The organism is Brevundimonas sp. UBA7506 (assembly GCF_002479495.1).
In the GTDB taxonomy this organism is placed as follows: domain Bacteria; phylum Pseudomonadota; class Alphaproteobacteria; order Caulobacterales; family Caulobacteraceae; genus Brevundimonas.
This window is the reverse complement of record NZ_DLNQ01000005.1, coordinates 639213-693332: the sequence shown is the minus strand read 5'-3', so window position 1 is coordinate 693332 and position 54120 is coordinate 639213. Positions and strand designations below refer to the sequence as shown.

The window sequence follows — 54120 nt, the reverse complement described above, 5'->3', positions numbered from 1 at the left end:
GGCCCTGGCCCTGCCAGGCGACATTCGCGACGAGGCATGGAATGCGACCATGGTCGCCCGGGTGGCGGAGGCCTTCGACGGTCTGGACATCCTGGTCGTCAACGCCGGTCATCAGCAGTACCGGGAGAATGTGGCCGAGGTCTCGACCGCCGATTTCGACGCCACGATTAAGACCAACCTCTACGCCTTGCACTGGATTTGTCAGGCCGCAGCGCCTCATCTGCCGCCGGGCGCGGCCATCATCACCACCGCCTCGATCCAGGCCTATGAGCCTTCGGACATCCTGCTGGACTATGCGACCACCAAGGCCGGGATCGTCGCCTACACCAAGGCCCTGGCCAAGCAGATGATCGAGAAGGGCGTGCGGGTGAACGCCGTCGCGCCGGGACCCTTCTGGACGGTGCTGCAGCCCAGCGGCGGTCAGCCCCAGGAGAAGGTCGAGCAGTTCGGGGCCCACAGCGCCTTCGGCCGGCCGGGGCAGCCGGTGGAGATCGCGCCGGTCTACGTCCTGCTCGCCTCCCAGGAGGCCAGCTTCGTCACCGGAGAGGTCTGGGGCGTGACCGGCGGGGCCGGCGTCGGCTGAGCCGCGAACGCCGTCCGACCTGGAACGGCAAGGCTTGTTGGATCTTGGAACGAAATGCGCCCTGGCTCTGGGGCTGCGCTCGTTAATGACGTCGTCAGTTCGTGGCGGCGGACGATTAGGAGGATCTGAAGGATGACGTCCGCAGACCGCGGGTTGGGTTCGGAGATCGACTATCTGTCGGATCTGGGGCGCGCATTCGGCGGCGCCCTGTTGTTCAGTCTCCCCTTGCTGATGACCATGGAGATGTGGGCCCTCGGCGTGACGGCTGCGCCCGCGCGGCGCCTCGCCTTCGTGATCGCCGCCTTGCCCGTCCTCTACGGCCTGGCTCACTACGCGGGCTTTTCTGCGCGAAGGGGCTTGGTGAACAACAGCCTGGACACCCTTGTGGCGCTCGCCGTCGGGTTCACGACCTCGACGGCGCTTCTGGCCATGTTCAACGTCCTTGACGACTCCTCCCTGACTTCGGCGGCGGGGCAGGTTTCGCTTCAGGCGGTCCCGGCCGCCCTCGGCGCCCTTGTCGCCCGTCGGCAACTTTCAGGGGATGAGGAGGAGGGCGACGAGGACGAGGCGTCCTACCCTGGCGAGCTCTTCCTCATGTTCGCCGGAGCCTTGTATTTCGCCATGAACCTGGCGCCGACCGAGGAAATGCGGCTGATCGCCTACCTGACGACTCCGTCAGGCGCCTTGGGGCTGCTGGTGCTGTCGCTGGCGCTTCTGCACGTCATCGTCTTCGAGGCCGGTTTCGCGGGGCAGGAAGAAAAGGAAAGCCCTCTTCGCGCCTTCCTGGACTTCACCCTGCCGGGCTACGCCCTTTGTCTGGCTGCGAGCTTCGCCATGCTGTGGGTGTTCGGCGCTGTAGATGGGCATGGCGCGGGCGCCGTCATGGCCAATGTCGTCGTTCTCGCCTTCCCGGCCGCCCTGGGCGCGGCGGCCGCGCGGCTTCTGGTGTGAAGATGAAGAACCGGGAGAAGCCCGCTCGCGAAACGCTGTCACGGCTGCAGTGCGTCTGCGCCTTGATGGGTCTCATCGTCACCGCCGCAGCGATCGCTGTGCTCGCGCGATCCGCCTTCGCCGATCACAGGCCGCCCGACCTGACCGTCCTGCCCCAAGCTCTTCGTCCTGTGGGAGCGGGCTGGGCGCTGGAGGTCAAGGTTGTGAACAACGGCGACATGACGGCCGCCGCCGTTGAGATAGAAGGGGAGGCGGACGGGGAGAAATCCGGGGCTACGCTCGACTACGTGCCGGGACACGGCGAAAAGCGGGCGACCCTGGTCTTTTCCTCTGATGGGAAGCCCCAGGCGCAAGTCCGCATCACGGGATGGAGCGATCCATGACTCTATGAGCGCCTGCGAAGAGAGGGCGACGCCGCCGGGAACCTTCGGAGCTCGCCCGGCGCTGGTTCGATATGCAGATGCTCGGCGCCATTCTTCTTGTCATTCTAGGCGCTGTTCCGGTCGCCATGGGATTGTTCCGGATCAGCCGCGCTTTCAGACGCATCGGACGGGGATGGAGTCCGGGGAAGGGCGCATGAACTTCCTGCTTTTCGCTCTGGGTCTCGTCTTCACCGCGGTTGCGGCGGCGGCGTTCCGGTGGAGCCGCCGGCATCCGGGGGCGCCTGGAAAGAAGGCCGATGAAACGCCGCCAGACGCCTGACTTGCGAAGCGTTCGACACGGGTGGTCGTGTGGGCGCCAGCTGAGTTAGCAGTCGAATACGATCAGGCCCAAGGCTTAGGAGGTCTCAATGTCCGGAACCGGACACAACCGCTTTTATGTCTACGCTGAAGACGCAGGCCGAGCCCATGGCCACGTGGTCGAGGCCCCGAGCTTTGAGGCCGCGGCGGTCGGGTATGCCGAACTGTTCTTTGCTCCTGTCAACGCCGGGGATGAGGTCCGTCTCTTCGTGGCGGATATGGAGGGAGGTCGGGAGCACTGCTTTGTCATCGACCTGGACGACGGGCAGGCCGAAACCTGCGGCTGAACCGTCGGCTCGGGTGAGACGCAGGGCAGGGAGCGAAACCCGTTTCATGGTGTTGATAGGGCGCGACGGGCGCGGCGCCCGTCCCGGAGGCTCGAAATGGCGTATCGCCCCACCTGGCAGGGACACCTGCGTCTGTCCCTCGTGACCTGCCCCGTCGCCCTTTACACGGCGACCAGTTCAGGGGGCGATGTTCATTTCAATCTCATCAATCCCGAGACCAACAATCGTATCCGGATGATCACCACCGACCCGGACACGGGCCCGGTCGAGCGGTCGTCCCTGGTCAAGGGCTATGCCGTCGCCAAGGACGAATACATCCTCCTGACCGATGAGGAGATAAAATCCGTCAAACTGGAGAGCACGAAAACGATCGATATCGAGCGCTTCGTGCCGGAGGAGGAGATCGACCGCCTCTACTGGGATAATCCCTACTACCTCGCGCCGGCCGGAGCGCTGGCGGAGGAGGCTTTCGGCGTTATCCGTGAGGCCATGCGCTCGGAAGGCAAGATCGCCCTGGGGCGCGTGGTCCTGTCGACGCGGGAGCGTCTGCTGGCGCTGGAGCCGCGGGATCAGGGAATCCTCGCCTATTCTCTCCGTACGCGAGGGGAGGTCCGCGCGATGCGCGACGTGTTCGGAGCCATATCGGACAAGGCGCCTGATCTGGCCATGGTCGATATTGCGCGGCGGATCATCGAGCAGAAGACCGGGCCCTTCGACCCGGACCAGTTTGTCGATCGATACGAGGAGGCGCTCAAGGCTCTGATCGCCTCCAAACAGAAGGGCCATAAGCCTGTTCGCGCCGCCGAGCCGGAGGACACCAATGTCGTGGATCTGATGGCCGCGCTCCGCGCCAGCCTGAAAGGGTCGGGCGCCGAACCTCGCAGGGGCGCGCGGACGGCCAAGCGGCCGGCCGCTTCGGAGAAGGGGAAGAGGGCTACGCCCCGGAGACGGGCGAGCTGAGGTTCGCCGGGACCCTGTGATGCTCGGCGCTCGCGACTGACCGAAAGGCGACAGTCGCAACAATCCTCGGCCTAGCTCTTTCCGTTATGTCGAAAGGGAGCTCGACATGAAGACCTACATCAAGATCGCGGCCGGCCTGGCTGTCCTTGGTTTGCTGGCCGCCGCCTGCAGCAGGGACGCCGACCGGCGGGCGCGGGAAGCGTCCGGGGCGGAAGGGGAGCCTGTGGGGGAAGTGGGGACCTTGACTGATGTTCCTGCTGGACCGGGGACGTCAGGGTCATCCAGCGAGACGGTCAACGGGGCGGTTGCGACCGAGGCGCCGGGCTCTGCTGCGCTTCAAGGGTCGGGGACAACCACGCCGTCCCGAAGCACGACGAATCCGAGTCCGCCCGCTGCGACCAGTTCACCTCCGTCTGCTCCGGAGTGAGTGAAGCGGCCTCGCTGGATGCCTGGGGGCGTCTCGCCGACCGGGCCTACGTCGGTCCTTGCTGAAGCGTTCCGGGCAAGCAACGGCAATGCTGCTATGCTTGTTCGCGGCGAATTCGTGCTTGAAACAGCCTGAAACGCCGTTTTGAGCGAGGTTTCCGGCGCCCCCCTAGCGCCCCCCTAACGAAGTCAAACCTCAGACGCCCCAGGTTCACGGCCAGGAGATGAGTTCTATCTTGTTGTAAGATAAGGGGAAGAATGGTGGACGCGACAGGGATTGAACCTGTGACCCCCTCGGTGTGAACGAGGTGCTCTCCCGCTGAGCTACGCGTCCAGCGCAGTAACGGCCAAATCAGAAAGGCTTGGGCCGTCGGGAGGCGCGATGTAGCCCGCGATTCCGACGACGGCAAGCCTCTTTGATCAAATACCCGCCGCGCGCACGCCTTCGGGCGTTTCCGCCTCGGGATCGCCGGGCAGCCAGGCGACGTGACCGTTGTAGATGTCCTCGTTCAGGATGCCTTCCTCCTTGGCCACCAGAACGGGCACGACCATCTGGCCGGTGACGTTGGTGGCCGTGCGCATCATGTCGATGATCCGGTCGATGGCGACGATGTAGCCGATACCTTCCAGCGGCAGGCCCGCCGTCGACAGGGTCAGGGTCAGCATGACGATGCTGGTGCCGGGCACCCCCGCCGTCCCCAGCGATCCCAGAACCGCCGTCAGGCCGATCAGCACGTATTGCGTCAGTGTCAGGTCGATCTGGAAATACTGGGCGATGAAGATCGAGGCGATGGCCGGATAGATGGCACCGCAGCCGTCCATCTTCACATTGGCGCCCAGGGGCACGGCGAAGGCGGCATAGGCTTGCGGCACGCCCAGACGCTCGACCGTCTGACGCAGGGTGATCGGCAGGGTGCCCAGCGACGAGGAGGTGGCGAAGGCCGTCTGCTGCGCCGCGAAGGCCCCGCGGAAGAAGCTGCGGATTTTCAGCCCGTGCAGCTTCAGCAGGCCCGAATAGACGATCAGGATGTGGAACAGGCAGGCCGCGTAGATGGCGAAGATGAACTTGCCCAGCGGCAGCAGCGCCTCCCAGCCATAGCCGCCGACGACCGAGCCGATCAGGCCGAACACCCCGAACGGCGTCAGCTGGATCACCCAGCGGGTGATGCGGAAGACCAGGGCCGCGCCTTCATCCACCAGTCGCCGCGCCGTCTGCGCCCGGTCGCCCAGCGCCACCAGGGCGGCGCCCATCAGGGCCGAGAAGAAGATGATCTGCAGCACCTTGCCCTCGGCCAGAGAGGCGAAGGGATTGGTCGGCACAACGCCCAGCAGCACCTGCAACGGCGTCGGGATCACGCGTTCCTTGACCTCGCCCAGCGGCAGGTCAGCCAGGCCGACGCCCGGATTGATGATGTGCCCGAAGGCGAAGCCGACCAAGACCGCCAGCAGGGAGGTGATGGCGAACCAGACAATGGTCCGCACCCCCAGCCGCACCGCGCCCACCCCTTCGCCCAGCTTGGCGATCGAACTGGCGATGGTGAACAGCACCAGCGGCGCCACCACCATGCGGATCAGGTTCAGATAGACGTCGCCGATCGGCTGCAACCAGACCACGGCCTGCTCGCGCAGGATCAGGCCGGCGATGATGCCCAGGGCGAAACCAGCAGCGGTGCGCTGCCAAAGCGGGATAGCGAAGAAGCGACGAAACATGACGACCTTTGGGGAGGAGCGGTCGACCTATGTGTTTGGCGCATGGGGGGACGGCAACCGCAACGGGAGCGATTGAGGGTTAGAAGTTCTGGTTGGTCGTTTAGTTTTTCTGCCTCACCCCAACCCGCTCATCCCAGCGGGCGGGGCGGAGTTGCCGCTAAGACAGCCTGATTACGAAGCTGAGTAATTTCATCTGGAATTGCTGGGGCGTCTTTGGCTCATCGCCATCCGCCACGAGAAAATCTGGAAAGCGCTGGTTCAGGTCTGGGCAGGTGATCGAAAGAAACTCGGCGAGCTTCATCGTATCTTGTTCGAGAAATTCCAGACGCCAGTGGTAGAATGCTTCGCTCGTCTGCTCGAGCAAGATTTCGACGGCTTTGGCGGCGTCGGTATTCGAAGCTTCAGCCTTTGCCAGAAATGCGGCTACGGGCGCACCGCTCTTGTAATCCCCAGTCCAGCCCATCAAGGCACAGTCGTCACCGTAGAGCCTCAACTGGGCAATGCCTTGGGCATCGTTGTGCAACTCGATGATTGCGGGCGGCTCTTGAGGGTCGATCTCAATCATACGCGTACGATATCGCCCTACGCAGAAAAGTCACTTGGACACGTCGGCGTTCCACCCTTAAGCGAACTTCAGAGCGTCCGATTCCGGGCCGTGTTCGGTGTCCGGATTCCGGCCTTCGCCGGGGGGAGCGATGGAGGGGCGGGCGAGGGGCCTTAGCCCATCACCTCAGCCAGCGCGTCTTCAAACCCGTCGTAGTGGTCGATCACCACATCCCCGCCCAGCTCTTCACGCGGCACGTCGTTGTAGCCGAAGCCGACGACGATGCAGGCCACGCCCGCATCCTTGGCGGCCTTGGTGTCGGTGGTGCTGTCGCCGACCATGACGCAGCGCGCCGGATCGCCGCCCGCCTTCTGCACCGCTTCATGGATGTGCGCCCCGCTGGGCTTGCGGGCCGAGACCGCGTCCGGCCCGGCGACGAAGGCGAAGTGCCGCGTCAGGTCCAGCGCCTCGATCAGGGCCACCGACAGGTCCGTGCGCTTGTTGGTGGCGACGCACAGGACGGCCCCGCGCGCGGCCAGCCGCTCCAGCGCCGGAACCACGCCGTCGAACGGGCGGCTCTCGTCGGCGATATGGGCCAGATAGTCCTCGATGAAGCGCTCGAACAGGCCGGGCGCATGGGCCTCGTCCCAGGCGGCGCCCGCCTCCATGAAGCCGTGACGCAGCAGGGCCATGGCCCCATGCCCGACCAGATGCCGGGCCGAGGACATGGGCACGGGCGGCAGGTCATATTGCGCAAGCATCCGGTTCAGCGTGCCGATCAGGTCGGGCGCCGAGTCCACCAGGGTCCCGTCCAGGTCGAAGGCGATGGTCCAGCCTTCCAGGTCGCGTTCGATGCTCACTCTTGTCTCCCGGCTCGCGCAGATCCCGGCAATGGGCTAGATCGCGCAGGACGACAAGCCGCCGGATCGATTCATGACCGCACCTCACCCTCGCGCAGCCATTATCCTCGCCGCAGGCCAGGGCACGCGGATGAAGTCGCCGCTGCCCAAGGTGCTGCACCCGGTGGGCCAGCGCGCCATGCTGGATCACGCCATCGACGCCGCTGAGGCTCTCGGCTGCGAGCGCATCGTGGTCGTGGTCGGCAGCCATTCGCCGGAGGTCCGCGCCCACGTCGAGAAGCGCCTGGGCGAGGACGCCATCGCGGTTCAGGACCCGCCGCTGGGCACCGGCCACGCCGTGCGCGCCGCCGAGGCGGTGCTGGGCGACTTCATTGGCCATGTGGTCGTCACCTATGGCGACGTGCCCCTGCTGAAGGCCGCCGACATCGAGCCGGTTTTCGCCGACAGCCATGAAGGCGTCACCGTCATCGGCTTCGAGGCCCGCGACCCCGGCGCCTATGGCCGTCTGATCCTGCAAGGCGACGACCTGCTGGCCATCACCGAGGCCAAGGAGGCGTCCGCAGACGTGCTGGCCGTCACCGCCTGCAACTCCGGCGTCATGGCCGCTCCGGTCGGCCTGCTGTTCGACCTGCTGGCCGAGGTTCGAAACGACAACGCCAAGGGTGAATACTATCTGACCGACGTGGTCGAGCTGGCCCGCAAGCGCGGCGCCGCCACCCGCGCCGTTTTCGCGTCCGAGGACTCCGTCATGGGCGTCAACGCGCAAGGCGAGCTGGCTCAGGCCGAGGCCCTGTTCCAGTCGGCCCAGCGCGCGCACTTCCTGGCGGCGGGCGTGACCATGAGCGCCCCTGACACCGTCCACTTCGCCTGGGACACCCAGGTCGGCGCGGGCACGACCATCGAGCCCTTCGTCGTCTTCGGCCCCGGCGCGGTGGTGGCCGAGGGCGCACGCATCCGCAGTTTCAGCCACATCGAAGGCGCCAGGGTCGCCAGCAAGGCCGAGGTCGGCCCCTATGCTCGCCTGCGCCCCGGCGCGGACCTGGGCGAGGGCGTCAAGATCGGCAACTTCGTCGAGGTCAAGAACGTCCGCATGGACGCGGGCGCCAAGGCCAACCACCTGGCCTACCTCGGCGACGGCCATGTGGGGGCCAAGGCCAACATCGGCGCCGGCACGATCTTCTGTAACTACGACGGCTTCTTCAAACACCGCACCACGGTGGGCGAGGGGGCCTTCGTCGGCTCCAACAGCGCCCTGGTCGCCCCCGTGACCATCGGCGCCGGCGCCATGGTCGGCTCCGGCTCGGTGGTGACGAAGGATGTCGCGCCCGGTGATCTGGCCCTCGGCCGGGCTGAACAGACGACGAAGCCGGGCTGGGCCGCCCGCTTCATGGACACGATGCGCGCAAAGAAGGCGGCGAAATCCAAATGAGCGACCTGCAGAAGAAGAACGCCGGCGAAGCCGCCGCCGCCCATGTCGAGGCCGGCATGGTGGTCGGTCTGGGCACCGGCTCCACCGCCGCCTGGTTCGTCAAGGCGCTGGCGGCGCGCAACCTGCCGGACCTGCGCTGCGTGCCGACGTCCGAGCGCACCGCCGATCTGGCGCGCGAACTGGGCCTGACCCTGTCGACGCTGGAGGACACCCCCCGCATCGACCTGACCGTCGACGGCGCCGACGAGATCGGTCCGGGCCTGGCCCTCATCAAGGGCGGCGGCGCGGCCCTGTTGCGTGAGAAGCTGGTCTGGGAGGCCTCCGCCCGCTGCATCTGCATCGCCGACGCGGCCAAGGTGGTGCCGGTGCTGGGGACCTTCCCCCTGCCGATCGAGGTCGTCGCCTTCGGTCACAAGACGACCGCCAACCGCATCGCAGACGTCCTGGCCGACCATGACATCCCCATGCCCGCTCGCGTGCGTCAGGCCGATCGCGGCCTGATCCGCACCGACGGCGGCAATCTGATCTACGACGCCGCCTGCAAGGTCATCGCCGACCCGGCCCGCCTCGCCGCCGACCTCAAGAGCCTGACCGGCGTGGTCGAACACGGCCTCTTCCTCGACCTGACCGACCTGGCCATCATCGGCACGGACGCCGGGGTTGAGACGCTCAATCCCTAAGCCCTCCGTCATCCCAGCCGAAGCCTCGCTGCGCGAGGCGCAGAGCCGGGACCGCCCAAGACGCCGCCGTCGGCATTTCCTGCGGTCCCGGATAGCGGCTGCGCCGCTTCCGGGATGACGAACCGGAGTAAGCCTTACCCTCCCTTCCGTCATCCTCCGGCAAGCCGCGCAGCGGCGCAGACCGGGGGACCCAGCGGCGCCGCAGGCGATCTTCACGGCAAGCGCGGCGTGCGGGTTTTCGCCCTTCGGGCGCCGTTGGCTCCCCCGGTCTCGCTGCGCTCGCCGGAGGATGACGGAAGGGGGATGCGGCAAACGGGCGTGCTTGATCCTCCCGTCTTGCCCCCTCGCGCCCCGGCGCCTAAGTCGGGTCAGCGATGCGGTTCAGCCGCACGGATTTCAGACGATTCAGACGAATTGGACTCTGTTTTTCGAGTCCATTCCCGGAGCCCCCGATGACCACGACCTACGACTACGACCTCTTCGTCATCGGCGCCGGTTCGGGCGGGGTGCGCGCGGCGCGCCTGACCGCTCTGGGCGGCAAGAAGGTGGCCGTGGCCGAGGAGTATCGCGTCGGCGGCACCTGCGTCATCCGCGGCTGCGTGCCCAAGAAGTTCATGGTCATGGCGTCGGAAGTCAGCCACGCGCTGGAGATCGCCGAGGGCTACGGCTGGTCCTTCGACAGCGCCAAGTTCGACTGGCCGACCTTCCTGCAGGCCAAGGATGTCGAGATCACCCGCCTTTCGGGCATTTACGCCGCCAACCTGGGCAAGGCGGGCGTCGATCTGGTCCACGGCCGCGCCGTGATGAAGGACGCACACACGGTCGAAATCGTCGGCAAGAACCAGACCTTCACCGCCGAAAAGATCCTGATCGCCACCGGCGGGCGCCCGTGGAAGCCCGAGGACCTGCCGGGCGTCGAGCACGCCATCACGTCCGAAGAAGCCTTCCACCTGCCGGAACTGCCCAAGCGCATCCTGATCGCGGGCGGCGGCTATATCGCCGTCGAGTTCGCGGGCATCTTCGCCGGCCTCGGCGTCGAGACGACCCTGATCTATCGCGGCCCCAACATCCTGCGCGGCTTCGACGACGATGTGCGCGCCCATCTGGCGGGCGAGATCGAGAAGCGCGGCATCAAGGTCATCCTGGGCTGCCAGCACACCTCGATCGAGAAGACCGAAAGCGGTCTGGTCAGCCACCTCGGCAACGGCATGAAGCTGGAGCATGACGCGATCATGTTCGCCACCGGCCGCGTCCCCTACGTCAAGGGACTGGGCCTAGAGAACGCGGGCGTCGAGCTGAACGACGAGGGGGCTATCGCCGTCGATCCCTTCTCCAAGACCTCGGTCGACAACATCTGGGCCATCGGCGATGTGACCGACCGGATGAACCTGACCCCCGTCGCCATCCGCGAGGCCGTCGCCTTCCACGAGACGGTCTTCAAGAACAATCCGCAGCACTTCGACTATGAAGCCGTCGCCACCGCCGTCTTCAGCCAGCCGCCGGTCGGCGTCGTCGGTTTGACCGAGCATGAGGCGCGCCGCGCCTGCACGAAAGGCGTCGATGTCTATGTGACCCGCTTCCGCCCGATGAAGTACGCCTTCACCGGCTCGGACGAGCGGGTGCTGATGAAGCTGGTGGTCGACGCCGACAGCCAGCGCGTTGTCGGCGTCCACATCGTCGGCCCGGAAAGCCCGGAGATGATCCAGTTGGCCGCCATCGCGGTGAAGGCCGGCCTGACCAAGGCCCAGTGGGACGCCACCTGCGCCGTCCACCCGACCATGGCCGAGGAACTGGTGACTCTGAAGGAGAAGCAGTCGCCCACCTCGATGGCGGGCTGATCCCTGCTGTCCGGAGCCGCTTGCCAGCGGCTCCGGACGCGCGCCTTATGCGGCCCAGCTTTCCCGGAGGTCGCCCCATGAAGTCCCGTCTGCTCGCCGCCGCCCTGTCGGCCCTGCTGGTCGCCGCCGCTTCGCCGGTTCTGGCTCAGAACGCGCCGCCCGTCGCCTATCAGAGCGCCGTCGCCGATCCGCTGCGCCCCGCCGACGAGGTCGCGCGCGATCCTCTGCGTCATCCCGCCGAGATCCTGGCCTTCGCCCAGGTGCAGCCGGGTCAGAAGATCGCCGACATCCGGCCCGGCGCGGGCTATTTCAGCCGTCTGTTCGCGCGAGTGGTGGGCGAGGGCGGTCACGTCTACGCCTTCGTGCCCAACCGCACCGCCGAGCGCGAGAACCCTCGCGCCGACGCCCTGGTCGCCGCCTATCCCAACATCAGCCGCGTCAACGGCGACCTGGACGCCATGGCCTTCGATCAGCCCCTGGACGTGGTCTTCATGAGCCAGGAATACCATGACTTCCACATCCCCCGCTTCGGCGTGGACGTGGCCAAGATGAACGCCGACATCTTCAAGGCGCTGAAACCCGGCGGCCTTTTCGTGGTCATTGATCATCAGGCCGCGCCCGGCGCCGGCAATACTGTCGTCGAGACCCTGCACCGCATCGAGGGCGCGCAACTGCGCAAGGAAGTGGAAGCCGCCGGCTTCGTCTTCGACGGCGAGACCTCGGCCGTCGCCAACCCCGCCGACGACCATACCTTGAACGTCTTTGACGAGGCCATTCGCGGCAAGACCGACCAATTCGTCTATCGCTTCAGAAAGCCGGGCTGAACCGGCTGAAATCACAGGAGGAGTTGCCGTGCGTCCCTTCCTTTCTGTCATCATCGCCGCCGCTCTGGCGACGACCGCTCCGGTCGTCTCGGCCCAGACGGCGCCCGTCGCCTATGAAGCCGCCCTGGCGAGCCCGATCCGCACGACCGAGGACCGGGGCCGCGACACGGCCCGCCACGCCGCCGACACCCTGGCTTTCGCCGAGGTGAAGCCGGGTCAGAAGATCGGCGACATGATCATCGGCGGCGGCTATTTCACCCGCCTGTTCGCGGCCGCCGTCGGTCCCGACGGCCACGTCACGGCCTGGCAACCCGCCGAGTTCATCGGCTTTCAGGCCAGCTATGGCGAGGCCCTGGCCGCCGCCGCCGCGCTCGACAACGCCGACGCCATCAGCTCGCCCATCGGCGCCCCGGAATGGCCCGAGGGCCTGGATCTGATCTTCACCGCCCAGAACTATCACGACCTGCACCTCAAGCCCTTCGCCACGGACACGGCGGCCAAGGTCAATGCGGCGGCGTATCGGGCGCTGAAACCCGGCGGTCTCTATGTCGTCATCGACCATGACGCGGCGACGGGCGCAGGGCCGGATGCGCCGGACAGCCTGCATCGCATTGACGTGGATCAGGTCAAGCGCGAGGTCGAGGCGGCGGGCTTCGTGCTGGACGGCTCCAGTGATCTTCTCGCCCGTGCCGACGACCCGCGCACGGCCAACGTCTTCGACCCGTCCATTCGCGGCAAGACCAGCCAGTTCATGCTGCGGTTCAGAAAACCGGGCTGAACCGAAACTGTCGAACAGATGACTGGCGAAGCGGGGCAGGGGGCGCTAACCCTGCCCCAAAATCCATAAGGGAAACGCCTCAGATGACTCGCATCGCCTTCATCGGTCTCGGCAACATGGGCGGCGGCATGGCCGCCAATCAGGCCAAGGCCGGGCATGACGTCGCCGCCTTCGACCTGTCGCCCGCCGCGCTGGAACGCGCCGCCGAGGCCGGGTGCCGCACCGTCGCCTCGGTGGCCGAGGCGGTCAAGGACGCCGAGGTGGTCATCACCATGCTGCCCGCCGGGCCGCACGTGCTCAGCGTCTATTCGGAGCAGATCATCGGCGTGGCCCCGGCCAGCGCCCTGCTGCTGGACTGCTCGACCATCGACGTCGAGACGGCCCGCAAGGTCGCAGGACTCGCCCGGGAGGCGGGCTACGCCTTCGCCGACGCCCCCGTCTCGGGCGGCACCGCCGCCGCCGACGCCGGCACCCTGGCCTTCATGGTCGGCTGCGACGAGGCCGACTTCGCCCGCGTCGAACCGGCGCTGGCCCCCATGAGCCGCATCACCATCCGCGCGGGCGACCACGGCGCAGGGCAGGCCGCCAAGATCTGCAACAACATGCTGCTGGGCATCTCCATGGTCGGCACCTGCGAAGCCATCGCCCTGGCCGAGAAGCTGGGTCTGGAGCCGGAACGCTTCTTCGAGATCGCGTCCAAGTCCTCGGGGCAGTGCTGGTCGGTCAGCAACTACTATCCCTGGGCCGGTCCGGTCCCGACCGCCCCCTCGAACCGCGACTACGAAGGCGGCTTCGCCACCGCCATGATGCTGAAGGACCTGAAACTGGCCCAGGACGCCGCCGCCAAGGCGGGCGCCACCACCCCGCTGGGCGCCCAGGCCGAGGCCCTCTACGCCCTGTTCAACGGCCTCGGTTACGGCGGAAAGGACTTCTCGGCCATGGTCCAGATGCTGCGCGGACGGCTGGATACGCTGGCTCAATGAGGGGGCGAGGGGGGCTTGCATTACTGGTCGGTTTGGCGGCGGTCGGCCTGATCGCCGCCGCGCCGGCCGATCCGCCTTACGGCGTCGCACCTGGTCTGTTTCAGGCCGGGGCGCCTGATCTGGGACTGGAGCCCGCGCCGGGCACGCAGACCTTCACCGTCTTCGCGCCCGGCGATGCCACCGATCGGTTCAGCAACGGCGTGGTGTTGATGCCCTTCAAGGGGCGCCTCTACGCCCAGTGGCAGAGCTCGGCGCGCGACGAGGACGCCCCCGACACCTGGGTCGCCTATAGCGTCAGCGACGACGGCGAGACCTGGCGCGCTCCCGTCGCCCTGGCCCATGCGGGCGAGGGCGGGCTGATGCGCTCCAGCGGCGGCTGGTGGACGGACGGTCAGACCCTGGTCGCCTACGTCAACGTCTGGCCCGACGGGTTTCAGTCCGGGGCGGGCGGCTATGCCGAGTACCGCCTCAGCCGCGACGGCGAGACCTGGAGCGAACCGCGCCGCGTCATGGGCGCCGACGGCCGCCCGGTCGAGGGCGTGATCGAGCAGGACCCGCATCTGATCGACGGGCGCCTGATGACGGGCTTCCACATGCGCCCCGGCATGATCGCCAAGCCCTTCTTCACCGACGATCCTCTGGGCCTGACGGGCTGGACAGAGGGGCGGATGCAGAACCTGCCGCGCGACGCCAGCGGCGCGGCGGCCGAGCATGAGAAGCGCCTCAGCCGCGAGATCGAGCCCAGCCTGTTCCAGCGCGGCGACTGCGCCGTCATGGTCTTCCGCGACGAGGAGTTGAGCTTCCGCCAGATCGCGTCCGAAAGCTGCGACCGGGGCGTCACCTGGACCACGCCGGTCCTGACCGACATGCCCGACGCCCGCGCCAAGCAGAGCGCAGGCAACCTGCCCGACGGAACCGCCTATCTGGTCAATGCGCCCAATACGGATCGTCCGCGTATGCCGCTGGCCGTGACCCTAGGCGACGACGGGCGCGTCTTCGACCGCAGCTTCCTGTTGCGCGGGGCAGGGGATCTGCAGCCGCTTCGCTACGAGGGCCAGTACAAGCGTCCCGGCTATCACTATCCCAAGAGCGTCGTCTGGAATGGCGCGCTCTACGTCGGCTACGCGACCAACAAGGAGGACGTGCAGGTCACGCGGGTTCCTCTGGCGGCGCTGGCGCCGGCAGAGGACTGATCGCTCAAGGCTTGCTCGCGGGCGACCAAACAGCCCGCGTCGGGTCGGGAGGTCCCGTAGGGCCGACGAGCGCGGGCGACTAAAGTGAGAACCGTTATCAATTAAGGGGTTGAGACGTTTTGTCCGGCTCTGAACATGGACAAGGCTGGTCGACGAGCGCAATTAGGCGCACAAAGCTGTATAAGCGAAAGAACTACCGTCTTGTTCGACTATAAAGCCGCCTTTCAGAACTCGGTGGAGCAGGTCCGCAGCGAAGGGCGCTATCGCGTTTTCGCCGACCTGAAGCGCGTGCGCGGCCAGTTCCCGCAGGCGGTGCGCCGCCGCGAGGACGGCTCCCAACAGGACGTCGTGGTCTGGTGCTCCAACGACTATCTGGGCATGGGCCAGCATCCGGTGGTGGTCGAGGCCATGACGGCCGAGATCGACCAGACCGGCGCCGGCGCCGGCGGCACGCGAAACATTTCCGGCACCACCCGCTCGGCGGTCGATCTGGAAGTCGAGCTGGCCAGCTGGCACCAGAAGGAAGCGGCCCTGCTGTTCACCTCGGGCTATGTGGCCAATGAGGCGACGCTGTCGACCCTGCAGAAGATCCTGCCGGGCCTGATCATCTTCTCCGACGCCCTGAACCACGCCTCGATGATCGAGGGCATCCGCCACGGCGGCGGTCCGCGCCACATCTTCCGCCACAACGACCTGGAGCACCTCGAGGAACTTCTGGCCGCAGCGCCCGTCGATGCGCCCAAGCTGGTCGCCTTCGAGAGCGTCTATTCGATGGACGGCGACATCGCCGACATCGCCGGGACCATCGCCCTGGCGAAAAAATACGGCGCCATGACCTATCTGGACGAGGTCCACGCGGTCGGCCTCTACGGCGAAACCGGCGCGGGCGTGGCCGAGCGTGAGGGCGTCCTGGACGGCATCGACATCGTCGAATGCACCCTGGGCAAGGCCATCGGCGTCATGGGCGGCTATATCGCCGCCGACGCGGTGATCGTGGACGCGGTGCGCAGCTGGGCCTCAGGCTTCATCTTCACCACCAGCCTGCCGCCCGCCCTGACGGCCGGCGCCCTGGCCTCGGTCCGCCACCTCAAGGCCCACCCGGAACTGCGCATCGCCCATCAGGAGCGCGCCGAGACCCTGAAGCGCCGTCTGCTGGAGGCCGGCATCCCGGTCCTGCCCAGCGTCAGCCACATCGTCCCGGTCCATGTCGGCAATCCGGTCCACTGCAAGCTGATCTCGGACATGCTGCTGGAAGAGCACGGCATCTACGTCCAGCCGATCAACTATCCGACCGTGCCCAAGGGCACCGAGCGCTTGCGCTTCACCCCGTCGCCCAACCATGACGACGGCATGATCGACAAGCTGGTCGATGCGATGGACAGGCTGTTCTCGCACTGCAACGTGGCGCGTCGTCCGGTCGCTGCATGACGACCGATCCCGAACTGGGCGAAGTCATCGTCGAGTTCGTCCGCAACGGCACCTATGTGAAATGCTCGGCCGTCCACACGGCCACGGGCGTTGAGGTGTCCGCCATGGGCCCGGCGCTGGAGCCGCGCGCGGTCGAGCGGGTCGCCATCGCCAAGCTGAAACGCGCCCTGGCGACCCGTCGCTAGTCCTCTGCGTCAGGCCGTTTGGCGACGCCGTTGCAGCTGAAGTGCGGCTCCACCCGCCAGCAGAACCCCCAGCAGGATCATCGCCCATTCCGACAGGGTCGGCACCGCCGCAGGCGGGGGCGGAGGGGTCAGCGAGATCGTCACCGCTGAGGACGCCGCCTGCGACGCGCCCTGGGGAGCGTTTGACGTCGCGTTAATGCACCCCAGCCCGTAGGTGTTGCCGCCTGTGTTGTCGCCTCGGATCATGCACAGGCTGTTGCTTTGCACGAAGGCGTAGCTGCCGCCCGGCGTATTGGCGAGGTAGATGGACGTCACGTAGGACTTGGGGTCGGCTGCGTTGGCCTGAGCCACGGGCAGCCCGTGCATCTTGTCAAACTTGAACTCGAAGTAGGTCAGGTTGCCGCTGGCGTCGGTCGAGACCTGAGCGGTTTGTGCAACGATGCTCCAGTTCAAGAAGTCGGTCTGGAAGGTGTTCTGCCCGTCGCTGAGGTTCAGGTCGCCCAGGCGAACGTCGATGACCTCATCGACCATGTTCGGCGTGAGGGCGCCGAAGATCGTGAAGGAGCCCGAGACGCGTTGCGACGTGGTGAACGTGGCGGTGCAGCCGCCCAAAGGGCAGGCTGTGTAGTTGCTCACGCTGTCGTATGGCGCGCTCTGGACATAGTAGGTGACCGCCTGCGCGGCGACTTGAGGCGCCGACATCAGGCAGGCTGCCGCGGCCAGGCCGCCAAGCAAGGATTTCATGGGCGCTCCCCCGAAGATTTTACAAAGCTTGGCTTTGCACTAGCATTGTTACGGCAATATTCGAACCTTGTTGTGCGTGTGGGCGGATCGGTCGCGGGGCCACCAGATGTTGTGGTGTCCGGCGGCGCGGCCTAGATAGGGGCGCCGTTTCCGCCCTCAGCCCTCGGGATGCCCGCCAGTGACCGCCTTCACCCACGACTCGTACTTCTCCAAGAGCCTCGCCGACGCTGATCCGGCGATCTTCAAGGGCATCCAGGGCGAGCTTGGCCGCCAGAAGGAGCAGATCGAGCTGATCGCTTCGGAAAACATCGTCTCGCAGGCGGTGCTGGACGCTCAGGGTTCGGTCCTGACCAACAAGTACGCCGAGGGCTATCCGGGCCGTCGCTACTACGGCGGCTGCGAGTTCGTGGACGTCACCGAAGACCTGGCCCGCGAGCGCGCCAAGGAGCTGTTCGGCGCCGCCTTCGCCAACGTCCAGCCCCACTCGGGCGCCCAGGCAAACCAGGCCGTCTTCTTCACCCTGCTGCAGCCCGGCGACACCTTCCTGGGCATGGACCTGGCCTGCGGCGGTCACCTGACCCACGGTTCGCCCGCCAACCAGTCGGGCAAGTGGTTCCGCCCCGTGACCTACAAGGTCCGCGAAGACACCCATCTGATCGACTATGACCACGTCGCCGAAATGGCCCAGAAGGAGAAGCCCAAGCTGATCCTGGCCGGCGCCTCGGCCTATTCGCGTCACATCGACTTCAAGCGCTTCCGCGAGATCGCCGATTCGGTCGGCGCCTATTTGATGGTCGACATGGCCCACTATGCGGGTCTGATCGCCGGCGGCGTCTATCCCGACCCGATCCCGCACGCCCACGTCGTCACCACCACGACGCACAAGACCCTGCGCGGCCCGCGCGGCGGCATGATCCTGTCCAACGACGCGGACCTGGGCAAGAAGATCAACTCCGCCGTCTTCCCCGGTCTGCAGGGCGGCCCGCTGGAGCACGTCATCGCCGCCAAGGCCGTGGCCTTCGGCGAAGCGCTGAAGCCCGAGTTCAAGGATTACGCCCAACAGGTGGTCAAGAACGCCCAGGCCCTGGCCGGCGTCCTGGTCGAGCGCGGTCTGGCCATCGTCTCGGGCGGCACCGACAGCCACCTGATGCTGGTCGATCTGCGTCCCAAGGGCGTGACCGGCAAGGCCACCGAGCATGAGCTCGAGAAGGCCCTGATGACCTGCAACAAGAACGGCGTGCCTTTCGACACCGCGCCCTTCACCGTCACCTCGGGCGTCCGTCTGGGCACCCCGGCCGGCACCACGCGCGGCTTCGGCGAGGAAGAGTTCAAGCAGATCGGCCACTGGATCGCCGACGTCGTCTCGTCGATGAACGGCGGCGACGAAGCCGATCCGGCCGTCGTCGCGGGCGTCGCCGCCCAGGTGCGCGAACTGACCGCCCGCTTCCCGATCTATCGCTAAGAGGTCGACTGGATGAAGTGCCCCTTCTGCGGAAACGCCGACACCCAGGTCAAGGACAGCCGCCCGTCTGACGACGGCGCGGCCATCCGCCGCCGTCGGTCCTGTCCGCAGTGCAACGGGCGCTTCACCACCTTCGAGCGGGTGCAGCTGCGCGAACTGGTCATCCTGAAACGGAACGGCCGCCGCACCCCCTTCGACCGCGACAAGCTGGAACGCTCGCTGGGCATCGCCCTGCGCAAGCGTCCGGTCCAGCCCGATCAGGTCGAGCTGCTGGTCAGCCGCATCGTGCGCCAGCTGGAAAGCCTGGGCGAGACCGAGATCCCGTCGCACATCGTCGGCGACTTCATTATGAAGGCCCTGAAGTCGGTCGATGAGGTCGCCTACGTCCGCTACGCCTCGGTCTACAAGGATTTCCGCCACACGGGCGACTTCGCCAAATTCCTCGGCGACGAGGGCTTCGACGAGACCAAGCCCGACGACCCGCGGTGATGCGCCCGCGCGTCACCCTGAAGCTGGCGACGACGCTGGACGGCCGCATCGCTACGGCCTCGGGCGAAAGCCAGTGGATCACCGGACCGGAAGCCCGCCAGCAGGGCCACCGCCTGCGCGCCGCCCATGACGCCATCCTGGTCGGCGTCGAGACGGTGCTGGCCGACGACCCGGAACTGACCGTGCGTCTTCCTGACTACGCCGGGACGCATCCGCTGCGCGTCGTCCTCGACAGCCGTCTGCGTACGCCCGGGACGGCCAAGGTCGCCAGCGGAAACACCCTGATCCTGACCACTGCCGCGCCCCACGCCGTCGGCCAGACCGAGGTGGTCGCCGTCGCCGCCGACGACGCTCGCCCCGCCATCGCCGCCGTCCTCGACGCCCTGACCGCGCGCGGCGTCGGCTCTCTGCTGGTCGAGGGCGGAGGCCGCGTCGCCGCCTCCTTCCTGCAGGCGGGCGTGGTGGACGCCATCGAGTGGTTCCGCGCCCCGATCCTGCTGGGCGGGGAGGGCAGGCCCTGCGTCGCCTCGCTGGCGCTTGCAAAGCTGGCCGACGCCCCCAAGTTCCGTCGTCTGGGCGTCGAGCCTGTCGGAAACGACCTGTGGGAACGCTACGCGCGCTTCGACGGCTGATTTCAGACGATTCAGACTATTCAGACTATGTTTTTGGGGTCCGAAGGGACCGGAGTTTCCATGTTCACCGGCATCGTCACCGACATCGGCCGCGTCCGCAGCGTCCGCCAAACCGACCGCGACCGTCGCTATGAGATCGAGACCGTGTGGGACACGGCCGGCATCGACCTCGGCGCCTCCATCAGCCACGCGGGCTGCTGCCTAACCGTGACCGAAAAGGGCGAAGGCTGGTTCGCGGTCGAGGTCTCGGGCGAGACCCTGTCCAAGACCAAACTCGGCGACTGGGCCGAGAACACCCGCGTCAATCTGGAGCGCGCAGCCAGGCTGGGCGACGAACTGGGCGGCCACATCGTCTCGGGTCATGTCGACGGTCTGGGCGAGGTGATCTCCATCACGCCCGAGGGCGGGTCGCATCGGATCGTGGTCGAGGCGCCGGCGCCTCTGCACCGATTTATCGCGCCGAAGGGCTCAATCACCGTCGATGGGGTTTCCCTGACCGTGAATGGGGTGCAAGAGCGCCGCTTCGACTTGAACATCATTCCGCATACGTGGGATGCGACCACGCTCGGCGGCCTCAAGGTCGGCGACAAGGTCAACCTGGAGATCGACATGCTGGCGCGCTACCTCGCGCGCTGGCAGGAGACCGCATGATGAAACTGGCCGTCCACAATACCGACAGCCCGATCAGCTCGATCGAGGACATTCTCGAGGACGCCCGCAACGGCCGCCCCTACATCCTGGTCGACGCCGAGGATCGCGAGAACGAGGGCGATATCGTCATTCCGGCCCAGTTCGCCACGCCGGACCAGATCAACTTCATGATCCGCCATGCGCGCGGCCTGGTCTGCCTAGCTGTGACAGGGGATCGCGCCCGGCAGTTGCGCCTGCCGCCGATGGCCGCGGACAATCGCGAGAGCATGAAAACCGCCTTCACCGTCTCGATCGAGGCCAAGGAAGGCGTGACGACCGGCATCTCCGCCGCCGACCGTTCGCACACCATTCAGGTCGCCACCGACCCGACGCGCGGTGTGGACGACATCGTCTCGCCCGGCCACATCTTCCCCCTGGTCGCGCGTGACGGCGGCGTTCTGGTCCGTGCGGGCCACACTGAAGCCGCTGTTGATATCAGCCGCATGGCTGGCCTGAACCCGTCCGGCGTGATCTGCGAGATCATCAAGGACGACGGCGAGATGGCGCGGATGCCCGACCTCATCGCCTTCGCCCAGCTGCATGGCCTGAAGATCGGCACCATCGCCGACCTGATCGCCTACCGCCGTCGTACCGAGCGCTTCGTCGAGCGCGTGCTGGAGACGCCGTTCGAGAGCGTCCACGGCGGGCCGTTCAAACTGATCCTGTACCGCAACACCATCGAGGGCGCCGAACACATCGCCCTGGTGCGCGGCGACATCGACCCGACCAAGCCGACCGTGGTGCGGATGCACCAGATCGACTTCGCCGCCGACCTGCTGGGCCATGTCGAGGCGCGTCAGGACTATATTCCGAAGGCGATGCAGGCCTTGACCGTCAATGACGGTCCTGGCGTCGTCGTCTTCCTGCGCGATCCCGGCCTGCACGGCCTGGCCGAGCGCCTCGGGGGCTCGACCAAGCCCGCCGCCGTGGATCGTTCGCTGAAAGCCTATGGCGTCGGCGCCCAGATTCTGCTCGACCTCGGCGTCAAAGACATGATCGTGATGAGCTCGACGCGGCCCAATCCAACGGCGCTTGAAGGCTACGGCCTGCGCATCGTGGGCTGGCGCGATATGGACGGAGAAGACCAATCCTGAACGACCCCACCCGCGTCCTGATCGTCGAGGCGCGCTACTACGACGATCTGGCTGACGCCCTTCTTGAAGGGGCCAAGGACGCCCTGCGCGCGCAAGGCGTTCAGTTCGACGTCGTCACTGTGCCCGGCGCCCTGGAGGTCCCGACCGCCATCGCCATGGCCGAGGAGGCCGGCCGCTTTCCGACCGCGCCCCGCTATGACGGCTATGTCGCGCTTGGCTGCGTCATTCGCGGCGAGACCTATCATTTCGAGATCGTCTCGGATCAGTCGGCCGCCGGCATCATGCATCTGGGCCTCAAGGGCCTGGCCATCGGCAACGGCATACTGACGACCGAGGACGAAGACCAGACCTGGGCGCGCGCCCGGATGAGCGAGGGCGACAAGGGCGGCGGCGCCGCTCGCGCCTGTCTGGACCTGATAGCGCTGCGCAAGCGCCTGCGCGGAGGACTGGCCTCGTGACCGAGCCGACCAACACCACCCCGGCCACCGTCGCCGAAGTCATGGCTCAACTGGCCGAGGCCGATAAGGCCCGCGCCGAGCCGCAACTGACGTCGCGTCAGCGCCGCGCCCGCACGGTTGCTCGTCTGGCCGCCGTTCAGGCCCTCTATCAGATGGAGCTGGCGGGCGAGGGCGTCGAAGTCGTCGTCAAGGAATTCCGCAATCATCGCTTCGACGCTGACATCGACGGCGCCCCCCTGGCCGAGGCCGACGAGGACTGGTTCTCGGACATCGTCCACGGCGTGGTCGAGGACCAGCGCGGTATCGACGAGGCGGTCAAGGCCCGTCTGGCGTCCAACTGGCGTCTGGAGCGGCTGGACGCCACGCTTCGCGCCCTGCTGCGCTGCGGCGCCTGGGAGCTGAAGTCCAAGCCCGACGTGCCGCGTGAAATCGTGATCGACGAGTATGTCGAGCTGGCCAAGGCCTTCTTCGACGACGCCGAAGCCAAGTTCGTGAACGCGGCGCTCGACGGCGTGGCGCGCGATGCCCGCGATTGACGTCGCAGGCGAATTCGAGACCATCCAGCGGTTACTGAAGCCGCTGGCGCACGCGGAATGGGCGAGGGGGCTGGCCGACGACGTCGCCGTGCTGCCCTCGCGTCCGGGGCATGATCTGATCCTGACCAAGGACGCCATTATCGAGGGCGTCCACTTCCTGCCCGACGACCCTCTGGACACGGTGGCGCAGAAGCTGCTGCGCGTGAACCTGTCTGATTTGGCGGCCAAGGGAGCTGAGCCCTTCGGCTATTTGCTGGCCTGCCACTGGTCCGAGCGCTGCGGCTGGCCCGAGCGCGAAGCCTTCGTCGCCGGGCTGCGGCGCGATCAGGCCATCTTCGACATCGCCCTGCTGGGCGGCGACACGGTCAAGACGCCGGGACCGGCCAGTTTTTCCGCCACCCTGATGGGCTGGGCGCCGTCGTCCTCGACGGTCAGCCGGGGCGGCGCGCGCCCGGGCGACCTGGTCTTCGTCACCGGCACGATCGGCGACGGTTGGCTGGGGCTGCAGGCGGCGCAAGGCGTCCTGTCGCTGGAGCCCGAGCGCATGGACGCGCTGGAGGCCGCCTACCGCACCCCCATGCCGCGTCTGGAGTTCGCCCCGGTCGTGCGCGGCCTGGCCACCGCCAGCGCCGACGTCTCTGACGGCCTGCTGGCTGACGCCGGCCACATCGCCGAGGCCAGCGGTGTGGGCGTCGAGCTGGATCTCGAAGTCCTGCCCCTGTCGGCGGCGGCTCAGGCCTGGTTGGACAGCCGTGTCGACCCGCAGGCCGCGTTGGAGTTGCTGGCCACCGGCGGCGACGATTATGAGATCATCCTGACCGTCCCCGCCGGCGCCGAGAACGCCCTGCGACGCGAGGCCGAGCGCCGCCACCTGCGCCTGACCCGCATGGGCCGCGTGGTCGAGGGCAAGGGCGTGGCCGTGCGCCATCTGGGTCAGGAGATCGTTCCGACCCGCACCGGCTGGACGCACGACTAGGGCCGCAACGGAATCCTAACCGGGGCAGGGCAAGGTGGCTTCATGCAACGTCGCGCCCTGATTCAGGCTGGAGCCCTTCTGACCGCCTCTGCGGTGGCTGGAACCGTACAGGCCAACGAGAAGGCCGAACCCGTCGCCGCCGTTCTGAACCTGCCCGGCATGGGCTTGCCGGTCATCACTGACGGGCGGGTGCGCAACTATGTCTTCATCGTGCTGAAGCTGCATCTGGGCGCGGGCCATACGGTCGAGGCGGTGCGCGCCAAGGAGGCCTATCTGCGCGACGCCCTGGTCCGCGCCGGGCACCGCACGCCCTTCGTCCTGCCCAACACCTGGGTGGCGCTGGACACGGCGGCCCTGAGCGCCAGTCTGATCCGCTCCGCCTCGACCCTGATCGGGCGCGGCGCCGTGACCCGCGTCGAGGTCGTCAGCCAGACGCCTCGGCGCCGCACGGGCATGCAGGGCGTCTGAAGCCGCCTCGGAAACCGCTGTTGCTTCACAGCGCTGCATTTGACACAGTTGAGCCGCAATTCCCGGGGGACGTGAGGTTGCGTCCGTAGGCGCACGGGGGGACCGGAAGGCGGTGAGAGGCGCAAAGCCCGCCCGCGCCAAGGATCCGTGTGCTCGTTGCACAAGGGCTTGGAAACGCCATGATGAACTATGTTTGGCTGGCCATCGCGGCCGGCGCGCTGGGGGTGCTCTACGGCGCTGTCCAGACCGCCGCCCTGATGAAGGCCGGCACCGGTAACGACCGGATGCGAGAGATCGCCGCGGCGATCCAGGAGGGGGCGTCGGCCTATCTGAAGCGTCAGTACACAACGATTGGTATGGTGGGGGTCGTGATCTTGGTCGCGGCCTTTTTGCTTATCGGGCCCTGGGCTGCGCTCGGGTTCCTGATCGGGGCGGTGCTGTCGGGCGCGGCCGGGTTCGCCGGGATGCTGATCTCCGTGCGGGCCAATGTGCGTACGGCGCAGGCGGCGTCCGAGAGCCTGTCGAAGGGGCTGGACCTGGCCTTCCGCTCGGGCGCCATCACCGGCATGTTCGTGGCGGGCGGCGCCCTTCTGGGCGTGTCGGGCTACTACGCCTTCATGACTCAGGGCATGGGCTTTGACAGCACCAGCCGCGCGGTCGTCGACGGCCTGGTGGCCCTGGGCTTCGGCGCCTCGCTGATCTCCATCTTCGCGCGACTGGGCGGCGGCATCTTCACCAAGGGCGCCGACGTGGGCGGCGACATGGTGGGCAAGGTCGAGGCCGGAATCCCCGAGGATGATCCCCGCAACGCCGCCACCATCGCCGACAACGTCGGCGACAACGTCGGCGACTGCGCCGGCATGGCCGCCGACCTGTTCGAGACCTATGCGGTCACGACCGTAGCGACCATGGTGCTGGCGGCCATCTTCTTCCGCAACCAGCCCTATGTCGAAGTGATGATGATGCTGCCGTTGGCGATCTGCGGCATCTGCATCGTGACCTCGATCATCGGCTCCTTCTTCGTCCGCCTGGGCAAGAGCGGCAACATCATGGGGGCCCTGTATCAGGGACTGATCGTGACCGGCGTGCTGTCCGTGCTCGCCGTCTGGTGGGTCATCAACTCCCTGGTGCCCGGCGCGGTCGAGACGTCTGGCGGCCTGCTGATCCAGCCGATGAACCTGTTCTGGTCCGGCGTCGTCGGCTTGCTGGTCACGGCGGCTATCGTGGTCGTCACCGAATTCTACACCGGCACGGGCTTCCGTCCGGTCAAGTCGGTGGCCAACGCCTCGGTCTCGGGCCACGGCACCAATGTTATCCAGGGTCTGGCCGTCTCGCTGGAATCCACGGCCCTGCCGGCCCTGACCATCATTGTCGGCATCGTCGCGGCCTTCCAGCTGGCCGGTCTGTTCGGCATCGCCATCGCCACCACGACCATGCTGGGCGTGGCGGGCATGATCGTGGCCCTGGACGCCTTTGGTCCGGTCACCGACAACGCGGGCGGCATCGCCGAGATGGCGGGCCTGCCGTCGGAGGTTCGCGTCTCGACCGACGCCCTGGACGCCGTGGGCAACACTACCAAGGCCGTGACCAAGGGTTACGCCATCGGTTCGGCGGGTCTGGGCGCTCTGGTGCTGTTCGCCGCCTATGTGGAGGACCTGAAGCACTTCTCGGCCGAAGCGGCGCCGGGCAGCTTCTTCCACGGCATGGGGGCGGTCGCTTTTGACCTGTCCAACCCCTACGTCGTCGTGGGTCTGCTGTTCGGCGGGCTGCTGCCCTTCCTGTTCGGCGGCATGTCGATGACGGCGGTGGGCCGCGCCGCTGAGGCGGTCGTGGCCGAGGTGCGTCGTCAGTTCCGGGAAAACCCTGGCATCATGACCTTCCAGACCAAGCCGGAATACGGCCGGGCGGTGGACATCCTGACCGGGGCGGCCATCCGCGAGATGATCGTGCCGAGCTTGCTGCCGGTGTTGTCGCCGATCATCCTGTTCGTCGTGGTGCTGTTCATCCAGCCGGACAAGGCCAACGCCTTCGCCGCCCTGGGGGCCATGCTGATGGGGGTGATCGTGACCGGCCTGTTCGTGGCCATCTCGATGACCTCAGGCGGCGGCGCCTGGGACAACGCCAAGAAGCTGATCGAGGAAGGCTTCACCGACAAGAACGGCGTGGTCCACGGCAAAGGCTCGGAAGCGCACAAGGCCGCCGTTACCGGCGACACCGTGGGCGACCCCTATAAGGACACCTCCGGTCCGGCCGTGAACCCGATGATCAAGATCACCAACATCGTGGCCCTGCTGCTGCTGGCGGTGCTGGCGAGCGGGAAGATCGTCTGATGAAAAAGGCCCCGGGGATCGCTCCTCGGGGCCCGATTTCTTTCGGCCGGAAAGTCTAGTCCGGACGGCGCTGGCCGGGGACGTTGTCCTCGGTGCGCGGCAGCTGGCCGCGGCCGACGTTGCCCAGCAGCTGTTCCAGGATCGTCAGCTGACGACCGCGTGTCGGCGTCTCGCGGCGCTCCATGGCGATCTGGCGACCGTCTTCAAGGCTGAGCGTGCGGACGGAGGCGACCTTGTCGTCGGCCTTGTTGAACGTGATCTCGGTCACCGTGCGCTGCGACACCTGCGGCTTGTTGTAGGTGTAACGCTCGGTCATCTGGGTCATGTAGTACCAGACGGTGTCGGGCTCGAAGGTCGAGGTGGTCGAGGGCGAGCCGAGGCGCGCCAAGACGGTTTCCTTGGTGTCGGTGCCGGCCACGACATCCTGGGGCTTGGCGTCGATCGCCTGGAAGCCCTGGGTGGCGACGACGGGCGCGCAGGCGCCCGCGGCTGCGGCCAGCGCGACGGCGGCGAAGATCGGAGTAATTCGGGGCATCAGCGTCCGCCTCAGCATAACAAGGTCTTTGACCTAACCGGCGCTGCGTCCTAGTGCAACGGCGCGGCGAAAAAGGGGCTGTTGCTCATGCTTAGAAATCTCTTCCGACAACGGCCCGACGAGCGTCAGGGCGACGCCCTGTACGCCTTGGCGGTCGAACAGGCGCGCCAACCGGCCTTTTACACGTCGCTGGGCGTCGCCGACCGGATCGACGCCCGATTCGAACTCTACACCCTGCACGTGCTGATTCTGTTCCTGCGCCTCAAGCAGGACGGCGAGCGCGGCGAGGTAGCGGCCCAAAGGCTGTTCGACACCTACATCTCGTCGCTGGACCATACGCTGCGCGAACTGGGGGTAGGCGACGTCTCCGTCGGCAAGAAGATGCGCAAGCTGGGCGAGTCCCTGTACGGCCGCATGGGCGCCTACGAAGGCCCGCTGCGCGCCGAGGATGTCGACGCCCTCGCGGCGTCGCTGGCCAAGAACGTCTATGAAAGCGCCGAGGCCGGGACCGGAAACGCCCTGGCGCGTTACGCCGTGACGTCGCGTCAGAACCTTGCGACCCAGTCTTTCGAAGCCGTGTCCAAGGCTCCGGCCTGGGCGGAGATCACCGCATGAACGACCTTCCCCTTCTGCCCTACAGCGAGCCGCTGAGGCTGCACCAGATCGGGGCGGGCGTGCAGCGGCGCCTGACGCCGGACGCCGAGGCCATGAAGCGCATCGCCCGCGCTCTGGATCTTCAGGCGCTGGACGCCTTCGAGGCGGACATCAACCTGGTCCCGACGGTGTCGGGCTGGCGTCTGGACGGGCGGGTGACCGCTGACGCCGTCCAGACCTGCGGCCTGACCCTGGAACCCTTGCCGGTTCACGTCGATCGCAAGTTCTCGGTGCAGATGGTCGAGGCGACCGAGCGCGATGAGGCCGACAACGAGGGCGAAATCGATCTGGAACTGGACGACGATTCGCCTGATCAGATCGAAGGCGGCAGTCTGGATCTGGGGCAATATGTCGTTGAACAGTTGGCGCTGAGCCTTGATCCCTTCCCGCGCAAGCCCGGGGCGGTGTTCGAACAGCCCAGGGAACCCGGTGAAATCTCGCCCTTCGCAGTGCTGAAATCCCTGCAATCCAAGGACGATTCCGGCGAAGGTTGACCTTGCGTCGGGCTGGTAGCATCCCAAGGGTGCGACATTTGCGTACTGCATCCCTATATGAAGCGCCGCGACAAGACGGCGACGGAGTCCATTTCCACTTGGCATCCCCAACACTGATCTCGCTTGACGCCATGGGGGGAGACCACGGTCCCTCGGTCGTGGTCGGCGGCGTGAAGGACTATCTCTCGCGGCATAATGGCGAGGACGTGCGTTTCCTGCTGCATGGCGACGAGGCGTCGATTCGCGCCGAGATGGCGCGGTACGGCCTGACCGACTCTGTCTGCGACGTGCGCCATACCGACAAGGTCGTCGCCATGGACGAGAAGCCGGCCCAGGCTATGCGCCGCGGCAAGGGTTCCAGCCTGTGGAACGCCATTGAGGCGGTGAAGACGGGCGAGGCTGGCGCTGCCGTCTCCGCCGGCAACACCGGCGCCCTGATGGCCATCTCCAAGCTGATTCTCCGCATGGCGGCGCCGGGGCTGGAACGTCCCGCCATCGTCGCCAGTTGGCCGACGACGCGCGGCTATACCGCCGTGCTGGACGTCGGCGCCAATATCGGCAGCGACGCCAAGCAACTGATCGAGTTCGCCATCATGGGCGAGGCCTTCCAGTCGGCGGTGCACGGCGTGGCCAAGCCGACCGTCGGTCTGCTGAACGTCGGCTCCGAGGACATGAAGGGCCACGACGAGGTGCGCGAGGCCCACGCCATCCTGCGCGAGGGCGGCATTCCGCTGAACTATCACGGCTTCGTCGAGGGCGACGACATCGCCAAGGGCACGGTGGACGTGATCGTCACCGACGGCTTCACCGGCAACATCGCGCTCAAGACCGCCGAAGGCACTGCGCGCTTCATCTCGGGCCTGCTCAGAGAGGCGCTGACCTCGGGTCCGATCGCCAAGCTGGGCGCTCTGATCGCGATGCCGGCCTTGAAGCGAATGGCGGCCAAGATCGACCCCAACGCCATCAACGGCGGGCCTCTTCTGGGGCTGAATGGAATCGTCGTGAAAAGCCACGGCGGCGCCACGCCGCAGGGCTATGGCAACGCCATCCGCATCGCCGTCGATCTGGCGCGCAGCGACTATATGACCAAGGTCGGGGCCAACCTGGGACGGCTCGCCGCCCTGGGACAAGCCGCGTCGACCTCCGAAACCCTCGGGGAGACCCAACAGTGAGCGTCATCCGCAGCGCCGTGACCGGCGTCGGCTCCTTCCTGCCGGAGAAGGTCGTCACCAACGCCGACCTGGCCAAGTTCGTCGACACCTCCGATGATTGGATCGTCGAGCGCACCGGCATCCACCAGCGTCATCAGGCCCGCGACGACGAGCCGACCAGCGATCTGGCGGTCGAGGCCGCGCGCCGCGCCCTGGCCGACGCGGGCAAGACGGCGGCTGACGTCGATCTGATCATCGTCGCCACCACGACGCCGGATCAAACCTTCCCCGCCACGGCCGCCATCGTGCAGGCCAAGCTGGGCGCGCCGGTCGGCATCGCCTTCGACGTTCAGGCCGTCTGCTCGGGCTTTGTCTACGCCATGAGCGTCGCCGACGGATTCGTCGCGCGCGGCATGGCCAAGTGCGCCCTCGTCATCGGCGCCGAGGAAATGACCAAGCTGATGGACTGGTCCGACCGGACCACCTGCGTCCTGTTCGGCGACGGCGCCGGCGCCTTCGTGCTGGAACCGCGCGAAGGGCAGGGGACCAAGGCGGATCAGGGCGTGCTGGGCTTCGCCCTGCGCTGCGACGGCTCCAAGTCGGACATGCTCTACGTCGATGGCGGTCCGGCCACGACCGGAACGGTCGGCCATCTGAAGATGCTCGGCAATCAGGTCTTCCGCCACGCCGTGGTGAACATCGCCGAAGCCATCGTCGGCGCAACCGAGGCGGCGGGTGTCGCAATCCCAGAGATCGACTGGTTCGTGCCGCACCAGGCCAACCAGCGCATCATTCGCGGCGTCGGCGAGCGCCTGGGTCTGGATGAGAACAAGGTCGTCTCCACCGTGGCCCTGCATGCCAACACCTCGGCGGCCTCCATCCCGCTGGCCATGGATGCGGCCATCAAGGACGGGCGCATCAAGCGTGGCGATCTCGTGGTGATCGAGGCCATGGGCGGCGGCCTGACCTGGGGGGCCTGCGCCTTCCGTCTCTAGAATTGCATTCAGGGCTTTGATTCGGGGCGACTTTGCCCTTCTATGCGTGCGGATTGACAGCGGAGAGACGCAGTGACGGGACAAGACACCCTGACCCGGGCGGATTTGTGCGAGGCGGTGCATGACGAGGTGGGGCTTTCCCGCCAGGAATGCTCCGGTCTGGTCGAGCGCACGCTCGAACTGGTGGTCGAATCGCTGGAACGCGGCGAGACGGTGAAGCTGTCAGGATTCGGCGTCTTTCAGGTGCGCGAGAAGCGCGCCCGCATGGGCCGCAACCCCAAGACCGGCGAACCGGCTGCGATCAACCCCCGTCGGGTTATCAGCTTCCGCGCCTCTCAGATCATGAAGAGCCGGGTCCACGACGCGGTCGTCGAGGACTAAGCGACTGTGGCCAAAAGCCCGAACGCCTTTCGCACCATCTCCGAGGCCGCTGACGAAGTCGGCGCGCCCCAGCACGTCCTGCGTTTCTGGGAGACGAAGTTCGACTTCATCGCCCCGGTCAAACGCGCGGGCGGACGGCGCTTCTATCGCCCCGAGGACGTCACGGTCCTGAAGGGCGTGCGTCGGCTGCTGCATGACGAGGGGCTGACCATTCGCGGCGTCCAGCGTCTGCACAAGGAGCAGGGCCTGGCGCGCCTGTCGGCCTACGGCGATCCGGCGACGGTGCTGGAGATCGACGCCGACGTGGAGCGTGAACCCGTCGCTTCCGTCGCAGCCGCACCGTTCGAGGCCGCTCGCCTGGGCGCGATTCTGGCCGACCTGGAGTCGGCGAAGGCGCGTCTGGAGGCGGTTCTGCGCCGCTGAGGCGAACTTGTTGTTCAAAGAGCGTTTTAGCGTTTGCGGACTGCGGAATCGCCGTCTATACGGAGCGCCTTCGGAGCGTGGCGCAGCCTGGTAGCGCACTTGACTGGGGGTCAAGGGGTCGCAGGTTCGAATCCTGTCGCTCCGACCATTTCCTTAGGGAAATCGGTTGGTTAAAGGGGTCGCTCTCGAGCGGCCCCTTTTGCAATTCCGGGCCTATTTTGCGCCCGGTTCACGCTCGGCCCAGCGCAGCATCGGGATCAGCGGCACGCCCCAGCCGATGCCGGCGACCGTGAAGAAGATCAGGTCCAGCCACCAGATGTCGGGCAGGAGGTCGTTGATCGTCACCGCGCCCCAGACCCAGAAGGCCAGGAACAGGACGACGCCGATCGTGGCCACGAATCGACGCGCGCGCGGCGGCATCAGCGTTTGCTCCGGAACAGGAAGAAGGCGACCAGGCAGATCACGGCGGCGACCATCGACCAGACGACCCAGATCCAGTCGCCCAACGTCGCCAAGGCAAAGACGCGCATGGCCAGGAAGGCGCCGCTGCCCGCGCCGACGGCGGCGACCAGAATGGTCCCGCCCAGGCCGCGACGACCAGTCAGCAGGTCGGCGATCCAGGCCAGAACCAAAGCGCCGACGACGGCGATGGCGATATCCGCATATGGCGCCACGGGCGCTCCTTCAGGTTGGTGCGACGCCTTGGCGTCGAAAGCGACTCGATCTTGCCGCGCTTGAGGGGCATACCGCCCCGGTCGCCCGGTGGGTTTGGCGACAGTGTATCGGGGCGAACGGCAGGCGTCGAATGAACCGTTTTGTAAATCAGGATCGCAGCCGCGCGGTGGCGCTGTGGCTGTTCTTCAGCGCGGCCATGGTTTTCGCCATGGTGGTGATCGGGGGCGTCACGCGCCTGACGGGCTCGGGCCTGTCGATCACTGAGTGGAAGCCCATCATGGGGGCCATACCGCCGCTGAACGACGCCCAATGGGCCGAGGCCTTCGACAAGTACAAGGCGATCCCGCAGTACGCCCAGGTCAACGCCGGGATGAGCATGGGCGAGTTCCAGGGCATCTTCTGGTGGGAGTGGCTGCACCGTCTGGTCGGGCGTCTGATCGGCGTGGTCTTCGCGGTTCCCTTCCTGATCTTCCTGCTGCTGCGGCGGATGCCGAAGCGGCTGATCGTGCGCTGCCTGGTCCTGCTGGGCCTGGGCGGGCTTCAGGGTCTGATCGGCTGGTGGATGGTGTCCAGCGGCCTGTCGGAACGGGTCGACGTGGCGCCCGAGCGGCTGGCGACCCACCTGGGCCTGGCCTTCCTGATCTTCGCCGGCCTGATCTGGACCGGGCTGGAAGCCTGGTCGGGGTCTGACCATTCGCGCTCGCCGCGGGGCTGGACCTGGGGCGCGGCCCTGCTGCTGGTCGGGGTCTTCCTTCAGTGCCTGCTGGGCGGGCTGGTGGCCGGGGCCAAGGCCGGTTTCGTCTTCACCGACTGGCCGATGATGAACGGCGCGGTCTTCCCGCCGGTGGAGTGGGGCATGGGCGGTCTCGCCTTCCTGCATGATCACGGCCTGGTGCAGTTCAATCACCGCCTTGGGGCCTATATCCTGCTGGCTGCAGGCACGGCCTATGCGATCCACGCCTGGCGCTGGCGGTTGGCCGAAGGCCTGGGACTGTCAGCCTTTGTTATGGCGGGCTTGCTGTGGCTTCAGGCGGCGCTGGGCGTCGTCACCCTGATGCATGCCGTGCCGATCACCCTGGGCGCGCTGCACCAGGCAGTGGCGGCCCTGGTGCTGGGCGCGGCGACGGTCAACCTGTGGCTGGTTCGCCGCTCGCGCCCGCGCCTGTTCATGAGCGGACCGCGTTCCACGGTCCTCTGATCGCGAAGGTCAGGCCGGGGTACATGATGTTCACGAACAGGACGCTGCCGTCCGGCGAGAACACGGCCCCGGCGAACTCCGAGTTCCCGGTGAAGACGTTGCGGGCGATGGTGTAGAGGCGGCCGTCGGGCGTCACGCCCTTGATGTGGTTGCGCACCTCGTCGGAATAGTTGTCCTCGCAGACGATCAGGTGGCCCCAGGGCGCGATGCACAGGTTGTCGCCCATGTTCATGGTGCGCAGGTCGGTGCTTTCGACGAACAGCTGAATGCGGCCCGGCGTGCGGGCTTCGTCGGCGCCACCTTCGTCGGGCGAGGGGACGTAGCGCATGATCTGGCCGCGGCGCAGCGGACCGCCGGAGGTGGCGGTCAGATAGAGCTCGTTTTCCCCCCAGAAGATCCCTTCGCCGCGCGCCACCTTCACCGCGCCCGCCGCATGGCCGCGTTTGCGCAGGTCGCCGGCGGGGTCCTCGACGTCGTCCATGTCGATCCATTCGACCTCGCGCCAATCGTTGACGGACCAGACGCGGGCGTCGTGGTTGGAGCTGTCGGCGCTTGCCTGCCCCTTGAAGGCCATGGCCTGCAGGCGACCGCCGCGCGCCAGCTGACCCGGAACGGTCGGGATGAAGCGATAGAACAGGCCGTCGCCCTGGTCTTCGGTCAAATAGGCGATGCCGGTGCGAGGATCGATGCAGACGGCCTCGTGGTCGAAGCGGCCCATGGCCTTCAGCGGCACGGGATCGACCAGACCGGTCGCATCGGCGGGAACCTCGAATACCCAGCCGTGGGTCTTGGCCACGTCGGCGTCGGCGGGGGTCTCGACCGTCTCCTCGCAGGTCAGCCAGCTGCCCCACGGCGTATGGCCGCCGCAGCAGTTGGTCGAGGTGCCGGCCAGGGACAGATGTTGGCGCACCGTCTGACGGGTCTCGAGGTCGTAGATCAGGGTCGTGGTGCCGCCGGGCAGGGGGCGACCGTCCTTGTAGGTGTCGTAGGCTTTCGAGGCGTCCAGCAGGCCGAGGCGCTCATGATGGAAGCCGCCGGGGCCCATGTTGCGGTGGAGCGCCTTGGAGCCTTTCAGCTCGTGGTTGCGTACCAGGGCCACCTTGGTCGGCGTCAGGGCGAAACAGCCCATGCCGTCGGGCTGGCCGGGGACAAGCAGGCCATCGTCCATCGTCTCGCCGCTCTGGGAGATGACCTGATAGGAAAAGCCCTCGGGCAGATCGAGCAGGCCGTTCGGGTCGGCCTTCAGCGGCCCATAGCCCTCTACCTGATTGACGTAGGTCTCTTCGCCCGCGGATTGGGCGTGGACGTTGCGCGCGAAGCCGGCGAAGGCGAAGGCCGCAGCCCCGGTCGAGATCAGTTGGCGGCGCTGCAGGCGCATAAGACGACTCCGATAGGTTCGAAGCCGCTTAGAGCGGGCGCAGACGACAACGCCGTCAAGCTAATGTGACGGTTACGCGGCTGTGGCGTTCCGTCGCCGGAGCAAAGGCCGGATCAGCCGATTTTCACCCGCGTGGCGGCTTCCGGCAGGTCCTCGCCGAAGGCGCGCTGGTAGAACTCGGCGATGGTGGGGCGTTCCAGCTCGTCGCACTTGTTCAGGAAGGTCAGGCGGAAGCTGAGGGCCAGGTCGCCGCCGAAGATGATGGCGTTCTGGGCCCAGGTGATGACCGTACGCGGCGACATGACTGTGGAGATGTCGCCGTTCATGAAGGCGTTTCGGGTCATGTCGGCGACGCGGACCATGGCGGCGATGCGGCGTTTGCCCTCGGCGTCGTTCCACTCGGGGATCTTGGCGGCGACGATCTCGGCTTCGACGTCGTGGTCGAGGTAGTTCAGCGTCGTGACGATGTTCCAGCGGTCCATCTGACCCTGGTTGATCTGCTGGGTGCCATGATACAGGCCCGAGGTGTCGCCCAGACCGATGGTGTTGGTGGTCGAGAACAGGCGGAACCAGCGGTTCGGACGGATGACGCGGTTCTGGTCAAGCAGGGTCAGGCGGCCCTGGGCCTCCAGCACGCGCTGGATCACGAACATGACGTCGGGACGGCCCGCGTCGTATTCGTCGAAGACCAGGGCGACCGGGCGTTGCAGCGACCAGGGCAGGATGCCTTCGCGAAACTCGGTGATCTGCTTGCCGTCCTTCAGGACGATGGCGTCCTTGCCGACCAGGTCGATGCGGCTGATGTGGCTGTCCAGGTTCACGCGGACCAGGGGCCAGTTCAGGCGTGCAGCGACCTGTTCGATGTGGGTCGACTTGCCGGTGCCGTGATAGCCCTGAACCATGACGCGGCGGTCGAAGGCGAAGCCGGCGCAGATGGCGAGCGTCGTCTGCGGATCGAAACGATAGCTCTCGTCGATCTCGGGCACATGACTGTCGCGCGTGTCGAAGGCGGGCACGACCATGTCGGAATCGACGCCGAACGCCTCCCTGACCGTCACCTTGCGGTGCGGCTCCAGCGTGACCAGGGGATCGGGCGAGGCGTCGAGGGGGGAGGTCATGTCAGAGCGATTAGCGCAGCACGACCGGGTGGTCGAGACCCAGACCGATGCGCGCGACGCGTTCGATCAGGAAGGGCAGGCGGGTGACGACGGGAATGGCCGCGCGACGGGCCAGATCGGCCCCGGCGCCGGTGTTGCGCACGAAGCTGGTCAGGGCGCGGACGCGGCGCACCACGGCCTTGTCCACCGGGCGGCGCAGGCGATCATAGTCCTCGATTCGCTCCGGATCGCCGCTGAGGAAGTCGGCGGCGCAGTCGGCGAATACAAAGGCGTCCTCTATGCCCAGGTTCATGCCGCGCGCGCCTATGGGCGAATGGATATGGGCGGCGTCTCCGCCCAGGGCGACGCGACCCACGCTCATGGCCGAGGCCATGCGGTGCGAGATATGGAAGTCCGAGCGCCACAGAACGGCGCCGGCGCGCCAGCCCTCGGGCAGGTTGTCCAGCAGGGGCGGACCAAAGCCGATCAGGCGGAATCGCGTGCCCGAATAGGGCAGGCAGACGAAGACGGCGTCGTCGCGAAAGTCGATCCAGGCCTCGTCCGGCGGCGGGCCCACCAGATTGACGTCGATCAACTGCCACGGCTCGGCCCAGGCGTCGCCGGGGAAGCCGAGGTTCAGCGCCTTTCGCACGGTGGAATGGGCGCCGTCGGCGGCGAACAGCAGGGGTGTCCGCACGCGCTCGCCGGACGACAGCGCAGCGGTGACTGTTTCGGCGTCTTGCGTCAGGCCGGTCAGGCCCAGACCGCGTTCGACCGGGACGCCGCGCGCGGCCAGGGCCTCGGTCAGCAGGGCTTCGGTGCGGGCCTGGGGCAGGATGGCGAGAGGAAAGCGAGCGCCGATGTCGATCTCGTCCAGATGGACGACGGCCAGGGTCTGGCCGTGTCGATGGATGTGCAGTCGGGCGGCGGTTCCAGCCTCGGCCAGGATGCGGGCGGTGACGCCGGTCGGTTCCAGCAGGTCGAGGGTGCGGGGATTGACGCCGAGCGCCTTGGAGGTGGCGGTCGGTGTTGTCGCCTCGTCGATCAGGCGCACGGCCACGCCGCGCCGCGACAGGAAGAGGGCCGCCGCCAGTCCCGTGGGACCGGCGCCGACGATCAGAACCTGGGGCGCGGCGCTCATGGCCGCTGGCTCAGCCGGCGCTCAGGGCCACGTCGACGTTGCCGCGCGTGGCGTTGGAATAGGGGCAGACCTGATGCGCCTTGTGGATAAGGTCGTCGATCACCGCCTGATCCAGGCCGTGGTCGGTGACATGCAGGGTCACGTCCAGATTGAAGCCTTCGCCGCGGGTGTTCTTGCCGAAGCCGACGCCGGCGGCGACCTTCGTGTCCGGGCCGACCGGCGTTCCGGCCTTGCCCGCGACCAGACGCAGGGCGCCGAGGTAGCAGGCGGCGTAGCCCGTGGCGAAAAGCTGCTCGGGATTGGTGCCGTCGCCGCCCTTGCCGCCCATTTCGGTCGGGACGGACAGGCGCACGTCGATCTTGCCGTCGTCGGTGGCGGAGCGGCCCTCGTCGCGGCCGCCTCCCGATGCAGTGGCGTGGGAGCGATACAAGACTTCCATGAGGCGACTCCTTTGGCGTTCCAAGGACTCGCATATGGGCGTCAGTCGTTCAGAAACAACGGTTCTGTGATTCGTGTAATCCACAAGGGGATGTTAACAATTTGTCCATCACTTCCGTCGGGGAAGGGGCAAGGCAGATGCACGCGCAGTTCTTTTGCTACGTCTATGACGCGCCTGAAGGCACGCCACACATGTTCGCGCTGGATGCAGACAGTTGGCCGGAGGCGGTCAGCGAAACCCGGCGCATGATGCTGGACGAGGCAGGCGGCGCTTTCGCGGAAATCTGGGACGGGGCCGGGGAGAAGGTCACGCGGATCGACGGGCCGGCCCGGTCGGGCGGGCTGCTGAGAAGCCTCAGGCGTGACCGGCCTTCTTCAAGGTTTTCCAGGCCTTGATGACGTTCTGAAGCTTGGCCTCGGCCCCGCGATCGCCGCCGTTGGTGTCCGGGTGGAAGCGTTTCAGCAGTTCATGATAGCGGGCCTTGATGGCCGCCTTGTCCGCACCGGGCTTCAGGTCGAGAGCGGTCAGGGCCGCAAGCTCGATCTTGCCGATGCGATGGACCTCGGCCGCCGCCGGACCGGCCTGTTCATGGGTGCGGCGCCCGAAGAGGCCGAAGCTGTCGCGCCATGACCCGGCGCCTTCAGTATTGGCGGTGCCCATCTTGGCGGCGAAGGCGGCGGCTTCGCGCGTGTTCTTGCCGGCCTTCATCTCCCAGGTCGGGCGGCCGCCGGTCATGGCCTCGTTTTCCTGGGCGGCGCGGATCTCGCCCTCGCTCATGCCCGCGTAGAAGTTCCAGCCCTTGTTGTACTGGCCCGCATGGGCCTGACAGAAGTCATAGAAGTCGGCCAACTGGTCGCGCGACTTCGGCGCCTTCGCCGTCGCGGGGCGGCTGCAGTCCGGCCACTGGCACGCCTTTTCGCCCGGCTTCAGGTGCAGGACGTCGGCTTCGGCCTGCTCTTCCTCAGGCTTGGGCGGCTTCACGCGGATATCGGTGAAGCGAGGCTTGTATTCAAATGACGCGGACATCGACCCAAGTGTAAGCTGGAATTGGACAGCTTCAAGGAACGACCGATGTCAGACGGCCCCGTGGCGGCACTTATCCGCGAAAAACTGACGGCGGCCTTCGCTCCGCACAGGATCGAGCTGGAGGACGACAGCTGGAAGCACGCCGGCCATCATCATGAAGGTGGCATGGACGCCAGGGACGGCGGCGAGAGTCATTTTCAGCTGACCATCGTGGCTGACGCCTTTGAAGGACAGGGGCGCCTAGCGCGCCAGCGTGCGATCAACGCCGTGCTGAAGGAGGAATTGGCGGGGCCGGTTCATGCCCTGGCTGTGCGCGCCCTGACGTTGAGCGAGGCCGGCTGACGGCGCGCCCGTATCAATTTGGTACGTAGGAAAACGTATTCATCTCGTCTTAGAACCTTCACCCTAGCGTCCGCTCCGTACTGATTTGCAAAGGCGGGGGCTAGCGAATGGTAGGTTCTGACGGGATCAAGGGGTTGGACGGGCAGGCGCCCGGCGAAGCCGCACAGGCGCTGACCGCGATCCTGCAGACCCATTATCTGCGCTATCTGATCATCGTAAGCTGGGCGGTCGGCGTCATCGCCACCGTCGGCCTGGCCCCCGGACTGACCTGGTTCGCCGCGACGCTGGCCGCCGGCGCCTTGCGCGGCGAAGTGGAGAAGCGCGTCAGCCAAAGGGTCGGCGCGGGCTGGGGCATGGTTTTCCCCGCCGTGGCCACGGCGACGACGGCGGTGTGGGCCGTCGCTCCCTTGATGGCCTGGTTCTCCCAGTCGCCGTTCGGGCGTGAACTGGCGATCGCCCTGCTGGTGTCGGGCTATGTCCTGGTTTTCGCGCAGCTTCGGAGCTCGCCGCGACAGGCCATCATGATTTCCTCGCCTTATGGCGGGGCGGCGGCGATCATCGCCATGAGCCTGTTTGGAGGCCCTCTGTTCTGGCCGTTCCTGGCCTTGATCCCGTTCACGGCGGCCAGCCTGTTTGTTCTGGTCACCATGACCATGCTGCGTGAAGACCGTATTCGCGCCTTCCAGGAGCATCAGGCCCATCTGATCGAGGAACTGGAAGCGGCGAGAGACAAGGCGGACGCCGCGAACGAAGCCAAGTCCAGCTTCCTCGGCGTCATTTCGCACGAACTGCGCACCCCCATGAACGGGGTGCTGGGCGCCGCGCAGTTGCTGAGCGCAACTCGGCTGGAAGGCACGCAGCGCGAGTATCTGTCGATCATCCGCAACTCGGGCGACAATCTGCTGAGCCTGCTGAACGACATCCTGGACATGACCAAGATCGAGGCCGGCAAGATGAGCTTCGACGTGGTCGATGTTCAGATGGACGACCTGCATCGTCGCGTCATCGGGCCGTTCGAGGCCCAGGCCGAAGCCAAGGGGCTGGCGCTGGTCTCGGTCTTCGAGGGAGAAATTCCGTCGGTGGTTCGGGGGGACCCTCTGCGGGTCTGCCAGGTCGTGCAGAACCTGTTGTCGAACGCCGTCAAGTTCACAGATCAGGGTGAAATTCGTTACACGATCCGGGGGCGCCGCATCTCGGATCGCCGCGTCGGCTTTGAGTTCTCGGTCGCCGACAGCGGATCGGGCATTTCGCGCGAGGACCTGGAACGGCTGTTTCAGCCCTTCACCCAGGTCGACAACTCCTCCACGCGTAAATTTGGCGGCACCGGTCTGGGCCTGACGATCGCCCGGCGGATGGCTCAGATCATGGGTGGCGACATCACGGTGTCGTCTCGTCTTGGCGAGGGCTCGACCTTCACCCTGTCCATCGAGGGCGAGGTGGTCGAATGGAGCCGCGCCGAGGCGGTCGAGGTCATCGACGCCGACATCGACGGCGGTGATCATCTGGACGTGCTGGTGGTCGAGGATCACCCGGTCAACCGCATGATTCTGGAGGCCTGGATGGGCTCCGCCGGACACCGGACCAGCACGGCCGAGAACGGCCAGCTGGCGGTGGATCTGGCCAAGAGCCAGCGCTTCGACCTGATCATCATGGACGTGAACATGCCGGTCATGGACGGGCTGAGCGCGACGCGCCTTATTCGCGAAGGTCGAGGCGTCAATGTCGACACGCCTATCGTCGTCCTGTCGGCTTCTGCTCGGATCGAGGATCACGAGGCGGGTCTGGCCGCGGGCGCGGACGCCTATCTGAACAAGCCAATTGATTTCCGCAGCCTGGCCGGGTTGATGGCCCAGGTGCCGGGCGGGCGGGCGGCGCTGCGTCAGGCCGGCGATGCGGTTGAGGGAACGGCGGTCGCCGCCTGAACCATCGTCTCACGGGCCGCCATGGATGCGCGTGAGATTTTTTGCATCGCAATCTTTCGCGCAAAGCCTGACGTGCAGGGCTTCCATTCGCCGGGGCAGGCGCTAGACCCAAGGTCATGTCTTTCCTGCACGAAACCCTGACGCAGACGGTAGCCGCCGGCGAAAAGCGGCTGACGGTCGACGCCGCAATCGTGGCCAAGCTGGCCGACATGGCCGGCGATCTGGCGATCAACCTGACGATCGCCGCGTTGATCTTCGCCGTGACCCTGTTCGTCGCCCGTTGGACGTCCGGGGTGACGCGGAGGGTGCTGGGGCGGATGCGGGCGTTCCGGCACGACCAGACGGTGCTGAGCTTTGCGGCCCAGGTCGTGCGTGTGGTGGTCATCATCATCGGTTTGATCGCCGTGCTGCAGCGTCTGGGCGTGCAGACGACCTCCATCATCGCGGTTCTGGGCGCGGCCTCTCTGGCGGTGGGTCTGGCCCTTCAGGGCACGCTGTCGAACGTCGCGGCGGGGGTCATGCTGCTTGTGCTGCGGCCTTACCGCGTGGGCGAGGTGATCGACGTGGGCGGCGCCTCGGGCACGGTGCAGAAGCTGGACCTGTTCACGACCCAGTTGTCGAACGCCAATAACCACAAGATCGTCATTCCCAACTCCAAGGTTCTGAGCGACGTCATCATCAATCTGACGGGGCAGCGGACGCGGCGCATCGAGATCAAGTTCACCGTCGGCTATGGCGAGAACCTGAAGGACGCCTGTGCGCTTCTGGCCGGGGTGGCCGAGGGCCATGCGGCGGTTCTGGATGATCCGGCGCCCTGGACCGGTGTGACGGCCCTGTTGGACAGCTCGGTGCAGATCACGCTGCATGCCTGGGTCAAGGTCGCCGACTGGTGGCAGACCCAGTCGGACCTGCTGCAGGCGGGCAAGGAGGCGCTGGACGCCGCCGGGATCGAGATCCCATACCCGCATCAGGTCGAAATTCCGTTCCGCGATCCTGCTGAGAAGGACTGAGTTCCGTGCGTTACGATTTCGGATCAGACAACACCGCGGGCATGGCGCCGGACGCCCTTAACGCTCTGGTTTCAGCCAATGGCGGCTTTGCGCGGGCCTATGGCGCGGACGATGTCACGGCGCGCGCCGCCGACCAGATCCGTCAGCGGCTGGACGCCGACGCCGAGGTGCGCTTCGTCTTCAGCGGCACGGCGGCCAACGCCATCGCCGTCTCCATGCTGGCCCAGCCCTATGAGGCGGTGCTGACGCATCATGCGGCCCATATCTGCACGGACGAGACGGGGGCGCCCGGCTTCTTCGGTCACGGCGTCGGCCTGATCGGCCTGCCGGGCTACTCGGGCAAGATCGACGGGCTGGCCCTGCGCGCGGCGCTGGAGGAACCGGTGGTCGGCCATCGCCAGCCGGCGGCGGCGCTCAGCGTCACCCAGGCGACCGAATACGGCGCGGTCTATTCCGAGGAGGAGCTGCGCCACCTGATCGAGCCGGCGAAACAGGCCGGGCTGGGTGTGCACATGGACGGGGCGAGGCTGGCCAACGCCGTCGCGGCTGGATTCGACCTGAAGGACATTCCGCGTCTGGGCGTGGACGTCCTGGTGTTCGGCGGGGCCAAGGCGGGCGCGAACTGCGCCGAGGCCCTGGTCATCTTCAACAAGAGCCTGACGCGACGGATCGACAACCGGTTGAAGCAGGCCGGGCAGACGGCCTCCAAGGGGCGGTTCCTGTCGGCGCCGATCCTGGGGCTTCTGGAATCGGGGGCGTGGGAGACCGGGGCGGCGCACGCCAATCTGATGGCTCAGCGACTGGCCGATCGGATCGAGGAGCGTTCGGCCTTCGTCCTGGCCCACCCGGTCGAGTCCAACGCCGTCTTCGTGCGGATGCCCGAGGAGGCCCATCAGAGACTGAACGCTCTGGGTTGGGCCTGTTACCAGTTCGACGACGGGTCGGTGCGGTTCGTCTGTTCCTGGGCGACAACCGAGGGCGCGGTGGACGAACTGCTTGAAGCCATCGCGAGCCTGAACTGAATGTCGCTTTCGCTCCGGCAAGGCGCGGCCCATATGCTGGAGCATGGCAATGCGCGGTGAACGATCCGGCCGACGGGGCGATTCCACGGTCAAGGCGATGGCCGCCGGACAGGCCGAGGTGAAGCAGGAAGCGCCGCCGACCCTGCAGGCCCTCGGCGATCTGCTGCGCGTGGTCGGTCGTTCCGGTGCGCCGCAACTGCATCTGCGCGTCACCGGCGCCATTGGCCTGACGCTGGCGGGCAAGGCGCTGGGCGTGGCGGCGCCGCTAATACTGGGCGCGGCGGTCAATCATCTGGCGGCGGGGCAGAGTGCGGCGGCGGCCGTGGGCTGGGGTTTCGCCGCCTTCGCCGTGGGCTGGGCCCTGGTACGTTTCCTGTCGGCGGCGACGCCGCAGCTGTCGGACGTGGTGTTCGCGCCGGTGCGGGCGGCGGCGCAGCGCAAGACGGCGGCCGAGACCTTCGCCCACGCCCTGAGCCTGTCGCTGGACTTCCATCAGACCAAGCGGTCGGGCGCCCTGTCACGCACTATGGATCGCGGCTCGCGGGCCGTGGACTTCCTGCTGCGGATCCTGGTGTTCAACCTGGGGCCCACGGTGGTCGAGCTGGTGCTGGCGGCGGCGGTGCTGAGCGGCAAGTACGACTGGCGTTTCGGCGCGGTGGCGATCGGGGTAGTGGCCGTCTATGCCGTCGCGACCTTTGCCATGGCCAACTGGCGGCTGGAGCACCGGCGCGCCATGAACGCCGCCGACAGCGAGGCGGCGGGCCTCTCGGTCGACGCCCTGCTGAACTATGAGACGGTCAAGTCGTTCGGGGCCGAAGGCCGCGCGGCCGAGGCCTACGACCGGTCGCTGTCGACCTATGTGGATGCGGCGCTGAAGGCCAACACCTCGCTGGCGACGCTGAACCTGGTCCAGGGCCTGATCATGAATGTCGGCCTGGGCATCATGGCCGTTATGGCCGGGTTCGAGGCGGCGGCGGGTCGGATGGGGCCGGGCGACGTGACGGCGGCGGTGCTGATCATGATCTCGCTGTATGCGCCGCTGAACATCCTGGGCTTCGCCTATCGGGAAATCCGCCAGTCCTTCATCGACATGGAGGAGATGCTGAAGGTGACGCGTCAGGCGCCGCAGGTGGCCGACGCGCCCGACGCGGCCGCCCTGCTGCGGCCCGCCAGCGGCTGCGGGGCCGAGGTCGTCTTCGACCATGTCGGCTTCCGTCACGATGCGCGCGCGGCGGGGCTGGACGACGTCAGCTTCGTTGTCCCGGCGGGGACGACCACCGCCCTGGTGGGGCCGTCGGGGGCGGGTAAGTCGACGATCGTCAAGCTGGCCCTGCGCCTGCTGGACCCGCAGGAAGGCCGCGTGCTGATCGACGGCCATGATGCGCGATCGGTGACGCAGGCGTCGCTGCGCGCGGCGGTGGCCCTGGTGCCGCAGGACGTGGCCCTGTTCAACGACAGCATCCGCGCCAACATCGCCTTCGCCCGACCTGACGCCGACGATGGGGCCATCTGGGCGGCGGCCGAGGCGGCGGAGCTGGCCGATTTCATCCGCAACCTGCCCGAAGGCATGGAGACGCGGGTGGGCGAGCGAGGACTGAAGCTGTCAGGCGGCGAGCGCCAGCGCGTGGGCATCGCCCGCGCCCTGCTGGCCGATCCCTGCATCCTGATCCTGGACGAGGCGACCAGCGCCCTGGACAGCCGCACGGAGGCTGCGATTCAGAAAACGCTGCGCAAGGCGCGGGCGGGTCGGACGACCCTGGTGGTGGCGCACCGCCTGTCGACCGTGGCCGACGCCGAGCAGATTCTGGTGCTGAAGGCCGGGCGGATCGTCGAGCGCGGGGCCCATCACGAATTGGTGGCGCGACAGGGCGGAGAATACGCCAGCCTGTGGCGCAAGCAGACGCGCGGCGCGAAGAGCCAGATTCAGTCGGCGGACTGACCGCCCGGGACCTTGGCCTTCAGCACGTCCTTGAGGCTGGCCAGCACCTGGGTGCGGGCCTCGGCGGCCTCGGCCGGCAGGGTCAGCAACAGGCGCAGGGCCTGGGCGTGGACGGTGACGATGCGCCAGTCGAAGGGCTTGTCCTCGGGAGCGGCGTCGATCAGGTCGCACAGGTTGGCGGCGGCGGCGCACAGGTCCTTGAGCTCGAAAGGACCGGCGGCGTCAATCACGGCGCTGGAATGGTCGTAGGCCCGATCAAGAAGGCGGTTGGACTCCTCGAGCGTGGCGGCGGGCTGAAGCGCGGCCAGCGCTGAGACCTGCTCTTCGATCACCGCGCGGCTGCGGTCCGCCATCTCGGCCAGGTTGGCCTTGGCCTGGGCCAGGGCGACGCCGGCGCTGACCCCGCCCGGCTGGTCGATCAGGGTCGAGAGGCGCGAACGACGGCGATTGTGCGTGATGACGGTCATAGTTCGATCGACGCTCTGCGTTGGGCTTCGAATTCGGCCTTGCGGATTTCCTCGGAACGGCGCTCGGGCCCCTCCCAAGGTACGGAGTGGAAGCGACGATCAGGCCCGAAATAGTCGCCGACTTCAAGGAAGGGGCGGGCGTCGCGGGCGACCCAGACGATGCGCTCCAGCAGGACCCCGGCGCTGAACGGCTTGGTGATCAGGAAGTTGGCGCCGCAGTCGCGGGCCTCGCTGACCTTGGAGCGGCGCACGTGGGCGGCGGTCATGATGACGGGGGCGAAGGCGTTGGGTTCCAACCCCGAACGGCGCAGCCAGCGCACGAACTCATAGCCGCTCATGCCCGGCATCTCGCAGTCGACCAGGATCAGATCGACCGGGCGGTCGCGCAGGACGGCGATGGCTTGGGCGGCGCTGCTGCAGGCATGACGCACCTTGATGCCGAAACCGAGCAGGGCCTGGGCCGTCAGTTCCAGGGCGAAGGGCGAATCGTCGATGACCATGGTCACCGCGCCCGTGAAGTTGAACACCGCGCTCTCGCGCAGGGATTCGCCGACCCCGTTCATGCCGCGCATGACGAGGCCCCAAGGTTCAGGAGGGGCGAGAAACCGATTCGCATGGCGTCAGCTTCGGCGGCGCGAAGCCGCCGTGCAATGAGCGATCAGCCCAGACGGCCGATGGCGTAGAAGCGGTCGGCGCGGGCCTTGCGGATTTGCTCCGCCGACAGCGACGACAGCGACTTCAGTTCATCTTCCAGCACGTCGCCGACGGACTTGATGGCCTGGTCGCGAGCGGTGTGGGCGCCGCCCATGGGCTCGGGAATCACGCGGTCGACGATCTTCATCGCCATCAGGTCGGGGGCGGTGATCTTCATGGCCATGGCGGCGTCCTTGGCGCGCGAGCCGTCGCGCCACAGGATGCCGGCCGCGCCTTCCGGCGAGATGACCGAATAGATCGAATGCTCCAGCATCAGCACGCGGCTGGCGGCGGCGATGGCGATGGCGCCGCCCGAACCGCCTTCGCCCGTCACCGTGGCGATGGAGGGCACGCCCAGGGTCAGCCCGCGCTCGGTCGAGCGGGCGATGGCCTCGGCCTGACCGCGCTCTTCGGCGCCCAGACCCGGATAGGCGCCGGCGGTGTCGACGAAGGTCAGGACCGGCAGGCCGAACTGTTCGGCCATGTCCATCAGGCGGACGGCCTTGCGATAGCCCTCGGGGCGGGCCATGCCGAAGTTGTGGGTGATGCGCGTCTGGGTGTCGTGACCCTTTTCGTGGCCCATGACCACGACCGGCTGGCCGCGGAAGCGGGCCAGACCGCCGAGGATGGCCTGGTCGTCACCGAACTGACGGTCGCCGTGCAACTCCACGAAATCGGTGAAGAGGCCGTCGATGTAGTCGATGAAGTGCGGGCGCTGCGGGTGGCGCGCGACCTGGGTGCGCATCCACGGGTCGAGATTGGCGTAGGTCTTCACCCGCAGGGCGTCGGCCTTCTTGCGAAGGGCGGCGATCTCGGTCTCGAACGAGCCGCTGGTCGGGGCCAGATGCGACAGCTCCGCGATCTTGGCTTCCAGCTCGGCGATGGGCTTTTCGAATTCGAGATAGTGCGTGGCCATAAGGCGTCCGTGAGGAGAAGCGCGGTTGGCGCTACGGAAAGCGGCGGAAACTAGTGCGGGGAACGCCGTGGGGCAAGCCGGGTTCAGTCGTCCTTCGCCAAGGGGTGCTTGGAATGGACGACCTGGGCCAGTCGGTCGGTGGCGACGTGGGTGTAGATCTGGGTGGTCGAGATGTCGGCGTGACCCAGCAGGGTCTGGACCACGCGCAGGTCGGCGCCGCCTTCCAGCAGGTGGGTGGCGAAGGCGTGGCGCAGGACGTGGGGGCTGACGCGGGCAGGGTCGATATTGGCCGCCAGCGCCGCCTGATCCAGCAACTGGGCAAAGCGACGCGGCGTCAGGTGGCCGGTCTTGCCGTGCGAGGGAAACAGCCAGGCGCTGTCGGGCGTGTTCGGCTTGCGCGCGGCGTCGCGGGCGTCGAGCCAGGCCTTGATCGCCTCGCGCGCGGCCGCGTTGAGGGGAGCCAGCCGTTCCTTGCCGCCCTTGCCGCGCACGATCAGATAGGCGGGGTCGCGGCGCACGGCCTCGACCTTGAGCGCCAGCAGTTCGGACACGCGCAGCCCTGAAGCATAGGCCATCTCGACCAATGCCACGAGGCGCAGGCCCGCCGCGCTGTCGGCGGCGCCGGCGGCGGCGAGAAGCGCCTCGATCTCATCGCGGCTGAGGGTCTTGGGCAGGCTGCGGCCCTGTTTGGGGGCGTCGATGCGGCGCGACGGGTCATCGCTTCGCCAGCCCTCGCCCAGGGCAAAGCGGTAGAACTGACGCACGGAGGAGCGTCTGCGCGCCGCCGTGGCCGCCGACAGGCCGCGCCGCGACAGGTCGGCGAACCAGGCTTCGACCGCTTCCTGAGATGCGCCCATCAGGCCGCCCGCGTCGGACAGCCAGACCTCGGCGTCGGCCATGTCGCGGCCATAGGCGGACAGGGTGTGGGGCGAGGCGTCGCGCTCGACCGCCATCATTTCCAGAAAGGCCTCGACCTGGGGCGTCATGCGGCGTGCTCAACACAGGTGTGGAGCGAACGGCCGGGTCGTGTAGAGAATGGTGGAACCATGCCTGCCGACGCCTCGCCCGATTCCTCGCCTCTGTCGCCGTCCTTGACGCCCGACCGCACCATAACCCTGGTGGGGCTGATGGGCGTGGGCAAATCGACGGTGGGACGCAGACTGGCGCAGCGGCTGGGTCTGCCCTTTCACGACGGCGACCACGAGATTGAGGCCGCCGCCGGCATGAGCGTCAGCGAAATCTTCGCCAGCCGGGGCGAGGCCGAGTTCCGGGCGGGCGAGGCGCGAATCATGCGCCGTCTGCTGGAGGGCCCGCCGATCGTCCTGGCGACCGGCGGCGGGGCGATGATGAACCCCGAGACGCGAGCCCTGATGAAGAAGCAATCGGTCAGCGTCTGGATGCGCGCCGACCTGAAGGTGATCGCCGAGCGGGTGCAGCGGCGCGACACCCGCCCCCTGCTGCGCGGTCGCGATCCGCTGGAAGCCCTGAGCCAGTTGGCGGAGGCCCGCTACCCCATCTATGCCGAAGCCGACCTGACAGTGGACGTCGGCGGCGGCTCGCACGGCCAGGCGGTCGAGGCCATCATTCGAGAACTGCGGCGCCACGCCCGCGAGGAGAGGCAGAAATGACGACGACGATCCCGGTCGGGGGCGAGGGCTTCGCCGCCTATGAGGTCGTGGTCGGGCGCGGTCTGCTGAAAGAGGCGGGCGCGCGCATCGCCGCCCTGAAGCCGACGCGGGCCTTCATCGTCAGCGACGAGACTGTGGCCGCCATTCACGGCGAGACGGTGCGCGCCTCGCTGGAGGCTGTGGGGCTGGCGACCGGCGTTGTGACGGTTCCGGCGGGCGAGGCGTCCAAGTCGTTCGAACAGCTTGAGGCGGTGCTGGACCGGCTGCTGGCCGAGGGGCTGGACCGCAAGAGCCTGGTCGCGGCTCTGGGCGGCGGGGTCGTGGGCGATCTGGCGGGGTTGGCGGCGGCCCTGTTCATGCGCGGCATCGACTTCGTGCAGGTCCCGACGACCCTGCTGGCCCAGGTGGATTCCTCGGTGGGCGGCAAGACGGCCATCGACACGCCGCGCGGCAAGAACCTGATCGGCGCCTTTCACCAGCCGCGACTGGTGCTGGCCGACATCGAGGCGCTGGCCACCCTGCCGGTGAGACAGGTGCGGTCGGGCTGGGCCGAGGTGCTGAAGCACGGGCTGATCTGCGACGCCGCCTTCTTCGACTGGCTGGGCGGGGAGGGAGCTGCGGGCGCCGAGGGCAATCCGGATGCGCTGGAACGGGCGGTGATCCGCTCGGTCGAGATCAAGGCCCAGATCGTCGGCGAGGACGAGAAGGAGGCGGGGCGGCGCGCCCTGCTGAACCTGGGTCATACCTTCGGACACGCGCTTGAAGCCGAACTGGGCTTTGGCGACGCCCTGACGCATGGCGAGGCGGTGGCCCTGGGCTGCGCCATGGCCTTCCGGTTCTCGGCCCGCCAGGGCCTGTGTCCGGCGGCGGACGCCGAAAAGGCCGAGGCGGGGATCAAGGCGGCAGGCTTGCCGACGCGGCTGGCCGATGTGGATCAGGTCTTCAGCGCCGACGCCCTGATCGGGCGGATGGCCGGGGACAAGAAGGCCGAGGGCGGGCGGCTGACGCTGATCCTGGCGCGGGCCATCGGCGACGCCTTCACGGACAAGGACGTGGATGCGGACGCGGTGCGGGCCTTCCTGATCGAGGAAGGCGCTGCGGCGTGAAGCTGAGCCCTGTCGTCCTCGAAGACCGCTTCGTCCGGCTGGAGCCGTTCACGAAGGGGCTGGAGGGCGAGGTGAGGGCGGCGCTGGACTGCGATCCCGAGGCCTGGAACGGCATGGTCAGCGCGGCCTATGGCGAGCATTTCGACGGTTGGTGGGCGGCGGCGCTGAAAGCCATGGCGAGCGGTTCGCGCATCGCCTTCGCCGTGCGGCGGATCAACGACGGGGCGGTGGTCGGCACGACCAGCCTCTATGAGATCAAGCCTGAGCATCGGCGCTGCGAGGTCGGTTCGACCTTCTATCGCCCGGAGGCGCGCGGCGGGGCGGTCAATCCGGCGTGCAAGCGCCTGTTGCTGGGCCATGCCTTCGACGCGGGGGCGGTGCGGGTCGAGATCATCACGGACGCCCTGAACACGGCCAGCGCCGCCGCCATCCGCAAGCTGGGCGCGCGCGACGAAGGCGTGCTGAAGAAGCACAAGATCACCTGGACCGGACGCGTGCGCGACACGGCCCAGTTCGTGGTGCTGGATGAGGACTGGCCGGAGGTGCGGCGTCGGCTGGACGAGCGGCTGGCCGCGTTCGCCTAGTCCACGGCCCGGCATTCGGTCGGTTCGCGCCCATCGGCGGTCCAGGTCGCCTGAACGCCTTTGCCGCGCAGCTCGTAACCGCTGGCGCGATACCAGATGCCGTCGGCGGCGCGTTCCTGGAACAGATCGACGGCTTCGCCCGACGAGTTGCGCACCGTCGCCATCCGGCGCGGGTTGTCGAAATCCACCGACAGGCGCTCGCTGTTGTTGCACAGATAGACGGTGCGGATGACGCGGTTCAGAGCGCGGTCCTGAAGCTCGGCCCCGGTGCGTTTGCGGGCAGTCTGGGCCTCGACGGCGCGTTCGCGCACGGCGTCGCCGTCGGTGGGGGCTTCGCGAGGCTCGGGCCCGCAGGCAGCGACCAGGGTGGTCAGGATGAAGGCCGGAGCGGCGCGAAGGAGAGGGTGCGACAAGCTGAGGCCTCCAAGGTCAAGCTTATCGCGTCAACGCCCCGCTGCGGCGCGTGTTCCGCGTCGCGCCCGGAAGAAGGCGCGCAGGGCGTCTGCGGCGGGTTCGGCCAGAACCCCGCCCTCGGTCGTCGGTCGCCAGTGACAGGTCGGCTGGTCGAAGAAGCGCCCGCCGTGGATCACCGCGCCGCCCTTGGGATCGTCCGCGCCCCAGACGACGCGACCGATGCGGGCGTGGCTGATGGCGCCGGCGCACATGGCGCAGGGTTCCAGCGTGACATAGAGGGTGAGGTCCGTAAGGCGATAATTCTGCAACTTCGCCGCCGCATCTCGCAGGGCGACGATTTCGGCATGAGCCGTCGGATCATGGGCGGTTATGGGGCCGTTTTGCCCACGGCCAAGCACTTCGCCGGTGATTTCGTCGACAATTATCGCGCCGACGGGCACTTCGCCCGCTTGCGCCGCCGCTTGCGCCAAGTCGAGCGCCATGCTCATGAACCGCTCATCATGGATCGCCATCCCAAAGACAACGACAAGAAGCCCCGCTCCCGTCAAGATGACGGCCCGCGCGGCCCCCGTAAATTCGCCGACGCGCGCCCGGACAAGGGCGGCTTCGGAGACCGGAAAGGCCCGCCGCGCGGCGACCGCAAGGACGATCGCGGCGACAAGCCTTTTGCAAAGGGCGCCGGCAAGGGCGGCCCGAAAACCGCGAAAGAACCGGCCGCGCCGCTGCGCAGCGAGCGAATCGCCAAGGCCATGGCCCGCGCCGGCATCGCCTCGCGCCGGGAGGTCGAGCGTCTGATCGGTCTGGGCAAGGTTGCGGTCAACGGCCGCATCCTGGACACGCCGGCGACCCTGGTGACGCGCGACGACGTGATCACCGTCAACGGCAAGCCGATGGGCTCGGCCCAGGCGACGCGTGTCTGGCGCTATCACAAGCCGGCCGGCCTGATCACCAGCCACAATGACCCGGCGGGCCGCCCGACCGTGTTCGACGCCCTGCCCAGCGGTCTGCCGCGCGTGATCTCGGTCGGGCGTCTCGACTTGAACACCGAAGGTTTGCTGCTGCTGACCAACGACGGCGAGCTGAGCCGGGCGCTGGAAATGCCGGACACGGCCCTGGTGCGTCATTATCGGGCGCGCGCCCGTGGCCGCATCACCCAGGAGCAATTGGACAAGCTGAAGACCGGCTGCACCATCGACGGCGTCCACTACGGTCCGATGGAAGCGACCATCGACAAGGCCAAGGAGAAGGGCGAGGGCGAGAAGTCGTCGGCGAACCTGTGGATCAGCGTCTCGATCACCGAAGGCAAGAACCGCGAGGTCCGCAAGGTTCTGGAGTCGGTGGGCCTGACCGTGAACCGCCTGATCCGTCTGGCCTATGGTCCGTTCCAGCTCGGCACCCTGCCGGTCGGGGCGGTCGAGGAAGTCGGCCCGCGCGTTATCCGCGAGATGCTGGCCGATCATATCCGGCCCGAGAACCTGCCGACGGGCAATACGGTTTCGACCCCGGCGCCCATCCCCGGCCGCCGCACCTCGTCGCCGATCGTGACGGGCAAGTCGGGGTCGGCCATGTCGGATCCGTCGCGCAAGCCCAGCCGCGTTCGCGCGGCGACTGAGGCCCAGGCTGACGCCGTTGATCGTCGCGAACGGCCCGCCAAGAAGGAGGGCTGGGCCAAGGCCACGCCGAAGTTCGAGCATTCCAAGACCTTCAAGCCGCGCGCACGGCCCGAAGCCGCCCAGGGCGGCGAATGGTCCGAGCGTCCGCGCAGGCCTTTCAACCGGTCGGAGCCGCAACTCATCGATGATCGCCGCGCGCCGCGCGACGGCGCCAAGGGCGGTTTCAAGTCGCGCGAAGGCGGCTTCAGCGACCGGCCCAAGCGGGACTTCAAGCCCCGCGACGGCGCGCCGCGCTCGGACGGCGACCGTCCGCAGCGCGATTTCAAACCGCGTTCGGGCGGCAAGCCGGGCGGCTTCGGCGGCAAGCCGGGCGGCGGTTTGCGCCCCGGCGGCGGCAAACCCTTCGGCGGCAAGCCTTCGGGCGGTCGCGGCGGGTCGCGCGACCGAGGCTAAGGGCTGGACGGAGGGCTGACCATGGTCGAGGTCAAGGACGGCGCGCTTCTGGCGGGCCGTTGCCTGTGCGGGGCGGTGACCTTCACCGCAGCGCCGCAGGGCGGGATGCACGCCTGCCATTGCGAGAGCTGTCGCCGGATTTCGGGCGGGGTTTCGCTAAGCGTCAACTGCGGCGACAGCGTCGAGGTCGCCGGTCCCGTCGCCACCTATGACTCGTCGGAATGGGCGGAGCGTCAGTTCTGCCCGGCCTGCGGCTCGGGCCTGTTCTGGCGTTTGAAGGCGGGGGGCATGACCATGGTCTCGGTCCAGGCCTTCGACGATCCTTCGATCTTCGCCTTCGAGGACGAGATCTACATCGACTCCAAGCCCGCCAACTATGACTTCGCCGGCGACCGCCCGCGCCTGGCCGGCGCCGAGGTCGAGGCCCTGTACGCGCCGGGAGAAGACTGAACATGCGGATCGTCGCCGGCAGCCTGAAGGGGCGCGCCATCCTCGCGCCCGAGGGCCAGAACACCCGCCCGACATCGGATCGGGCGCGTCAGGCCATCTTTAACGTGCTGGAACATGCGGCATGGGGCGAGAGCCTGCATGAGGCGCGGGTCATGGACATCTACGCCGGGTCGGGCGCTCTGGGGTTTGAGGCCCTGTCGCGCGGCGCGGCCTTCGCCCTGTTCGTCGAGATCGACGACGGCGCGCGCGGCGTGATCCGTGAGAACATGGACGACTATGGCCTGTTCGGGCGCGGTCGCGTGCATCGCCGCAGCGCTACGGACCTGGGCGAGCGTCCCGGCTCGGTCGGTGAGGCCTTCGACATCGCCTTCCTTGACCCGCCCTACGCCAGAGGACTGGGCGAACAGACGCTGGAGCGGCTGCGCGAAGGCCAGTGGCTGAAGCCGGGCGCCATCGTGGTGTTCGAGCGTGGCTCGGACGAACCGGACATCGACACGCCGGGATATGAGCGTCTGGACGCGCGCGACTATGGCGCCGCGCGCGTCCTCTTCCTCAGGGTTCTAGAAGCCGCGTCCTGAGGTCCGGTTGTCCAGCTGACTGCGCAGACGGCTCAGCCCGTCGCGATTGACGACATAGGGGCCGCCGTTGCGCGACTTGATGACGCCCTTGCGTTTCAGGGCGCGCCATTGCTCGAGATTGCAGCCATCCAGCACCCAGCCTTCGCGGGTGAAGCAGCGGGCGGCAATGAGGCGGCCCTGATCGTCGCGTTCCAGCAGGATGCGACCGCCCTGAGCGAGGGCGTGGAGCGTGCGTTGTTCCGCACGGGAGATGTTCATGGGATTGAGATTTCCAAGGCATGAGAAAACACGCGCCTTCGCCGGTGCGGCGGGGCGGGCTCAAAAGGCCTCGGACGAGCAGCGTCCGGACCTATGCCGTGGCGACAATCTCAAACATGGTTCGATCCCATTGGGGGGAATGAGCGCCTTCTAGTCGAAACGGCGGTCGGCGGCTAGGCTCCGGCCATGACACAGCTTGATCGCCGCGCCTTCCTCGCCACGACCGCCGCTGTGGCGGTCGCGCCCTCCGTCGGCCACGCCGGGACAGGGTGGACGTCCCGATCCGCGATGCCCTGGCCGACGCAGGAGATCTATTGCGCGGCACACGACGGAAACGTCACCGTGGCGGGCGGACTGGTGCGCGCCGCAACGGGCGGGCTGCATATCAACGACCGGACAGCGATCTACGACGTGGCGACGGACGCCTGGCGCGAGGGGCCGCGCCTGCCGCAGCCGCGCCATCATCCGATGCTGGCCTCGGCGGCCGGTCGGGTTTGGGCCTTCGGCGGCTATGACCGCCGCGACGGCGGCGAATGGACCGCCATGACGGATGTCTGGGCCATCGACCGGGGCGTGTGGGCGCAGGTCGGGCAGATGCCGGAACGGTTGTGCGAGACGGTCGGCGCGGCGCTGGGCGACCGGGTGCATCTGGTCACCGGTCGTTCGCCTAAGGATAAAGCGAACGGTCAGTGGAACGATCAGGGCGACGTGGCGACCCATCTGGTGTTCGACGCCGCCGCCAACCGCTGGGAGACGGCGCGTCCGGCTCCCATGGCCCGCAACAGCGCGGCGGGCGCGGTGCTGGACGGCAAGCTCTATGTCGCGGGCGGCCGCACGGTCGAGGGAGGCGGGACGGGGCG

Annotated in this window: 63 protein-coding genes and 2 tRNA genes (2 of these 65 running past the window's edge); 45 read left to right on the top strand and 20 right to left on the bottom strand. The window is 67.4% G+C overall.

The genetic code is table 11. From position 1 onward, the window contains the following. The 5 genes from B3K53_RS05270 to B3K53_RS05250 all read left to right on the top strand — a co-directional run. On the top strand, window positions 1-583 hold the 3' portion of the coding sequence (locus B3K53_RS05270; protein WP_292083053.1) for an SDR family oxidoreductase. 311 nt of this gene lie to the left of the window's left edge; only the last 583 of its 894 coding nucleotides appear in the window; its start codon lies off the left edge, out of view; the stop codon is at window positions 581-583. Window positions 584-715: 132 nt separating this feature from the next. After that, entirely contained in the window at window positions 716-1534 is an 819-nt protein-coding gene (locus B3K53_RS05265) for a TIGR02587 family membrane protein (RefSeq protein ID WP_292083052.1), read from the top strand. Next, entirely contained in the window at window positions 1531-1917 is a 387-nt protein-coding gene (locus B3K53_RS05260) for a hypothetical protein (protein WP_292083051.1), read from the top strand. Before B3K53_RS05265 ends, B3K53_RS05260 begins: the two co-directional genes overlap by 4 nt. 407 nt (window positions 1918-2324) lie before the next feature. Beyond that, window positions 2325-2561 carry a DUF5961 family protein gene (locus tag B3K53_RS05255; RefSeq protein WP_292083050.1) on the top strand — a complete coding sequence of 79 codons (237 nt, stop codon included), beginning with the start codon at window positions 2325-2327 and terminating at the stop codon, window positions 2559-2561. A 96-nt stretch (window positions 2562-2657) separates the two neighbouring features. Next, window positions 2658-3521 (top strand): Ku protein, encoded by an 864-nt coding sequence (locus B3K53_RS05250; protein WP_292083049.1) that lies wholly within the window; start codon window positions 2658-2660, stop codon window positions 3519-3521. 685 nt (window positions 3522-4206) lie between these two features. Here the strand turns inward: B3K53_RS05250 and B3K53_RS05245 are convergent. The 4 genes from B3K53_RS05245 to B3K53_RS05230 all read right to left on the bottom strand — a co-directional run bounded on the left by B3K53_RS05245 (window position 4207) and on the right by B3K53_RS05230 (window position 7061). Further along, window positions 4207-4281, bottom strand: a tRNA-Val gene (locus B3K53_RS05245). 86 nt (window positions 4282-4367) lie between these two features. Next, a complete protein-coding gene (locus B3K53_RS05240; protein ID WP_292083048.1) occupies window positions 4368-5657 on the bottom strand; it encodes a dicarboxylate/amino acid:cation symporter in 1290 nt (429 codons plus the stop codon). 157 nt (window positions 5658-5814) lie between these two features. Then, on the bottom strand, window positions 5815-6222 hold the full coding sequence (locus B3K53_RS05235; protein ID WP_292083047.1) for a hypothetical protein: 408 nt from the start codon (window positions 6220-6222) through the stop codon (window positions 5815-5817). Between the two features lie 152 nt (window positions 6223-6374). Further along, window positions 6375-7061: an HAD-IA family hydrolase gene (locus B3K53_RS05230; protein WP_292083045.1), complete on the bottom strand. Its 687-nt coding sequence runs from the start codon at window positions 7059-7061 to the stop codon at window positions 6375-6377. A 73-nt stretch (window positions 7062-7134) separates the two neighbouring features. Here B3K53_RS05230 and glmU point away from each other — a divergent pair, with 73 nt between their 5' ends. The 9 genes from glmU (at window position 7135) to B3K53_RS05185 (ending at window position 16399) form a co-directional block, all read left to right on the top strand. Beyond that, complete coding sequence (glmU, locus tag B3K53_RS05225) at window positions 7135-8490, top strand: bifunctional UDP-N-acetylglucosamine diphosphorylase/glucosamine-1-phosphate N-acetyltransferase GlmU (RefSeq protein ID WP_292083044.1); 1356 nt, start codon at window positions 7135-7137, stop codon at window positions 8488-8490. Then, on the top strand, window positions 8487-9170 hold the full coding sequence (gene rpiA / locus B3K53_RS05220) for a ribose-5-phosphate isomerase RpiA (RefSeq protein WP_292083043.1): 684 nt from the start codon (window positions 8487-8489) through the stop codon (window positions 9168-9170). Before glmU ends, rpiA begins: the two co-directional genes overlap by 4 nt. Window positions 9171-9622: 452 nt before the next feature. After that, complete coding sequence (gor, locus tag B3K53_RS05215; RefSeq protein ID WP_292083042.1) at window positions 9623-11008, top strand: glutathione-disulfide reductase; 1386 nt, start codon at window positions 9623-9625, stop codon at window positions 11006-11008. Window positions 11009-11085: 77 nt separating this feature from the next. Further along, on the top strand, window positions 11086-11832 hold the full coding sequence (locus B3K53_RS05210) for a class I SAM-dependent methyltransferase (RefSeq protein WP_292083041.1): 747 nt from the start codon (window positions 11086-11088) through the stop codon (window positions 11830-11832). Between the two features lie 28 nt (window positions 11833-11860). Further along, complete coding sequence (locus B3K53_RS05205; RefSeq protein WP_292083040.1) at window positions 11861-12610, top strand: class I SAM-dependent methyltransferase; 750 nt, start codon at window positions 11861-11863, stop codon at window positions 12608-12610. Continuing rightward, window positions 12607-13593, top strand: a complete 987-nt coding sequence (gene mmsB, locus B3K53_RS05200; protein ID WP_292083374.1) for a 3-hydroxyisobutyrate dehydrogenase — start codon at window positions 12607-12609, stop codon at window positions 13591-13593. The genes B3K53_RS05205 and mmsB overlap by 4 nt, the downstream gene beginning before the upstream one ends. A 32-nt stretch (window positions 13594-13625) precedes the next feature. Continuing rightward, window positions 13626-14786, top strand: coding sequence for a sialidase family protein (locus B3K53_RS05195; protein ID WP_292083039.1), 1161 nt, complete (start codon window positions 13626-13628; stop codon window positions 14784-14786). Between the two features lie 201 nt (window positions 14787-14987). Further along, complete coding sequence (gene hemA / locus B3K53_RS05190; RefSeq protein ID WP_292083038.1) at window positions 14988-16214, top strand: 5-aminolevulinate synthase; 1227 nt, start codon at window positions 14988-14990, stop codon at window positions 16212-16214. After that, a complete protein-coding gene (locus B3K53_RS05185; protein WP_292083037.1) occupies window positions 16211-16399 on the top strand; it encodes a DUF6898 family protein in 189 nt (62 codons plus the stop codon). The genes hemA and B3K53_RS05185 overlap by 4 nt, the downstream gene beginning before the upstream one ends. A gap of 9 nt (window positions 16400-16408) precedes the next feature. Here the strand turns inward: B3K53_RS05185 and B3K53_RS05180 are convergent, their stop codons facing one another. Further along, window positions 16409-17143: an IPTL-CTERM sorting domain-containing protein gene (locus B3K53_RS05180; RefSeq protein ID WP_292083036.1), complete on the bottom strand. Its 735-nt coding sequence runs from the start codon at window positions 17141-17143 to the stop codon at window positions 16409-16411. Between the two features lie 178 nt (window positions 17144-17321). Between B3K53_RS05180 and glyA the strand changes: the two genes are divergently transcribed. The 10 genes from glyA (at window position 17322) to B3K53_RS05130 (ending at window position 26278) form a co-directional block, all read left to right on the top strand. Beyond that, a complete protein-coding gene (glyA, locus tag B3K53_RS05175) occupies window positions 17322-18605 on the top strand; it encodes a serine hydroxymethyltransferase (protein WP_292083035.1) in 1284 nt (427 codons plus the stop codon). Window positions 18606-18617: 12 nt separating this feature from the next. Further along, window positions 18618-19094 (top strand): transcriptional regulator NrdR, encoded by a 477-nt coding sequence (gene nrdR, locus B3K53_RS05170; protein ID WP_292083034.1) that lies wholly within the window; start codon window positions 18618-18620, stop codon window positions 19092-19094. Continuing rightward, window positions 19094-19726, top strand: a complete 633-nt coding sequence (locus B3K53_RS05165) for a RibD family protein (RefSeq protein WP_292083033.1) — start codon at window positions 19094-19096, stop codon at window positions 19724-19726. The genes nrdR and B3K53_RS05165 overlap by 1 nt, the downstream gene beginning before the upstream one ends. Before the next feature lie 60 nt (window positions 19727-19786). Continuing rightward, window positions 19787-20377: a riboflavin synthase gene (locus B3K53_RS05160; protein ID WP_292083032.1), complete on the top strand. Its 591-nt coding sequence runs from the start codon at window positions 19787-19789 to the stop codon at window positions 20375-20377. Continuing rightward, on the top strand, window positions 20374-21510 hold the full coding sequence (gene ribB / locus B3K53_RS05155) for a 3,4-dihydroxy-2-butanone-4-phosphate synthase (protein ID WP_292083031.1): 1137 nt from the start codon (window positions 20374-20376) through the stop codon (window positions 21508-21510). Before B3K53_RS05160 ends, ribB begins: the two co-directional genes overlap by 4 nt. Next, entirely contained in the window at window positions 21504-21968 is a 465-nt protein-coding gene (ribH, locus tag B3K53_RS05150; RefSeq protein WP_404618922.1) for a 6,7-dimethyl-8-ribityllumazine synthase, read from the top strand. Before ribB ends, ribH begins: the two co-directional genes overlap by 7 nt. A gap of 41 nt (window positions 21969-22009) precedes the next feature. Further along, window positions 22010-22504, top strand: coding sequence for a transcription antitermination factor NusB (nusB, locus tag B3K53_RS05145; RefSeq protein ID WP_292083372.1), 495 nt, complete (start codon window positions 22010-22012; stop codon window positions 22502-22504). After that, the gene (thiL, locus tag B3K53_RS05140) at window positions 22491-23480 is read left to right on the top strand and encodes a thiamine-phosphate kinase (protein WP_292083030.1); all 990 of its coding nucleotides are present in this window, start codon (window positions 22491-22493) and stop codon (window positions 23478-23480) included. The genes nusB and thiL overlap by 14 nt, the downstream gene beginning before the upstream one ends. Window positions 23481-23522: 42 nt before the next feature. Next, window positions 23523-23948 (top strand): hypothetical protein, encoded by a 426-nt coding sequence (locus tag B3K53_RS05135; RefSeq protein ID WP_292083029.1) that lies wholly within the window; start codon window positions 23523-23525, stop codon window positions 23946-23948. Window positions 23949-24127: 179 nt separating this feature from the next. Beyond that, window positions 24128-26278 (top strand): sodium-translocating pyrophosphatase, encoded by a 2151-nt coding sequence (locus tag B3K53_RS05130; RefSeq protein ID WP_292083028.1) that lies wholly within the window; start codon window positions 24128-24130, stop codon window positions 26276-26278. Window positions 26279-26333: 55 nt separating this feature from the next. Here the strand turns inward: B3K53_RS05130 and bamE are convergent, their stop codons facing one another. Then, on the bottom strand, window positions 26334-26813 hold the full coding sequence (bamE, locus tag B3K53_RS05125; protein WP_292083027.1) for an outer membrane protein assembly factor BamE domain-containing protein: 480 nt from the start codon (window positions 26811-26813) through the stop codon (window positions 26334-26336). Between the two features lie 87 nt (window positions 26814-26900). Here bamE and B3K53_RS05120 point away from each other — a divergent pair, with 87 nt between their 5' ends. The 7 genes from B3K53_RS05120 (at window position 26901) to B3K53_RS05090 (ending at window position 31059) form a co-directional block, all read left to right on the top strand. Further along, window positions 26901-27428, top strand: coding sequence for a ubiquinol-cytochrome C chaperone family protein (locus tag B3K53_RS05120; RefSeq protein ID WP_292083026.1), 528 nt, complete (start codon window positions 26901-26903; stop codon window positions 27426-27428). After that, window positions 27425-27961, top strand: coding sequence for a YceD family protein (locus B3K53_RS05115; RefSeq protein ID WP_292083025.1), 537 nt, complete (start codon window positions 27425-27427; stop codon window positions 27959-27961). The genes B3K53_RS05120 and B3K53_RS05115 overlap by 4 nt, the downstream gene beginning before the upstream one ends. Before the next feature lie 98 nt (window positions 27962-28059). Then, window positions 28060-29133: a phosphate acyltransferase PlsX gene (gene plsX / locus B3K53_RS05110; RefSeq protein WP_292083024.1), complete on the top strand. Its 1074-nt coding sequence runs from the start codon at window positions 28060-28062 to the stop codon at window positions 29131-29133. Then, complete coding sequence (locus B3K53_RS05105; RefSeq protein ID WP_292083023.1) at window positions 29130-30107, top strand: beta-ketoacyl-ACP synthase III; 978 nt, start codon at window positions 29130-29132, stop codon at window positions 30105-30107. Before plsX ends, B3K53_RS05105 begins: the two co-directional genes overlap by 4 nt. Before the next feature lie 72 nt (window positions 30108-30179). Then, window positions 30180-30488, top strand: coding sequence for an integration host factor subunit alpha (locus B3K53_RS05100; RefSeq protein ID WP_207821967.1), 309 nt, complete (start codon window positions 30180-30182; stop codon window positions 30486-30488). 6 nt (window positions 30489-30494) lie between these two features. Then, the gene (locus tag B3K53_RS05095; RefSeq protein ID WP_292083022.1) at window positions 30495-30911 is read left to right on the top strand and encodes a MerR family transcriptional regulator; all 417 of its coding nucleotides are present in this window, start codon (window positions 30495-30497) and stop codon (window positions 30909-30911) included. 71 nt (window positions 30912-30982) lie between these two features. Then, window positions 30983-31059: transfer RNA gene (locus tag B3K53_RS05090), tRNA-Pro, on the top strand. A 65-nt stretch (window positions 31060-31124) separates the two neighbouring features. On the opposite strand, the gene B3K53_RS05085 is transcribed toward B3K53_RS05090, so the two are convergent. Further along, the gene (locus tag B3K53_RS05085; RefSeq protein ID WP_292083021.1) at window positions 31125-31331 is read right to left on the bottom strand and encodes a DUF2842 domain-containing protein; all 207 of its coding nucleotides are present in this window, start codon (window positions 31329-31331) and stop codon (window positions 31125-31127) included. Then, on the bottom strand, window positions 31331-31585 hold the full coding sequence (locus tag B3K53_RS05080; protein ID WP_292083020.1) for a transglycosylase: 255 nt from the start codon (window positions 31583-31585) through the stop codon (window positions 31331-31333). The genes B3K53_RS05085 and B3K53_RS05080 overlap by 1 nt, the downstream gene beginning before the upstream one ends. 131 nt (window positions 31586-31716) lie before the next feature. Here B3K53_RS05080 and B3K53_RS05075 point away from each other — a divergent pair, with 131 nt between their 5' ends. After that, complete coding sequence (locus B3K53_RS05075; protein ID WP_292083019.1) at window positions 31717-32784, top strand: COX15/CtaA family protein; 1068 nt, start codon at window positions 31717-31719, stop codon at window positions 32782-32784. Here B3K53_RS05075 and B3K53_RS05070 read toward each other — a convergent pair. From B3K53_RS05070 to B3K53_RS05055, 4 genes are all read right to left on the bottom strand, one after another. Continuing rightward, a complete protein-coding gene (locus B3K53_RS05070; protein ID WP_292083018.1) occupies window positions 32753-34162 on the bottom strand; it encodes an alkaline phosphatase PhoX in 1410 nt (469 codons plus the stop codon). The two genes, B3K53_RS05075 and B3K53_RS05070, sit on opposite strands and share 32 nt — an antisense overlap. Before the next feature lie 113 nt (window positions 34163-34275). Beyond that, on the bottom strand, window positions 34276-35280 hold the full coding sequence (cobS, locus tag B3K53_RS05065) for a cobaltochelatase subunit CobS (protein ID WP_292083017.1): 1005 nt from the start codon (window positions 35278-35280) through the stop codon (window positions 34276-34278). Between the two features lie 10 nt (window positions 35281-35290). Then, a complete protein-coding gene (locus B3K53_RS05060) occupies window positions 35291-36400 on the bottom strand; it encodes an FAD-dependent oxidoreductase (RefSeq protein ID WP_292083016.1) in 1110 nt (369 codons plus the stop codon). Between the two features lie 10 nt (window positions 36401-36410). After that, complete coding sequence (locus B3K53_RS05055; protein ID WP_292083015.1) at window positions 36411-36839, bottom strand: organic hydroperoxide resistance protein; 429 nt, start codon at window positions 36837-36839, stop codon at window positions 36411-36413. A 137-nt stretch (window positions 36840-36976) separates the two neighbouring features. On the opposite strand from B3K53_RS05055, the gene B3K53_RS05050 reads away from it, so the two are divergent. Further along, the gene (locus tag B3K53_RS05050) at window positions 36977-37234 is read left to right on the top strand and encodes a hypothetical protein (RefSeq protein ID WP_292083014.1); all 258 of its coding nucleotides are present in this window, start codon (window positions 36977-36979) and stop codon (window positions 37232-37234) included. Here the strand turns inward: B3K53_RS05050 and B3K53_RS05045 are convergent. Next, window positions 37194-37865, bottom strand: a complete 672-nt coding sequence (locus B3K53_RS05045; protein ID WP_292083013.1) for a J domain-containing protein — start codon at window positions 37863-37865, stop codon at window positions 37194-37196. The two genes, B3K53_RS05050 and B3K53_RS05045, sit on opposite strands and share 41 nt — an antisense overlap. Window positions 37866-37910: 45 nt before the next feature. On the opposite strand from B3K53_RS05045, the gene B3K53_RS05040 reads away from it, so the two are divergent. The 5 genes from B3K53_RS05040 (at window position 37911) to B3K53_RS05020 (ending at window position 44100) form a co-directional block, all read left to right on the top strand. Further along, on the top strand, window positions 37911-38207 hold the full coding sequence (locus B3K53_RS05040) for a BolA family protein (RefSeq protein WP_292083012.1): 297 nt from the start codon (window positions 37911-37913) through the stop codon (window positions 38205-38207). Window positions 38208-38314: 107 nt separating this feature from the next. Then, complete coding sequence (locus B3K53_RS05035) at window positions 38315-40129, top strand: ATP-binding protein (RefSeq protein WP_292083011.1); 1815 nt, start codon at window positions 38315-38317, stop codon at window positions 40127-40129. A 116-nt stretch (window positions 40130-40245) separates the two neighbouring features. After that, window positions 40246-41139, top strand: a complete 894-nt coding sequence (locus tag B3K53_RS05030; protein WP_292083010.1) for a mechanosensitive ion channel family protein — start codon at window positions 40246-40248, stop codon at window positions 41137-41139. 5 nt (window positions 41140-41144) lie between these two features. Next, window positions 41145-42161, top strand: coding sequence for a threonine aldolase family protein (locus B3K53_RS05025; protein WP_292083009.1), 1017 nt, complete (start codon window positions 41145-41147; stop codon window positions 42159-42161). Between the two features lie 49 nt (window positions 42162-42210). Beyond that, window positions 42211-44100, top strand: a complete 1890-nt coding sequence (locus B3K53_RS05020; protein ID WP_409515768.1) for an ABCB family ABC transporter ATP-binding protein/permease — start codon at window positions 42211-42213, stop codon at window positions 44098-44100. On the opposite strand, the gene B3K53_RS05015 is transcribed toward B3K53_RS05020, so the two are convergent. From B3K53_RS05015 to B3K53_RS05000, 4 genes are all read right to left on the bottom strand, one after another. Next, window positions 44085-44567, bottom strand: coding sequence for a chemotaxis protein CheE (locus tag B3K53_RS05015; RefSeq protein ID WP_292083008.1), 483 nt, complete (start codon window positions 44565-44567; stop codon window positions 44085-44087). The genes B3K53_RS05020 and B3K53_RS05015 overlap by 16 nt on opposite strands. Then, the gene (locus tag B3K53_RS05010) at window positions 44564-45139 is read right to left on the bottom strand and encodes a response regulator (RefSeq protein WP_292083007.1); all 576 of its coding nucleotides are present in this window, start codon (window positions 45137-45139) and stop codon (window positions 44564-44566) included. The genes B3K53_RS05015 and B3K53_RS05010 overlap by 4 nt, the downstream gene beginning before the upstream one ends. Before the next feature lie 86 nt (window positions 45140-45225). Further along, the gene (locus B3K53_RS05005) at window positions 45226-46176 is read right to left on the bottom strand and encodes an acetyl-CoA carboxylase carboxyltransferase subunit alpha (protein WP_292083006.1); all 951 of its coding nucleotides are present in this window, start codon (window positions 46174-46176) and stop codon (window positions 45226-45228) included. Between the two features lie 83 nt (window positions 46177-46259). Further along, on the bottom strand, window positions 46260-47162 hold the full coding sequence (locus B3K53_RS05000; protein WP_292083005.1) for a site-specific tyrosine recombinase XerD: 903 nt from the start codon (window positions 47160-47162) through the stop codon (window positions 46260-46262). A 60-nt stretch (window positions 47163-47222) separates the two neighbouring features. Between B3K53_RS05000 and B3K53_RS04995 the strand changes: the two genes are divergently transcribed. From B3K53_RS04995 to B3K53_RS04985, 3 genes are read left to right on the top strand one after another with little or no spacing between them, the layout of a single operon-like run. Continuing rightward, window positions 47223-47804, top strand: a complete 582-nt coding sequence (locus B3K53_RS04995) for a shikimate kinase (protein WP_292083003.1) — start codon at window positions 47223-47225, stop codon at window positions 47802-47804. Further along, window positions 47801-48910 carry a 3-dehydroquinate synthase gene (aroB, locus tag B3K53_RS04990; protein WP_292083002.1) on the top strand — a complete coding sequence of 370 codons (1110 nt, stop codon included), beginning with the start codon at window positions 47801-47803 and terminating at the stop codon, window positions 48908-48910. Before B3K53_RS04995 ends, aroB begins: the two co-directional genes overlap by 4 nt. Beyond that, window positions 48907-49494, top strand: a complete 588-nt coding sequence (locus tag B3K53_RS04985; RefSeq protein ID WP_292083000.1) for a GNAT family N-acetyltransferase — start codon at window positions 48907-48909, stop codon at window positions 49492-49494. Before aroB ends, B3K53_RS04985 begins: the two co-directional genes overlap by 4 nt. Here B3K53_RS04985 and B3K53_RS04980 read toward each other — a convergent pair. Beyond that, complete coding sequence (locus tag B3K53_RS04980) at window positions 49491-49907, bottom strand: MliC family protein (RefSeq protein ID WP_292082999.1); 417 nt, start codon at window positions 49905-49907, stop codon at window positions 49491-49493. The two genes, B3K53_RS04985 and B3K53_RS04980, sit on opposite strands and share 4 nt — an antisense overlap. A gap of 30 nt (window positions 49908-49937) precedes the next feature. Further along, a complete protein-coding gene (gene tadA, locus B3K53_RS04975) occupies window positions 49938-50420 on the bottom strand; it encodes a tRNA adenosine(34) deaminase TadA (protein ID WP_292082998.1) in 483 nt (160 codons plus the stop codon). Between tadA and B3K53_RS04970 the strand changes: the two genes are divergently transcribed. From B3K53_RS04970 to rsmD, 3 genes are read left to right on the top strand one after another with little or no spacing between them, the layout of a single operon-like run. Next, a complete protein-coding gene (locus B3K53_RS04970) occupies window positions 50409-51974 on the top strand; it encodes a pseudouridine synthase (protein WP_292082997.1) in 1566 nt (521 codons plus the stop codon). The two genes, tadA and B3K53_RS04970, sit on opposite strands and share 12 nt — an antisense overlap. 21 nt (window positions 51975-51995) lie before the next feature. Next, on the top strand, window positions 51996-52424 hold the full coding sequence (locus B3K53_RS04965; protein WP_292082995.1) for a GFA family protein: 429 nt from the start codon (window positions 51996-51998) through the stop codon (window positions 52422-52424). A 2-nt stretch (window positions 52425-52426) separates the two neighbouring features. Then, window positions 52427-53002 (top strand): 16S rRNA (guanine(966)-N(2))-methyltransferase RsmD, encoded by a 576-nt coding sequence (rsmD, locus tag B3K53_RS04960; protein WP_292082994.1) that lies wholly within the window; start codon window positions 52427-52429, stop codon window positions 53000-53002. On the opposite strand, the gene B3K53_RS04955 is transcribed toward rsmD, so the two are convergent. Next, window positions 52985-53260: a YjhX family toxin gene (locus B3K53_RS04955; RefSeq protein WP_292082993.1), complete on the bottom strand. Its 276-nt coding sequence runs from the start codon at window positions 53258-53260 to the stop codon at window positions 52985-52987. The genes rsmD and B3K53_RS04955 overlap by 18 nt on opposite strands. Window positions 53261-53446: 186 nt before the next feature. Between B3K53_RS04955 and B3K53_RS04950 the strand changes: the two genes are divergently transcribed. Next, window positions 53447-54120 carry the 5' portion of a Kelch repeat-containing protein gene (locus tag B3K53_RS04950; RefSeq protein WP_292082992.1) on the top strand. Its footprint extends 346 nt past the window's final position, so only the first 674 of its 1020 coding nucleotides appear in the window; the start codon lies at window positions 53447-53449; its stop codon lies beyond the right edge, outside the window.

Bases quoted from the DNA above. Each gene is read 5' to 3' on its own strand.
- B3K53_RS05265 (WP_292083052.1), top strand. From the start codon at position 716: ATGACGTCCGCAGACCGCGGGTTGGGTTCGGAGATCGACTATCTGTCG.
- B3K53_RS05255 (WP_292083050.1), top strand. From the start codon at position 2,325: ATGTCCGGAACCGGACACAACCGCTTTTATGTCTACGCTGAAGACGCA.
- B3K53_RS05250 (WP_292083049.1), top strand. From the start codon at position 2,658: ATGGCGTATCGCCCCACCTGGCAGGGACACCTGCGTCTGTCCCTCGTG.
- B3K53_RS05240 (WP_292083048.1), bottom strand. From the start codon at position 5,657: ATGTTTCGTCGCTTCTTCGCTATCCCGCTTTGGCAGCGCACCGCTGCT.
- B3K53_RS05235 (WP_292083047.1), bottom strand. From the start codon at position 6,222: ATGATTGAGATCGACCCTCAAGAGCCGCCCGCAATCATCGAGTTGCAC.
- glmU (WP_292083044.1), top strand. From the start codon at position 7,135: ATGACCGCACCTCACCCTCGCGCAGCCATTATCCTCGCCGCAGGCCAG.
- rpiA (WP_292083043.1), top strand. From the start codon at position 8,487: ATGAGCGACCTGCAGAAGAAGAACGCCGGCGAAGCCGCCGCCGCCCAT.
- gor (WP_292083042.1), top strand. From the start codon at position 9,623: ATGACCACGACCTACGACTACGACCTCTTCGTCATCGGCGCCGGTTCG.
- B3K53_RS05210 (WP_292083041.1), top strand. From the start codon at position 11,086: ATGAAGTCCCGTCTGCTCGCCGCCGCCCTGTCGGCCCTGCTGGTCGCC.
- B3K53_RS05185 (WP_292083037.1), top strand. From the start codon at position 16,211: ATGACGACCGATCCCGAACTGGGCGAAGTCATCGTCGAGTTCGTCCGC.
- B3K53_RS05180 (WP_292083036.1), bottom strand. From the start codon at position 17,143: ATGAAATCCTTGCTTGGCGGCCTGGCCGCGGCAGCCTGCCTGATGTCG.
- nrdR (WP_292083034.1), top strand. From the start codon at position 18,618: ATGAAGTGCCCCTTCTGCGGAAACGCCGACACCCAGGTCAAGGACAGC.
- B3K53_RS05165 (WP_292083033.1), top strand. From the start codon at position 19,094: ATGCGCCCGCGCGTCACCCTGAAGCTGGCGACGACGCTGGACGGCCGC.
- B3K53_RS05160 (WP_292083032.1), top strand. From the start codon at position 19,787: ATGTTCACCGGCATCGTCACCGACATCGGCCGCGTCCGCAGCGTCCGC.
- ribB (WP_292083031.1), top strand. From the start codon at position 20,374: ATGATGAAACTGGCCGTCCACAATACCGACAGCCCGATCAGCTCGATC.
- nusB (WP_292083372.1), top strand. From the start codon at position 22,010: ATGGCTCAACTGGCCGAGGCCGATAAGGCCCGCGCCGAGCCGCAACTG.
- thiL (WP_292083030.1), top strand. From the start codon at position 22,491: ATGCCCGCGATTGACGTCGCAGGCGAATTCGAGACCATCCAGCGGTTA.
- B3K53_RS05135 (WP_292083029.1), top strand. From the start codon at position 23,523: ATGCAACGTCGCGCCCTGATTCAGGCTGGAGCCCTTCTGACCGCCTCT.
- B3K53_RS05130 (WP_292083028.1), top strand. From the start codon at position 24,128: ATGATGAACTATGTTTGGCTGGCCATCGCGGCCGGCGCGCTGGGGGTG.
- bamE (WP_292083027.1), bottom strand. From the start codon at position 26,813: ATGCCCCGAATTACTCCGATCTTCGCCGCCGTCGCGCTGGCCGCAGCC.
- B3K53_RS05120 (WP_292083026.1), top strand. From the start codon at position 26,901: ATGCTTAGAAATCTCTTCCGACAACGGCCCGACGAGCGTCAGGGCGAC.
- B3K53_RS05115 (WP_292083025.1), top strand. From the start codon at position 27,425: ATGAACGACCTTCCCCTTCTGCCCTACAGCGAGCCGCTGAGGCTGCAC.
- B3K53_RS05085 (WP_292083021.1), bottom strand. From the start codon at position 31,331: ATGCCGCCGCGCGCGCGTCGATTCGTGGCCACGATCGGCGTCGTCCTG.
- B3K53_RS05075 (WP_292083019.1), top strand. From the start codon at position 31,717: ATGAACCGTTTTGTAAATCAGGATCGCAGCCGCGCGGTGGCGCTGTGG.
- B3K53_RS05070 (WP_292083018.1), bottom strand. From the start codon at position 34,162: ATGCGCCTGCAGCGCCGCCAACTGATCTCGACCGGGGCTGCGGCCTTC.
- cobS (WP_292083017.1), bottom strand. From the start codon at position 35,280: ATGACCTCCCCCCTCGACGCCTCGCCCGATCCCCTGGTCACGCTGGAG.
- B3K53_RS05060 (WP_292083016.1), bottom strand. From the start codon at position 36,400: ATGAGCGCCGCGCCCCAGGTTCTGATCGTCGGCGCCGGTCCCACGGGA.
- B3K53_RS05055 (WP_292083015.1), bottom strand. From the start codon at position 36,839: ATGGAAGTCTTGTATCGCTCCCACGCCACTGCATCGGGAGGCGGCCGC.
- B3K53_RS05050 (WP_292083014.1), top strand. From the start codon at position 36,977: ATGCACGCGCAGTTCTTTTGCTACGTCTATGACGCGCCTGAAGGCACG.
- B3K53_RS05045 (WP_292083013.1), bottom strand. From the start codon at position 37,865: ATGTCCGCGTCATTTGAATACAAGCCTCGCTTCACCGATATCCGCGTG.
- B3K53_RS05040 (WP_292083012.1), top strand. From the start codon at position 37,911: ATGTCAGACGGCCCCGTGGCGGCACTTATCCGCGAAAAACTGACGGCG.
- B3K53_RS05035 (WP_292083011.1), top strand. From the start codon at position 38,315: ATGGTAGGTTCTGACGGGATCAAGGGGTTGGACGGGCAGGCGCCCGGC.
- B3K53_RS05030 (WP_292083010.1), top strand. From the start codon at position 40,246: ATGTCTTTCCTGCACGAAACCCTGACGCAGACGGTAGCCGCCGGCGAA.
- B3K53_RS05020 (WP_409515768.1), top strand. From the start codon at position 42,211: ATGCGCGGTGAACGATCCGGCCGACGGGGCGATTCCACGGTCAAGGCG.
- B3K53_RS05015 (WP_292083008.1), bottom strand. From the start codon at position 44,567: ATGACCGTCATCACGCACAATCGCCGTCGTTCGCGCCTCTCGACCCTG.
- B3K53_RS05010 (WP_292083007.1), bottom strand. From the start codon at position 45,139: ATGCGCGGCATGAACGGGGTCGGCGAATCCCTGCGCGAGAGCGCGGTG.
- B3K53_RS05005 (WP_292083006.1), bottom strand. From the start codon at position 46,176: ATGGCCACGCACTATCTCGAATTCGAAAAGCCCATCGCCGAGCTGGAA.
- B3K53_RS05000 (WP_292083005.1), bottom strand. From the start codon at position 47,162: ATGACGCCCCAGGTCGAGGCCTTTCTGGAAATGATGGCGGTCGAGCGC.
- B3K53_RS04995 (WP_292083003.1), top strand. From the start codon at position 47,223: ATGCCTGCCGACGCCTCGCCCGATTCCTCGCCTCTGTCGCCGTCCTTG.
- aroB (WP_292083002.1), top strand. From the start codon at position 47,801: ATGACGACGACGATCCCGGTCGGGGGCGAGGGCTTCGCCGCCTATGAG.
- B3K53_RS04970 (WP_292082997.1), top strand. From the start codon at position 50,409: ATGGATCGCCATCCCAAAGACAACGACAAGAAGCCCCGCTCCCGTCAA.
- tadA (WP_292082998.1), bottom strand. From the start codon at position 50,420: ATGGCGATCCATGATGAGCGGTTCATGAGCATGGCGCTCGACTTGGCG.
- B3K53_RS04965 (WP_292082995.1), top strand. From the start codon at position 51,996: ATGGTCGAGGTCAAGGACGGCGCGCTTCTGGCGGGCCGTTGCCTGTGC.
- rsmD (WP_292082994.1), top strand. From the start codon at position 52,427: ATGCGGATCGTCGCCGGCAGCCTGAAGGGGCGCGCCATCCTCGCGCCC.
- B3K53_RS04955 (WP_292082993.1), bottom strand. From the start codon at position 53,260: ATGAACATCTCCCGTGCGGAACAACGCACGCTCCACGCCCTCGCTCAG.